This window comes from Dactylosporangium aurantiacum, assembly GCF_000716715.1.
Taxonomy (GTDB): Bacteria; Actinomycetota; Actinomycetes; order Mycobacteriales; family Micromonosporaceae; genus Dactylosporangium; species Dactylosporangium aurantiacum.
The window spans coordinates 342,429-400,099 of the sequence record NZ_JNYJ01000001.1; the positions used below are offsets into that span (position 1 = coordinate 342,429).

The 57,671-nt window shown below is 73.1% G+C and carries 52 protein-coding genes and 3 pseudogenes (1 of these 55 only partly in view); 41 read left to right on the top strand and 14 right to left on the bottom strand.

The annotated features are described in order from the left end of the window. Positions 1-122: 122 nt before the first annotated feature. Entirely contained in the window at positions 123-1,388 is a 1,266-nt protein-coding gene (locus OP18_RS01565) for a DUF6745 domain-containing protein (RefSeq protein ID WP_052386062.1), read from the bottom strand. Continuing rightward, positions 1,388-1,708 carry a hypothetical protein gene (locus OP18_RS01570; protein WP_033356778.1) on the bottom strand — a complete coding sequence of 107 codons (321 nt, stop codon included), beginning with the start codon at positions 1,706-1,708 and terminating at the stop codon, positions 1,388-1,390. The genes OP18_RS01565 and OP18_RS01570 overlap by 1 nt, the downstream gene beginning before the upstream one ends. A gap of 252 nt (positions 1,709-1,960) precedes the next feature. On the opposite strand from OP18_RS01570, the gene OP18_RS01575 reads away from it, so the two are divergent. Both OP18_RS01575 and OP18_RS01580 read left to right on the top strand, forming a co-directional pair. Continuing rightward, complete coding sequence (locus tag OP18_RS01575) at positions 1,961-2,950, top strand: terpene synthase family protein (RefSeq protein WP_033356779.1); 990 nt, start codon at positions 1,961-1,963, stop codon at positions 2,948-2,950. Between the two features lie 207 nt (positions 2,951-3,157). Beyond that, on the top strand, positions 3,158-3,925 hold the full coding sequence (locus tag OP18_RS01580) for an SAM-dependent methyltransferase (protein WP_033356780.1): 768 nt from the start codon (positions 3,158-3,160) through the stop codon (positions 3,923-3,925). Positions 3,926-4,403: 478 nt separating this feature from the next. Here OP18_RS01580 and OP18_RS60230 read toward each other — a convergent pair. Then, positions 4,404-4,856, bottom strand: a pseudogene (locus tag OP18_RS60230) (SRPBCC family protein); the annotation flags it as partial. 109 nt (positions 4,857-4,965) lie between these two features. Here OP18_RS60230 and OP18_RS01590 point away from each other — a divergent pair. After that, complete coding sequence (locus tag OP18_RS01590; protein ID WP_052386063.1) at positions 4,966-5,805, top strand: MHYT domain-containing protein; 840 nt, start codon at positions 4,966-4,968, stop codon at positions 5,803-5,805. 9 nt (positions 5,806-5,814) lie between these two features. Here OP18_RS01590 and OP18_RS01595 read toward each other — a convergent pair whose 3' ends face one another. Beyond that, positions 5,815-6,930, bottom strand: coding sequence for a LolA family protein (locus tag OP18_RS01595; RefSeq protein WP_033356781.1), 1,116 nt, complete (start codon positions 6,928-6,930; stop codon positions 5,815-5,817). A gap of 98 nt (positions 6,931-7,028) precedes the next feature. On the opposite strand from OP18_RS01595, the gene OP18_RS01600 reads away from it, so the two are divergent. The 7 genes from OP18_RS01600 (at position 7,029) to OP18_RS01630 (ending at position 15,676) form a co-directional block, all read left to right on the top strand. After that, on the top strand, positions 7,029-7,688 hold the full coding sequence (locus OP18_RS01600; RefSeq protein ID WP_033356782.1) for a response regulator transcription factor: 660 nt from the start codon (positions 7,029-7,031) through the stop codon (positions 7,686-7,688). Positions 7,689-7,746: 58 nt separating this feature from the next. Beyond that, a complete protein-coding gene (locus tag OP18_RS01605; RefSeq protein WP_033356783.1) occupies positions 7,747-9,090 on the top strand; it encodes a sensor histidine kinase in 1,344 nt (447 codons plus the stop codon). 18 nt (positions 9,091-9,108) lie between these two features. Further along, complete coding sequence (locus OP18_RS01610; protein WP_063745400.1) at positions 9,109-9,693, top strand: MerR family transcriptional regulator; 585 nt, start codon at positions 9,109-9,111, stop codon at positions 9,691-9,693. Then, on the top strand, positions 9,690-12,278 hold the full coding sequence (locus OP18_RS01615) for a VIT domain-containing protein (protein ID WP_043787141.1): 2,589 nt from the start codon (positions 9,690-9,692) through the stop codon (positions 12,276-12,278). Before OP18_RS01610 ends, OP18_RS01615 begins: the two co-directional genes overlap by 4 nt. Positions 12,279-12,407: 129 nt before the next feature. Next, positions 12,408-12,989: a phosphatase PAP2 family protein gene (locus OP18_RS01620; protein WP_033356784.1), complete on the top strand. Its 582-nt coding sequence runs from the start codon at positions 12,408-12,410 to the stop codon at positions 12,987-12,989. A gap of 163 nt (positions 12,990-13,152) precedes the next feature. Next, positions 13,153-15,132, top strand: coding sequence for a threonine--tRNA ligase (thrS, locus tag OP18_RS01625; protein ID WP_389249430.1), 1,980 nt, complete (start codon positions 13,153-13,155; stop codon positions 15,130-15,132). 79 nt (positions 15,133-15,211) lie between these two features. After that, entirely contained in the window at positions 15,212-15,676 is a 465-nt protein-coding gene (locus OP18_RS01630; protein WP_081970202.1) for an HIT family protein, read from the top strand. Between the two features lie 27 nt (positions 15,677-15,703). Here OP18_RS01630 and OP18_RS59435 read toward each other — a convergent pair whose 3' ends face one another. Next, entirely contained in the window at positions 15,704-16,720 is a 1,017-nt protein-coding gene (locus OP18_RS59435; RefSeq protein ID WP_211273403.1) for a hypothetical protein, read from the bottom strand. A 37-nt stretch (positions 16,721-16,757) separates the two neighbouring features. Here OP18_RS59435 and OP18_RS59440 point away from each other — a divergent pair, with 37 nt between their 5' ends. Beyond that, on the top strand, positions 16,758-17,231 hold the full coding sequence (locus tag OP18_RS59440; protein ID WP_033356787.1) for a GNAT family N-acetyltransferase: 474 nt from the start codon (positions 16,758-16,760) through the stop codon (positions 17,229-17,231). Positions 17,232-17,239: 8 nt separating this feature from the next. Here OP18_RS59440 and OP18_RS01645 read toward each other — a convergent pair whose 3' ends face one another. Then, the gene (locus OP18_RS01645; protein WP_033356788.1) at positions 17,240-19,402 is read right to left on the bottom strand and encodes an elongation factor G-like protein EF-G2; all 2,163 of its coding nucleotides are present in this window, start codon (positions 19,400-19,402) and stop codon (positions 17,240-17,242) included. 189 nt (positions 19,403-19,591) lie between these two features. Between OP18_RS01645 and pgsA the strand changes: the two genes are divergently transcribed. From pgsA to OP18_RS62435, 8 genes and pseudogenes are all read left to right on the top strand, one after another. Then, positions 19,592-20,254, top strand: coding sequence for a phosphatidylinositol phosphate synthase (gene pgsA / locus OP18_RS01650; protein WP_052386065.1), 663 nt, complete (start codon positions 19,592-19,594; stop codon positions 20,252-20,254). Continuing rightward, entirely contained in the window at positions 20,251-21,171 is a 921-nt protein-coding gene (locus OP18_RS01655) for a phosphatidylinositol mannoside acyltransferase (protein WP_033356789.1), read from the top strand. Before pgsA ends, OP18_RS01655 begins: the two co-directional genes overlap by 4 nt. Before the next feature lie 11 nt (positions 21,172-21,182). Next, complete coding sequence (locus OP18_RS01660; protein WP_033356790.1) at positions 21,183-22,322, top strand: glycosyltransferase family 4 protein; 1,140 nt, start codon at positions 21,183-21,185, stop codon at positions 22,320-22,322. Positions 22,323-22,332: 10 nt separating this feature from the next. Continuing rightward, on the top strand, positions 22,333-22,821 hold the full coding sequence (locus OP18_RS01665) for a hypothetical protein (protein ID WP_033356791.1): 489 nt from the start codon (positions 22,333-22,335) through the stop codon (positions 22,819-22,821). Between the two features lie 174 nt (positions 22,822-22,995). Beyond that, positions 22,996-23,904 carry a pyridoxal 5'-phosphate synthase lyase subunit PdxS gene (gene pdxS, locus OP18_RS01670; RefSeq protein ID WP_033356792.1) on the top strand — a complete coding sequence of 303 codons (909 nt, stop codon included), beginning with the start codon at positions 22,996-22,998 and terminating at the stop codon, positions 23,902-23,904. Positions 23,905-23,912: 8 nt separating this feature from the next. Further along, positions 23,913-24,569, top strand: coding sequence for a pyridoxal 5'-phosphate synthase glutaminase subunit PdxT (pdxT, locus tag OP18_RS01675; RefSeq protein ID WP_033357015.1), 657 nt, complete (start codon positions 23,913-23,915; stop codon positions 24,567-24,569). 3 nt (positions 24,570-24,572) lie between these two features. Continuing rightward, a complete protein-coding gene (locus OP18_RS01680; protein ID WP_033356793.1) occupies positions 24,573-25,328 on the top strand; it encodes a YebC/PmpR family DNA-binding transcriptional regulator in 756 nt (251 codons plus the stop codon). Positions 25,329-25,448: 120 nt separating this feature from the next. Next, positions 25,449-25,553, top strand: a pseudogene (locus OP18_RS62435) (Uma2 family endonuclease); the annotation flags it as partial. Between the two features lie 269 nt (positions 25,554-25,822). Here OP18_RS62435 and OP18_RS01685 read toward each other — a convergent pair. Both OP18_RS01685 and OP18_RS51940 read right to left on the bottom strand, forming a co-directional pair. Continuing rightward, the gene (locus OP18_RS01685) at positions 25,823-26,494 is read right to left on the bottom strand and encodes a response regulator (protein WP_033356794.1); all 672 of its coding nucleotides are present in this window, start codon (positions 26,492-26,494) and stop codon (positions 25,823-25,825) included. Then, complete coding sequence (locus tag OP18_RS51940; protein ID WP_052386066.1) at positions 26,491-27,684, bottom strand: sensor histidine kinase; 1,194 nt, start codon at positions 27,682-27,684, stop codon at positions 26,491-26,493. The genes OP18_RS01685 and OP18_RS51940 overlap by 4 nt, the downstream gene beginning before the upstream one ends. Before the next feature lie 162 nt (positions 27,685-27,846). Here OP18_RS51940 and OP18_RS01695 point away from each other — a divergent pair, with 162 nt between their 5' ends. Beyond that, a complete protein-coding gene (locus tag OP18_RS01695) occupies positions 27,847-29,109 on the top strand; it encodes a hypothetical protein (protein ID WP_033356795.1) in 1,263 nt (420 codons plus the stop codon). 58 nt (positions 29,110-29,167) lie between these two features. Here the strand turns inward: OP18_RS01695 and OP18_RS01700 are convergent, their stop codons facing one another. The 4 genes from OP18_RS01700 to OP18_RS01715 are packed head-to-tail and all read right to left on the bottom strand — an operon-like array spanning position 29,168 to position 33,690. Further along, on the bottom strand, positions 29,168-30,319 hold the full coding sequence (locus OP18_RS01700) for a cytochrome P450 (RefSeq protein WP_033356796.1): 1,152 nt from the start codon (positions 30,317-30,319) through the stop codon (positions 29,168-29,170). Continuing rightward, entirely contained in the window at positions 30,316-31,974 is a 1,659-nt protein-coding gene (locus tag OP18_RS01705) for an FAD-dependent oxidoreductase (RefSeq protein WP_033356797.1), read from the bottom strand. The genes OP18_RS01700 and OP18_RS01705 overlap by 4 nt, the downstream gene beginning before the upstream one ends. Before the next feature lie 34 nt (positions 31,975-32,008). Then, positions 32,009-33,046: a sensor histidine kinase gene (locus OP18_RS51945; RefSeq protein WP_052386067.1), complete on the bottom strand. Its 1,038-nt coding sequence runs from the start codon at positions 33,044-33,046 to the stop codon at positions 32,009-32,011. After that, the gene (locus OP18_RS01715) at positions 33,043-33,690 is read right to left on the bottom strand and encodes a response regulator (protein ID WP_033356798.1); all 648 of its coding nucleotides are present in this window, start codon (positions 33,688-33,690) and stop codon (positions 33,043-33,045) included. The genes OP18_RS51945 and OP18_RS01715 overlap by 4 nt, the downstream gene beginning before the upstream one ends. A gap of 225 nt (positions 33,691-33,915) precedes the next feature. On the opposite strand from OP18_RS01715, the pseudogene OP18_RS62440 reads away from it, so the two are divergent. The 20 genes and pseudogenes from OP18_RS62440 to OP18_RS01810 form a co-directional block, all read left to right on the top strand. Beyond that, positions 33,916-34,158 (top strand): annotated as a pseudogene (locus OP18_RS62440) (GtrA family protein); the annotation flags it as partial. 85 nt (positions 34,159-34,243) lie between these two features. After that, positions 34,244-35,527 (top strand): glycosyltransferase, encoded by a 1,284-nt coding sequence (locus OP18_RS01720; protein ID WP_245635217.1) that lies wholly within the window; start codon positions 34,244-34,246, stop codon positions 35,525-35,527. After that, positions 35,517-37,130 carry a glycosyltransferase family 39 protein gene (locus OP18_RS01725; RefSeq protein WP_081970166.1) on the top strand — a complete coding sequence of 538 codons (1,614 nt, stop codon included), beginning with the start codon at positions 35,517-35,519 and terminating at the stop codon, positions 37,128-37,130. The genes OP18_RS01720 and OP18_RS01725 overlap by 11 nt, the downstream gene beginning before the upstream one ends. A 16-nt stretch (positions 37,131-37,146) precedes the next feature. Then, positions 37,147-38,646: a hypothetical protein gene (locus OP18_RS01730; protein WP_156089230.1), complete on the top strand. Its 1,500-nt coding sequence runs from the start codon at positions 37,147-37,149 to the stop codon at positions 38,644-38,646. A gap of 5 nt (positions 38,647-38,651) precedes the next feature. Next, entirely contained in the window at positions 38,652-39,704 is a 1,053-nt protein-coding gene (locus tag OP18_RS01735; RefSeq protein ID WP_052386069.1) for a PAS domain-containing sensor histidine kinase, read from the top strand. Next, positions 39,704-40,363: a response regulator gene (locus tag OP18_RS01740; protein ID WP_033356799.1), complete on the top strand. Its 660-nt coding sequence runs from the start codon at positions 39,704-39,706 to the stop codon at positions 40,361-40,363. The genes OP18_RS01735 and OP18_RS01740 overlap by 1 nt, the downstream gene beginning before the upstream one ends. A 140-nt stretch (positions 40,364-40,503) precedes the next feature. Then, positions 40,504-41,712 carry a glycoside hydrolase family 5 protein gene (locus OP18_RS01745; RefSeq protein ID WP_033356800.1) on the top strand — a complete coding sequence of 403 codons (1,209 nt, stop codon included), beginning with the start codon at positions 40,504-40,506 and terminating at the stop codon, positions 41,710-41,712. Between the two features lie 54 nt (positions 41,713-41,766). After that, a complete protein-coding gene (locus tag OP18_RS01750) occupies positions 41,767-42,663 on the top strand; it encodes an alpha/beta hydrolase family protein (RefSeq protein WP_052386070.1) in 897 nt (298 codons plus the stop codon). A 192-nt stretch (positions 42,664-42,855) separates the two neighbouring features. Next, positions 42,856-44,016, top strand: coding sequence for a substrate-binding domain-containing protein (locus tag OP18_RS01755; protein WP_052386071.1), 1,161 nt, complete (start codon positions 42,856-42,858; stop codon positions 44,014-44,016). Positions 44,017-44,076: 60 nt separating this feature from the next. Then, positions 44,077-44,820 (top strand): ABC transporter ATP-binding protein, encoded by a 744-nt coding sequence (locus OP18_RS01760; protein WP_033357024.1) that lies wholly within the window; start codon positions 44,077-44,079, stop codon positions 44,818-44,820. Positions 44,821-44,903: 83 nt separating this feature from the next. Continuing rightward, positions 44,904-45,629, top strand: coding sequence for an ABC transporter ATP-binding protein (locus OP18_RS01765; protein ID WP_033356801.1), 726 nt, complete (start codon positions 44,904-44,906; stop codon positions 45,627-45,629). Beyond that, the gene (locus OP18_RS01770) at positions 45,626-46,513 is read left to right on the top strand and encodes a branched-chain amino acid ABC transporter permease (RefSeq protein WP_033356802.1); all 888 of its coding nucleotides are present in this window, start codon (positions 45,626-45,628) and stop codon (positions 46,511-46,513) included. The genes OP18_RS01765 and OP18_RS01770 overlap by 4 nt, the downstream gene beginning before the upstream one ends. After that, positions 46,513-47,604, top strand: coding sequence for a branched-chain amino acid ABC transporter permease (locus OP18_RS01775; protein ID WP_033356803.1), 1,092 nt, complete (start codon positions 46,513-46,515; stop codon positions 47,602-47,604). The genes OP18_RS01770 and OP18_RS01775 overlap by 1 nt, the downstream gene beginning before the upstream one ends. Before the next feature lie 210 nt (positions 47,605-47,814). Continuing rightward, positions 47,815-48,582 carry an ABC transporter ATP-binding protein gene (locus tag OP18_RS01780; protein ID WP_033356804.1) on the top strand — a complete coding sequence of 256 codons (768 nt, stop codon included), beginning with the start codon at positions 47,815-47,817 and terminating at the stop codon, positions 48,580-48,582. Further along, complete coding sequence (locus OP18_RS01785) at positions 48,569-49,273, top strand: ABC transporter ATP-binding protein (RefSeq protein ID WP_033356805.1); 705 nt, start codon at positions 48,569-48,571, stop codon at positions 49,271-49,273. The genes OP18_RS01780 and OP18_RS01785 overlap by 14 nt, the downstream gene beginning before the upstream one ends. 10 nt (positions 49,274-49,283) lie before the next feature. Continuing rightward, positions 49,284-50,525 carry an ABC transporter substrate-binding protein gene (locus OP18_RS01790; RefSeq protein ID WP_033356806.1) on the top strand — a complete coding sequence of 414 codons (1,242 nt, stop codon included), beginning with the start codon at positions 49,284-49,286 and terminating at the stop codon, positions 50,523-50,525. A 4-nt stretch (positions 50,526-50,529) separates the two neighbouring features. Beyond that, the gene (locus OP18_RS01795; protein ID WP_033356807.1) at positions 50,530-51,402 is read left to right on the top strand and encodes a branched-chain amino acid ABC transporter permease; all 873 of its coding nucleotides are present in this window, start codon (positions 50,530-50,532) and stop codon (positions 51,400-51,402) included. 11 nt (positions 51,403-51,413) lie between these two features. Continuing rightward, a complete protein-coding gene (locus OP18_RS01800) occupies positions 51,414-52,361 on the top strand; it encodes a branched-chain amino acid ABC transporter permease (RefSeq protein WP_033357025.1) in 948 nt (315 codons plus the stop codon). A gap of 116 nt (positions 52,362-52,477) precedes the next feature. After that, positions 52,478-54,073, top strand: coding sequence for an MFS transporter (locus OP18_RS01805; RefSeq protein ID WP_033356808.1), 1,596 nt, complete (start codon positions 52,478-52,480; stop codon positions 54,071-54,073). A gap of 55 nt (positions 54,074-54,128) precedes the next feature. After that, positions 54,129-54,743 carry a TetR/AcrR family transcriptional regulator gene (locus tag OP18_RS01810; RefSeq protein WP_245635218.1) on the top strand — a complete coding sequence of 205 codons (615 nt, stop codon included), beginning with the start codon at positions 54,129-54,131 and terminating at the stop codon, positions 54,741-54,743. Between the two features lie 29 nt (positions 54,744-54,772). On the opposite strand, the gene OP18_RS01815 is transcribed toward OP18_RS01810, so the two are convergent. Both OP18_RS01815 and OP18_RS01820 read right to left on the bottom strand, forming a co-directional pair. Next, positions 54,773-56,662: a helix-turn-helix domain-containing protein gene (locus OP18_RS01815; protein WP_033357026.1), complete on the bottom strand. Its 1,890-nt coding sequence runs from the start codon at positions 56,660-56,662 to the stop codon at positions 54,773-54,775. Between the two features lie 18 nt (positions 56,663-56,680). After that, complete coding sequence (locus tag OP18_RS01820) at positions 56,681-57,475, bottom strand: 3-hydroxybutyrate dehydrogenase (RefSeq protein WP_033356810.1); 795 nt, start codon at positions 57,473-57,475, stop codon at positions 56,681-56,683. Positions 57,476-57,615: 140 nt separating this feature from the next. Here OP18_RS01820 and ruvC point away from each other — a divergent pair, with 140 nt between their 5' ends. Next, positions 57,616-57,671, top strand: the 5' portion of a protein-coding gene (gene ruvC, locus OP18_RS01825; RefSeq protein WP_033356811.1) for a crossover junction endodeoxyribonuclease RuvC. 457 nt of this gene lie beyond the right edge of the window; 56 of the gene's 513 nt are visible here — the first part of the coding sequence; the start codon lies at positions 57,616-57,618; its stop codon lies off the right edge, out of view.

A 57,671-nucleotide genomic window follows, 5' to 3' on the forward strand; every position in this document is an offset into this window, starting at 1 on the left:
CGGCACGACACCCGGGCGGACCGTGCCCCGTCGCCGGACCCGCCGGCAGCCCACGGCCGACCGCGCCCGTTGCCGCGTGCGGCAGCGACCGGCGCGAACACCCGTGGCGGGTCGTCACAGGGTCACGTCTGGACCAGGGGCTGATACTCCTCCTCGGTGAGGCCGAACGTCCATGCCACGCCGGCCCGGGGCGTGCGGGTCGTCGGGGGCACGCGCAGCCAGTAGACGCGGCTGGTGCCGTCGGGCTCCGGGGTGCTGTTGACGACCTCGACCATCGTCAGGGGCTCGTCGTCGGCGAACGTCAGCTGCCACAGCACGCCGCACGCGTCGGCGCCGAGGCGGCGGGCGCCGGCCTCGCGCAGGTAGCGCTCGTAGCCGAAGTGCTCGAGCATGACGCGGCGCAGCTCGGCGTTGCGCTCGGCGGCGATCTGGGCGTGGGTGAGGTGGGCGAGCCGGTCGACGAGGTCGGACGGGATCGGCATGCCGCGCCAGGCGTGCAGCGCGAACCCGTCGCTGTAGTGCAGCGCCGGGGTCTGCGCCGCGTGCAGCCGGCCGACGTTGTCGCGGTGCAGCTCGTCGGGGCGGTCGGTGAGGATCGCGACGTTGGCGTACGGCCACCACCAGCCGGCGGAGCGGGCCAGCCCGGCCAGCCCGGCGAGGCGCTGCGCCGCGGCGAGCACCGCCGCGGGGGTCTCGCCCCGGGAGTGGTCGGCGCGGGAGGCGGCGGCGTCGAACGCGGCGAGCCACCCCGCGTCGTGCTGGCCGCCGACGGCGTCGAGGAGCACCGCCCGCACGTGGGTGGGCAGCTCGTTGCGCAGGTGGGTGCGCAGCGGCGTGGCGACCCGGTCGTTGACCATCCGCCAGACGTCGGCGCCGCACGCCGCCCACAGCCGGGCCCAGCCGTCGGGGCCGAGCAACTCGTGGACCTCGGCGCGGGCCGCGGCCCAGGGAGTGGTGCGCACCTGCGCGCGGACCGACACCCCGGCCGTGCCCGGGACCGGCGGGCAGCCCTGTGCGCGCAGCTCCTCGGCGACGGCGAGATCACCGGCGGCCTCGGTCGTGGTGACGCCCAGGCGGGCGGTGGGCAGGGTGAGGCCGGCCCGGGCGGCGCGCCGCGCGGCGGTGGTCATCGGCCGCTCGGGGAGGGGGCCCGGCAGGTCGCGGCGGCCGGTCAGCAGCGCCGCCGCCCGGGCGCCCGCCGCCGGCGAGGCGAACCACACCACGTGCGCGGGCTCGGGCAGGCCGGCGCAGCGATACGCCAGGCGGACCGCGTCGGCGGCGGCGGCGCGGTCGGCGGGGGCCGTGGACAGGCCCGCGGCCAGCCACTTCGCCGCGTTGGCGCCGAGCGCCGCGGCGCTGGTCTCGTCGGTCAGCGGGGTCGTGGTCATCAGTCGGCCACCGGACGCCACGAGCCGGGCACATACTCCCGCTGGCGGATGATCCGATAGGTGCCGGCGGGGACCGTGATCGTGGCGTGCTCCTCGTGCACGACCCGGGCCCGGGTCACGACCTTCACGAACAGCCGGTCGATGTCGTCGCGGTCGGCGAGCAGCAGCGTGTCGGGGCCGACGATCACGTGGGCGTGGCCGGTCGCCTCGCCGCGGGCGAGGATCATGCGGCCGGAGCGGTCGCGCGGGGCGGGCACCGCGGTCGCCGGCACCTCGCCGGCGGTGATGGGCACCAGCAGGACGTCACCTTGTCGATACACGGGTCGGACCTCCCCAGCGGGAAACAGACGTTCGAACCAGCAGCACGCACGATATCCGGGGGGTACGACACTTTTCCGTCCGGCGCCCGCACGCGCCGCCGGGGATCCGTCCGGTCAAGCCCATTAGCGACGCTGTACGGACAGTGCACGACCAGACAAACATGGAGATACCTGGTCGAAGCCAGCGAACAGGGTCGCGTAAAGCGGGAAAAGACGCGACCATGAATACCTCGCGGCGCAAGGGGGTGCATCATGCAGTCGACGCTCGCGGTCCTGTGCCCGTTCACGCCGCGCCTGTCGCCACACGCGGACGCCGTGCAGCGCTGGTCGCTGCAGTGGGCGACCAGGCACGGTCTGCTGGACCGGCCGGGCGCGCGGGCCGTGTTCGCCCGGGCCAGGTTCGCCAACCTGATGGCCCGCACGTATCCGGACGCCGCCGCCGCCGACCTGCGGCTGGCCACGGCGTGGCTGATCAGCGTCTTCGCCCTTGACGACCGCCTCGAACGCGCCGGCGGGCCGGCCGCGACCCGCCACCACGTCGACGAGGTCCGGCGCCTGCTGCGCGACGAGGACCACGGCAAAGGGCTGCCGAAAGGCCACCTGCGCGCGCTCGGCGAGGTGTGGCGCCGCACCCGGGACCGGGTCAGCCCGGCCTGGCGGGAGCGGTTCACCGGCCACATCGGCGAGTATCTGGAGGCCACCGTCTGGGAGGCCGGCAACCGGGCCGCGAACCGTCCGCCGCCCGTGGCCGAGTACCGCGTCATGCGGTTCCGCACCGCCGCCGTCGACATGTTCTTCGACCTCATCGAGCCGCTGCACGGCGTCGAGCTGCCCGCGGCGGTCCTCGCCGACCGCGACTTCGCCGCGATGCGCCGCGCCGCCGGGATGATCACCGCGATCTTCAACGACCTGGTGTCGTGGCCGAAGGAAGAGGCCGCCGGCGACCATCACAACATCGTCCTCGCGCTGCGGCACGAGCGGCGCCTGCCGGTCGAGGCCGCGGTGCGGGCCGCCGTCGGCGAGCACGACGCGCTGGTCGACGACTTCGTGGCGGCCCGGGCACGGTTCGCGGCCGGACCTCTCGCCGGGGACCCCGCGGTCGCGGTCGTCGCCGCCGACCTCGCCCACTGGATCCGCGGCAACGTCGACTGGTCGATGGAGTCCGGCCGGTACACCCCCGCGGAGGTCCCGGGCGAGGGCAGCCCGATCGCGGTCCCCGCGCAGCGCCGGTCCGTCGAGTAGCCCACCGGCCCGTCGGAGAAAACCGCTGGGGCGTCGGCGCCGTCGCTGGTACGGTCGCCGCAGCTCACTTCTTGGAGGATGCCATGCCTGCCCGGGCCACAGTCCCGGGTCGCCGGTGACCACGGGCCGACAGGGTCCGGCGGGTCGCCGAGGCGTGCCCGGGCGACGACGTTCCCCGATCATGCACGTCCAAGAGGAGATCCTCGGTTGTCACCGCACGTCCCTTCCGCGTGGTACGCGGACTTCTTCACCGAGCTGCCCAACGAGTTCTGGCGCCGCGTCGCGTCGCCGCAGCTGACCGCCGCCGACGTCGGCTTCGTGCAGAAGCGGCTGGGGCTGGCGCCCGGCTCGCGCCTGCTCGACGTGCCCTGCGGCAGCGGCCGGCACAGCCTCGCCCTCGCCGCCCTGGGGCACCGGGTCACCGGCGTGGACCTGTCCGCGGAGGCGATCGGGCACGCCCGGCGCGCCGCGGCACGGGAGGACCATGCCGCCGGGTCCGTCGAGTTCGTCGTCGCCGACATGCGCGACATCCCGCGCGACGGCGACTTCGACGCGGTGCTCTGCCTCGGCAACAGCTTCGGCTACCTGGAGCCCGACGACCTGACCGTGTTCATCGCGGCGGCCGCCGCGGCGCTGCGGCCCGGCGGCGGGCTCGTCGTGGACTTCGCCGCCGCGGCGGAGAGCGTCCTGCCCGGCTTCACGGGGCAGGACCGGGTGATGCACACCGGCGACATCACCGTCGAGACGGGCACCGTGTACGACGTCGCCGCGAGCCGGCTGCTCAGCACGTACACGTTCACGCGCGGCGGGCGGCGGCACACCGCGACGGCCGTGCACCACGTGTACACCAGCGGCCACATCGGCAGGCTGCTGCGCGACGGCGGGTTCACCGACGTGGCGTGGTTCGGCGGGCCGGACGGTGCGCCGTTCACGGTGGGCAGCGGCCGGCTGCTCGTCACCGCCCGGCGCGGCTGACCCCGCACGCACGCCGGCCGGCCAGCGCGAACGCTGACCGGCCGGCGTGTTTTTCCGGTGCGGTGGAGAGCAGGGCTCAGATGGGCCGCGGCGGCTCGTCGTCGGTGTCCCGCCGCAGGTCCGGCGCCGCCTGCGTGGCGTCGGAGCCGGACTCGTCGGGGGAGCGGGTCGCCGCACCGGGCGGTGTCGTCCCCGGCGCGATCCAGGACCCCGGCTTCGGCGTCGCCGGGGAAGCCCCGCCGGTGGTGGCACCGCCGGTCGAGGGCATGCCGGTGGAAGGCGTGCCGGTGGAAGGCGGGCCGGAAGGCATCGGGATCGCCCCACCCGTGCCACCGCCGGTGGAAGGCATGGTCCCGCCGGTGGAAGGCATGGTCCCGCCCGTGGAAGGCATCGTGCCGCCGGACGGCGGGGCGGTGGTCGTACCGACGCCGGACGGACCCGCACCGGTGGTCGCGGCGGTGCCGGACCGGCCCGCGCCGGGCTGCTCCACGTCGCCGCGCCACGCGCCGGTCTCCGTGCCGCGGTGCTCGATGAACTCGCGGAACTTCGCCATGTCGGCCTTGATCAGCCGGTCCACGATGCCGACCTTGTCGGCGACGTTCTCGACGAACCCCTCGGGGTCGATGTCGAGCTGCGCCGTCACCCGGCTGTGGGTGTCGTCGAGCCGGTGGAAGGTGACCACACCGGCGTGCTTCGGGCCCTCGGTCGAGGTCCAGGCGACCCGCTCGTCCGGGTGCTGCTCGGTGATGCGGGCGTCGAACTCGCGACGTACCCCACCGAACTCGACCACCCAGTGCAGCCTGGTGTCGTCGAGCTGGCGGATCTCCCGCACGCTGTTCATGAACGCCGGGAACTCCTCGAACTGGGTCCACTGGTTGTACGCGGTCCGGACGGGCACGGCCACGTCCACGGTCTCCACAACCTGACTCATGTGCGATCACTCCTCTCGGTGCTCACTTCTGGCTACCCGGCCAGGGTGAGGGCAAACCCGCACAAGCTGTGCGACCCGCACCCCTCGTACGCTGGCTGAATGAGCGACCGTGGAGCACTTCGCCTACGGCGCGATCACCCCCGCGCTCGCCCTCACCCTGTCGTTCCTCGGCTGCCTGCTCGGCGTCTTCATCGCGGCCCGTTCCAGGGCGTCCAGCGGCGGCAGCCGGGCCCGGTGGCTGACCCTGTCGGCGGTCGCGATCGGCGGAGCGGGCACCTGGGTGCCGCACTTCATGGCGCTGCTCGGCACCGACGTTCCGGGTTCGGTGGTGCGGTACGACGTGCCGATCACCGCGCTCGGGTTCGGCATCGCGGTGGTGGTGTACTGCCTGGGCCTGTACATCGTCGGCTTCGGCCGCCCGACGCTGTGGAAGGTGCTGCCGGCGGGCGTGGTCACCGGACTGGGCCTGGCCGCGGTGTACAGCACGGCGCCGCTGGCGATGCGGGTGGCCGGGACCGTCGGCTACGACCCGGCGACCGCGCTCGCCGCCCTGGTCGCGGCGGTGGTCGGGGCGACGGCGACGCTGTGGTGCGCGGCCGCGGTCCGGGGCAACCGGGCGCTGGTCGTCGCCGCGGCGATCATGGCGGTGGCGGCGTGCAGCACCCACTACGCGGTGCTGTTCGCGGTGCGTGTGCAGCCCGTCCCGCCGGCCGCCGAGGTCCGCGGCGCGCCCCCGCTGGAGCTGCTCACCCCGGTCTGCGTCCTGGCGTGCGTGCTGCTGAGCGTGCTGGCGTACACGACCGTCGGGTTCTCCGTGCGGCAGAACACCGCGTCGGAGGAGGAGCTGCTGCGCCGGGCCCGGGACATGTACTCGGTGGCGACGCTGCACCGGGCGGTGGCCGCCCGGCACGAGGAGAGGGACCGCGGCGGGGCCGCGGTCCCTCAGTGACGCCCCGCCTTACTTGAGGGCGGCTGCCGGGTCGGCGGCCACCTGCGACAGGCGCTCCGGGCTCACCGCGCCGGCCAGGACCCGGCCGTCGTCGGTGATCAGCACGCTGAACAGCTTGCTGTTGAACGTGCGGCCGCCGTTGCCCAGCGGGAGCTGGTCGATGGCGTCCTGGACCTGCTTGGCCTCCGCCGGGTCCGTGGTCGCCTGCGCGGGCTGCCCCGTGCGCATGACCAGGACCGACGTCCAGCCGGTGCCGATGACCGCGCGCTTGGGCTCCGCGCCGGTCGCGTGCTGCTGCTCGCCCGCGGCGCCCTCGGCCTTCGCCGGGTCCGCCTCCTCGACCTTGGTGCCGGCCGGCGGGTTGAACACGAACTGGGAATCGTCCGGGCGGGCGAAGCTCACCTGCGTGAACGCCACCTCGAACGCCGGGTTGGCGTCGCCCTTCGCCAGGACCTGGACGCGCAGCGGCAGCTTCTCCTGCGCGTCGATCGCCAGCCGGATCTGGCCGATGAGCGACGCGGTGTCACGCGGGCGCAGGACGAGCTCGTACGCGTTGCGGCCGGCGATCTTCGCCGAGTTGCCGATCGAGACCTGCGTGGTCGGGTCGATCGCCTTGAGGGCGAGGTCGGCCGCTTCCTGCGGGCTCTTCGGCAGCTCGCTCGGGACCGCGGCCGGGCCCTTGCCCGCCGGGTCCTCGCCGGTGCTCCTGTGGTGCTGCGCCGTGCCGGACTTGCTGTTCCAGGTCCAGGTGTCGGCGCCGTTGTGGATGATGTCGCTCTGCCCCTGCGTGCCCAGCAGCGACACGCGGGCCTTGTCCGGGCCCGAGTACCACACGCGCAGGGTGTGCTTGCCCGACACGAGCGACGTGAGCTCCGAGCTCTGTCCGCCCAGCAGGGCGGGCAGGGCCGGCAGGCCCAGGTCGGCGCGCTCCACGACCGTGCCGGACAGGCCGTCCAGCTGTGCGGTCTGCAGGTCGACCAGCAGCTGCGCGGCGGTGCGCGGCGGCAGGTCCGGCTCGGCGGCGACGGCGAGGGTCTTTGCGGCCACGCCCGCACCTACCACCGTGACCGCGGCGAGCGCGGGCACCGCCCACCGTAGGACAGGTCGTGACGTGAACTTCGACATTGGGTACACCTCCTGCCGACCATGGTGCTCGGGGTCGGCTGTGACATCGCTGAGACCGCCTGTGCGTTCCCACAGCACAGCGTGCCACGCTGGTGCCCGTGCGGCTGCTGGTGGTTGAGGACGAGATTCGGATGGCGGGCGCGCTGCAGCGCGGCCTGCAGGCGGAGGGCTTCGCCGTGGACGTGGCCGGCGACGGGCCGACGGGCCTTGAGCTGGCCAGACACGGCGGCTACGACGCGGTGATCCTGGACATCATGCTGCCCGGCCTGTCCGGGTACCGGGTGGTGTCGGCGTTGCGGGCGGAGAAGAACTGGGTGCCGGTGCTCATGCTCTCGGCGAAGGACGGCGAGTACGACCAGGCCGACGGCCTCGACTGCGGCGCCGACGACTACCTGACCAAGCCGTTCTCCTATGTGGTGCTGGTCGCCCGGCTCCGGGCGCTGCTGCGCCGGGGCGCGCCGGAGCGGCCGAGCGTGCTGACCGTGGGTGAGCTGACCCTCGACCCGGCGCGGCGGCGGGTCACCAGCGGCGGCGAGGAGATCGTGCTGACCGCCCGGGAGTACGCGCTGCTGGAGTACCTGATGCGCCGCCCGGGACAGGTGGTGTCCAAGACGGAGCTGCTCGACCACGTGTGGGACGCGAGCATCGACACGGCGCCGAACGCGGTCGAGGTGTACGTCGGCTACCTGCGGCGCAAGCTCGGGCGCGACGTGCTGGAGACGGTCCGCGGCGCCGGCTACCGGCTGCGTTCGGCATGAACGGCCCGCGGCGCGCAGGAAGCATGAACGGCCCGCGGCGCGGCGGAGCGGAGGAAGCATGACCTGGTGGTCGCGGTTGTCGTTGCGGGGCAGGCTGGTCCTGCTCGGCACGAGCGGGCTGGTCGTCGGGCTGGCGATCGCCGGGGTGGCGATGGCCACGGCGATGCGGTACAGCTTCCGCGGGACCCTGGACCGCTCCGCCGACACGACCGCCGGCGAGATCGCGGCGCTGCTGCAGGAGGGCCAGACCCTGCCGTCGCCGCTGCCGGCCCCGGCCGGGCAGGTCGTGCAGGTCCTCGATCAGCAGCACCGGGTCGTCGCCGGCGACCGCAACGCCGACCTCCTCGTGCCGCTGCTGCACGAGGACGAGATCGCCAGGGCGCGGCACGGGCGCATCACCGTGCCCGGCGACCGCGCGCTGCAGCCGGACCCGCTGCGGGTGACGGTCCGGCAGGTCGAGGACGGGCGGTTCGTGGTCGTCGCGGTGCCGCTCGGGGACTACAACCGCAGCCTGGAGCTGCTGCGCACCTCGCTGTGGGTGACGTACCCGGCCCTGGTGGCGATCCTGGTCGCGATCGCCTGGCGGGTCGTCGGCCAGGCCCTGGCGCCCGTCGACCGGCTCAGCGCGTCCGCGGAGCGGATCACCGGCGCGGCCACCGACGAGCGGCTGCCGGTGCCGCCGTCCAGCGACGAGATCCAGCGCCTCGCGGTGACGCTCAACCACATGCTGGACCGGCTCGCCACGACCCGGGCCAGGCAGCGCTCGTTCATCGCCGACGCCGCGCACGAGCTGCGCAGCCCCCTAGCCAGCATGCGCATCCAGGTCGAGGTGGCGCAGAAGCTCGGCGACTGGCAGGCCGTCGGTGACGACCTGCTCACCGACCTCGACCGGCTGCAGCGGCTGGTCGACGACCTGTTGCTGCTGGCCCGGGCCGACGAGCGCGACGGCCGGCGGGTGGCGCGCGAGCCGGTGGAGATGCAGAGCCTGCTGACCAACCTGGCGAAGCGGTACCCGAGCGTCACCGTCGAGCCGGCCGGGGAGTCGCTGTGGGTGGAGGGCGAGCAGGACGCGCTGATCAGGGTCGTGCTCAACCTCGTCGACAACGCGGTGCGGCACGCCCGCAGCCGGGTCGTGCTGCAGGCCGAGTCGCAGCGGCAGGAGGTCGTGGTCACGGTCACCGACGACGGGGAGGGCATCCCGGGCCCGCTGCGTGAGCGGGTCTTCGACCGGTTCACCCGCCTCGACGACGGTCGGGCCCGCGACGCCGGCGGCACTGGCCTGGGCCTGGCGATCGTGCGGGAGCTGGTCCGCCGGCACGGCGGCACGGTGCGGCTGCTCGACGCGCGGCCCGGGGTGCGGGCCGAGGTGCGGCTGCCCCGCTTTGTTGACAGTGTCATGTGACAGTGTCATGATTGCGGGGTGACCGCGACAGGATGGACGCTCGACGAGCTGACGGCACGGGTTGCCGCCGCGCTCGAGGGCACCGCCTACGCGGGCGCACCCAACGGACGGGTGCGCGACGTTCCCGACGCCCGTGCCATCCGGTGGTATGCGACGATCGGTCTCGTCGACCGCCCGACCATGCGGGGGCGCACCGCGCTGTACGGTCCGCGACACCTCGCGCAGCTGGTGGCGATCAAACGCCGCCAGTCGGAGGGCCGGCGGATCGCCGACATTCAGATCGAGCTCGCCGAGGCACCCGACGACGTCCTGTGGGAGATCGCCGACCTGCCCCGGCACGAACGGACCCGCACCAGGTTCTGGACCGAGCCGCCCGCACCGCACACACCACCACCGGCGCCACCGCCCGCACTGCTCAGCGGGGTGCCGCTGGGCGGTGACGTGACGCTGCTGCTGCCCGGCACGCCTGGACCCGACGACGTGGCCGCGATCCAGGCGGCCGCCCAGCCGCTGCTGGACCTGCTGGCGGAGCGAGGGCTGACGCGTGCAGCGACGCGGCAGCCGCAGCGCGATCCGAGCCCCGAGCGAGGGAGTGTGCAATGAGAGTCGCCACCATGAGCGAGGCGGAGGCCCTGCGGGTCGCCGCACCGAAGGACGACGCCGGTCTCGGCGCGCTGCGCACCGAGCGGGGCAACCTGCCGCTCGACCGGATCGACGTCCGCACCGCCATCACCGGGCTGGTCGCGCGGATCGACCTCACCCAGGAGTTCGTCAACGTCCACGACGAGCCCCTCGAGGCGACCTATGTCTTCCCGCTGCCCGACCGCGCCGCGGTCACCCGCATGGCGATGACCGCCGACGGGCGGGTCGTCGAGGCGGAGCTGCAGGAGCGCGGCGCCGCCCGGGAGACCTACGACCGGGCCGTCGCCGCCGGCCGGCGCGCCTCGATCGCCGAGGAGGAGCGGCCCGACGTGTTCACCATGCGGGTCGGCAACATCCTGCCCGGCGAGCGGGTCAGCGTGGCACTGTCACTGGCCGGGCCGCTGTCGTTCGAGGACGGCGAGGCCACGTTCCGGTTCCCGCTCGTCGTCGCCCCCCGCTACATCCCCGGCAGCGCCCTCGACGGTGACAGTGTCGGGGTCGGGCACGCCCTGGACACCGACGCCGTGCCCGACGCGTCGCGCATCACGCCGCCGGTGCTGCTGCCCGGGTTCCCCAACCCGCTGCGGCTGAGCATCGAGGTCGACATCGACCCGGGCGGGCTACCGCTCGGCGAGGTCCGCTCCAGCCTGCACACGGTGCGGCGGACCGGGCAGACCGTGTCGGTGCTGCCGGGCGAGCGGGCCGACCGCGACTTCGTGCTCCGCCTCGCCTACGGCCCCGGCGAGGCCGGCCTGGCGCTGGTCCCCGACGCCACCGGCGATGAGGGCACCTACCGGCTGACCGTGCTGCCGCCGCGGACGCAGGCGCCGCCGAAGCCCAAGGACGTGGTGCTGCTGCTGGACCGCTCCGGCAGCATGGGCGGCTGGAAGATGGTCGCCGCGCGCCGCGCCGCCGCGCGCATCGTCGACACGCTCACCGTCGACGACCGGTTCGCCGTCCTCGCGTTCGACGACCGGGTGGAGACGCCCGCGTCGCTGCCGTCCGGCCTCGCCGACGGCACCGACCGGCACCGGTTCCGCGCCGTGGAGCACCTGGCGCGGGTCGACGCCCGCGGCGGCACCGAGCTGCTCCAGCCGCTCATCGACGCGTTGAAGCTGCTCGAGCCGGCGACCGGCCCGGCGACCGGCCCGGCGACCGGCGCGGCGACCGGCGCGGCGACCGGCGCGGCGACCGGCGCGGCGACCGGCGCGGAGGAGGGCGCGGAGGAGGGCGCGGGGGCCGCCGGCCGTGACCGGGTCATCGTGCTCGTCACCGACGGCCAGGTCGGCAACGAGGACCAGATCCTGCGCACCGTCTCCACCGCGCTGCGCGGGGTGCGGGTGCACACCGTCGGCATCGACCAGGCCGTCAACGCCGGGTTCCTCGGCCGGCTCGCGATCGCCGGCGGCGGCCGCTGCGAGCTGGTCGAGAGCGAGGACCGCCTCGACGAGGCGATGGACCGCATCCACCGGCGCATCGGCGCACCCGTCGCCAGCGGCGTCACCGTCACCGCCGAGGGCCTCGACCTGATCGACGACACCCGGGCGCCGGCCCGGCTGCCCGACGTGTTCCCGGGCGTGCCGTTCGTCGTCACCGGGCGCTACCGCGGCGCGGGTGAGGGCACGCTCACCGTCGCCGGCACCATGCGCGACGGCACCCCCTGGTCGAGCACGGTCACCGCGGCCCGGCACGACAACCCCGCGCTGACCGCGATCTGGGCCCGGGCGCTGCTGCGCGACCTGGAGGACGCCTACGTCTCCGGCCTCGCCGGCGGCGACGAGCTCGAGCGGCGGATCACCGGGATCTCGCTGCGGTTCCAGGTGCTGTGCCGGTTCACCGCGTATGTCGCGGTCGACAAGCGGGTCGTCACCGAGGGCGGCGAGCCGCGCCAGGTGGTCCAGCCCGTCGACCTGCCGGCCGGCTGGGAGCTGCCGGTGGCGGTGCCCCCGCCGCCGCTGCACCCGACGTCGATGCCGTATGCCGCGCCGGCCGCCGCCCCGATGTACAGCAGCACCGCGGCGGGCGGGCCGCCGCCGATGATGCCGCCCATGCCGTCGGCGCCGGCACCCGCGCCGCCGATGATGCCGCCGCCGATGCCGGCCGCGCCGGTGACCGGTGCCCCGCAGCCGCAGCGCCGGTCGGTGGGCTCCGTGTTCCGGCCAGGTGGCGGCGGCACCACGCGGGCGCTGCGCGGCAAGGGGGCCGTCCGGCCGCAGGCACCGGCGGAGCAGCCGTCGGTGGAGGCGGAGCGGCAGCGGGCCGACGCGGCGGAGCTGCGCGAGCTCGCGGCCGGCGAGGCGCGGCGGCTGCGCGAGGCCGAGGACCGGCCCGACTTCGAGCGCCGCGAGCTGCTCGAGGACCTCGGGTCGCGGCTGACGGTGCTCGGCATCGGGGTCCTGCGGGCCCTCGCCGAGCGGCTCACCCCGGCGGCGATCGCCGCCCGGCCCCTCGACGAGCTGTGGCGGGAGGTCCTGGCCGAGCTCGACGCGGGGGCCGGCGCCGGCCACCGGCCGCCGACGAGCCGGGGCGCGTTCTGGAAGCGCTGACCGGCTGAGACGGGCAGCCGGCCGATGTGCTCGTACGGGGGAGTGCATCGGCCGGCGCCTCTGCCTGTGCCAGGGGTGCCGGCGTGGCCGCGCCGCGCCGGCCGGGACCGGCGCGGGTACCGTACTGCGGTGATCACCCAGCGCCTCGCCCGAGCCGTCACCGAGCTGCTCGCCCCGGCGGTGCTGGTGTCGGTGCTGCTCGTGCTGCTGGCGGTGCACGGCGCGCCGAGCGTGGCGCGGGGGCTGCTGCTCGGGGTGGTCGCCGCGCTGTTCGAGAGCGTGCTGCCGTTCCTGTACATCCTGCGCGGCGTGCGCCGCGGCGACCTGACCGACCACCACGTCGGCGACCACCGGCAGCGGCGGGGGCCGCTGCTGGTCGGGCTCGCCTCGGTCACCGTCGGGTTCGTGGTGCTGCTCGGCCTGCACGCGCAGCGCGAGCTGCTGGCCGCCGTGGTCGCCGGCGGGGTCGGGCTCGTCGTCGCCGCCGTGGTCAACCACTGGTGGAAGATGTCGATCCACACCGCGGTCGCCGCGGGTGCCCTGGTCATCCTGGTGCTCGTGTACGGCTGGCCGCTGGCCGCCACCGCCCCGCTGGTCGCCGCGGTCGGCTGGTCGAGGGTGGCGCTCAAGGACCACACCGTGCCGCAGGTCGTCGTCGGCGCGCTGGTCGGCGCCGCGGTCGCCGGCGGCGTCTTCGCCGGCCTGCGGTGACCCCGTGCCGCCCCCGGCCACCGTGGCGCGGGGGCGCGGACCCGGACGGCCCGGCGGCGCGGGGCGTCGCGGCGGGCGGGGTGTTCTGCGCCCCCCGGCGGCGCGGCGGATAGAGTTCGGGGGAATCAGACCTCTTCACGCTTGGGAGCAGACCGTGTCCACAGTGCGCTCGAATACCCTCGTGGTCACGGCCGGCACGACCGCCGCCGCCGCGGTCGCCGAGGCCGGGCTGCCGACCAGCGGACCGAAGGCGATCGTCGTGGTCCGTGAGGCCGGTGGCCGGCTGCGCGACCTGGACTGGACGCCGGAGCAGGACACCGAGGTCGAGGCCGTCGACCTGTCCTCGCCGGACGGGCTCAACGTGCTGCGCCACTCGACCGCGCACGTGCTCGCCCAGGCGGTGCAGGACCTGTACCCGGAGGCGAAGCTCGGCATCGGGCCGCCGATCGAGCACGGCTTCTACTACGACTTCCAGGTCGACAAGGCGTTCCACCCCGAGGACCTGGACAAGCTCGAGAAGCGGATGCAGGAGATCATCAAGTCGGGGCAGCGGTTCCGGCGGCGGCGGTTCGAGTCGGTGGAGCAGGCCAAGGCCGAGCTGGCGGACGAGCCGTTCAAGCTGGAGCTGGTCGACGTCAAGAGCGACGTCGACACCAGCGAGGTGATGGAGGTCGGCGGCGGCGAGCTGACGATCTACGACAACCTCGACGCCCAGTCCGACAAGGTCTGCTGGTCCGACCTGTGCCGGGGCCCGCACCTGCCGACGACCCGGCTCATCCAGGCGTTCAAGCTCACCCGCACCGCCGCCGCCTACTGGCGCGGCTCGGAGAAGAACCCGCAGCTGCAGCGGGTCTACGGCACCGCCTGGCCGACCCGTGACGCGCTCAAGGAGTACCAGAAGCTCCTGGAGGAGGCGGCCCGCCGCGACCACCGCAAGCTCGGCGCCGACCTGGACCTGTTCAGCTTCCCCGAGGAGATCGGCTCCGGCCTCGCGGTCTTCCACCCCAAGGGCGGCATCATCCGCCGGGAGATGGAGAGCTACTCCCGCCAGCGGCACGAGCAGGCCGGCTACGAGTTCGTGAACACGCCGCACATCAGCAAGGCGCACCTGTTCCAGACGTCGGGTCACCTGCCGTACTACGCCGACACCATGTTCCCGCCGATGGAGATGGAGGGCGCGGAGTACTACCTGAAGGCGATGAACTGCCCGATGCACAACCTCGTGTTCCGGGCCCGCGGCCGGTCCTACCGTGAGCTGCCGCTGCGCATGTTCGAGTTCGGCACCGTGTACCGCTACGAGAAGTCCGGCGTCGTGCACGGCCTCACCCGGGTCCGGGGCCTGACCCAGGACGACTCGCACATCTACTGCACCAAGGAGCAGATGCCGGGCGAGCTGCGCGGGCTGCTGCAGTTCGTGCTCGACCTGCTGCGCGACTACGGTCTCGACGACTTCTACCTGGAGCTGTCCACCCGCGACGACTCGCCGAAGTTCATCGGCGAGGCGGCCGAATGGGAGGAGGCCACCGAGGCGCTGCGGGCCGCCGCCGTCGAGTCGGGGCTGGAGCTCGTGCCGGACCCGGGCGGCGCCGCCTTCTACGGCCCGAAGATCTCGGTGCAGGCCCGCGACGCGATCGGCCGGACCTGGCAGATGTCCACCATCCAGGTGGACTTCAACCAGCCGAAGCGCTTCGCGCTGGAGTACCAGGCCTCCGACGGCACCCGGCAGCAGCCGGTGATGATCCACCGGGCGCTGTTCGGCTCGATCGAGCGGTTCTTCGGCGTGCTCACCGAGCACTACGCGGGCGCGTTCCCGGCGTGGCTCGCCCCGGTGCAGGTCGTCGGCATCCCGGTGCGCGGCGACCACGCCGACTACCTCGCCGAGTTCGCCGCCCGGCTGCGCCGGGAAGGCATCCGGGTCGAGGTCGACGCCTCCGACGAGCGGATGCAGAAGAAGATCCGCACCGCGCAGCAGCAGAAGATCCCGTTCATGGCGATCGCCGGCGACGACGACGTCAGCGGCGGCACCGTGTCGTTCCGCTACCGCGACGGCTCGCAGCGCAACGGCGTCGCCCTCGACGAGGCCGTCGCGCACGTGGTGGACGTCGTGCGGTCCCGCACCAACGTGGGCCCCACCGCGGCGTGACCGGGTACCCCACAGGGAGCGAGGAGGCGGCGTGACCGGCACCCCGGACGACCTTGAACGGCTGTGGACGCCACACCGGATGGCCTACATCAAGGAGGACCGGGCCGGCGACCACGACGAGCCGACCGGGTGCCCGTTCTGCCGGGCACCCGGCCTGCCGGACGAGGACAGCCTCGTCGTCGCCCGGGGTGCGCTGGTGTTCGCGGTGCTCAACCTGTACCCGTACAACCCGGGTCACCTGATGGTCTGCCCGTACCGGCACGTCGCCGACTACACCGACCTGACCGCCGAGGAGACGGTGGAGCTGGCGACGTTCACGCAGACCGCGATGCGGGTGATCCGCCGGGCCAGCGGCGCGCACGGCTTCAACCTCGGCATGAACCAGGGCTCGGTCGCCGGCGCCGGCATCGCCGCGCACCTGCACCAGCACATCGTGCCGCGGTGGGGCGGCGACACCAACTTCATGCCCGTCGTCGGCCGCACCAAGGTCCTGCCGCAGCTGCTCGGCGACACCCGCAAGCTCCTCGCGTCCGTCTGGGAGTGACCGCGCGACCGCGGTGACGGTCGAGGGTCACGACAGGTGCGCCACCGCCTGGAACGCCGGGTCGTGGCGCTGCCTGGCCCTGCCCCGGCCGCCCGCCCAGCCGGCCGCGGCCGCCTTCAGGTCCTCGGCGGCGGTGGACTCGCCGTCGACGTAGCAGTGCAGGGTGCGCCGCCCCGCCGTGGTCTCCTGGGCGACCAGCTCACCGTCGCCGTGCAGCGCCATTTCCAGCGGGCCGTCCTCGAACGCCCGCAGCGCGTCGAGGGCGTCCCCGGTCGGCAGGCCGGTGCCGGGGTCCGCCTCGTACGGCAGGGTGAGCGCGACGTGCGTGTCGAACCGCGGCCAGCGCACCGCCCGCAGCGGCCGCTGCGCCATCCCGGTCAGCGGGGCGCCGCCGGCCTCGGCCGTGAACACCACCCAGGTCGGCTCGCGGTACTGCTCGCGCAGCGCGTCGACGGCGGCGGCGAGCTCCTGCGGGTCCCGGGCGCCGGCGGGCTCGTCGGCGCTGATGTCGACCCCACCGACCCACAGCTCGACGCCCTCCTCACCGAGCAGCCAGTCCAGGGCGAGGAAGATGATCTGGCCGCGGACCGGCTCCGGCAGCTTGCGGAACATCGGGTGGTACCCGATGACGTCGATCGCGGCGGAGTGCTCGTCGGCGCTGAACGCGAAGCGCAGCAGTCCCAGGTCGAGCCGCGCGCCGGCGATCTCGATCGTCGCCGACAGCGTGTCGGGGTCGGGCTGGCGGGCGGTGTGGAACTCCCACTCCGGGTCCGACGCCGGGGCGAGGGCACCCCAGCGGGCCGCGACGGCGCGCAGCGCCGGGTTGCCGCCGGGGGAGACGACCAGCGCGTGGCTGGCCGCCCGGCCCTTGCTGAACTCCCAGGTCAGGTCCTTGTGGATGGCCGCGACCCGCTTGCTGATCTGCGGGGTCAGCGGCTCGAACCCGCCGGTGGCGATGGCCGCGGTGACCGCGGGACGGATCGTCGGCCACCAGGCCCAGAACTCCACGACCGGGTCCTGTTTCCTGCCCCGCGAGAAAATCATGCCGCGCAGTGTAGGCGGGCCTGCGAAGGTGGGCGTCGTGCGAGTGGAGGAGTACCGCGGCGACCGGGCCGGCATCCGGTGGCTGTTCGAACTGGCCGAGGACTCGGCGGTCGAGCTGGACGGGTATCTGGGCGACGGCGCGGTCCTGGTCGCGTGGGACGGCGGGCGCCCGGTCGGGCACCTGCAGCTCGTCGCCGGCGCCGACCCGGACAGCGCGGAGATCAAGAACATGGCGGTGGTCGAGGACCGGCGCGGGCAGGGGATCGGCGCGGCGCTGGTCCGGGCCGCGGTGGGCCGTGCCACGGCCGAGGGCCGCCGGGTGGTGCTCGTCGCGACCGGCGCCGCCGACGTCGGCAACCTGCGCTTCTACCAGCGGCAGGGGTTCCGGTTCCGCAGCGTCGAGCGGGACGCGTTCACCCCGGCGTCCGGGTACCCGGCCGGGATCATGGTCGACGGGATCGAGCTGCGCGACCGGGTGTGGCTGGACCGGGAGCTCCAGCCACACCCGTGAGCGGCGCGTCAGCGCGACGCGGCGTGCTCCTTCTTCACCGCGTCCGCCAGGTGTGACGGCATCGGGTCGTGCCGGGCGAAGACCCGGCTGAACGTGCCGGAGCCCGACGTCATGGCCCGCAGCTCGACCGCGTACCGGACCAGCTCGGTGGCGGGGACCTCGGCGCGCACCAGGGTCCGCTCGTGCCCGGCCGGGTCCGGCTCGTTGCCCAGCACCCGGCCGCGCCGGCCGGACAGGTCGCTCATGACGGCGCCGACGAACTCGTCCGGCACGCGGATGGTGACCTCGTCGATCGGCTCGAGCAGCGTCGTCTGGCCCAGCTCGGCCGCCTCGCGCAGGGCGAGTGCGCCCGCCGTCTGGAACGCCGCGTCGGAGGAGTCGACCGAGTGCGCCTTGCCGTCGACCAGGGTGACGCGCACGTCGACGACCGGGTACCCGGCGACGACACCGCGCTCCATCTGGTGTCGGACGCCCTTCTCCACTGACGGGATGTAGTTGTGCGGCACGACCCCACCGACGATCTTGTCGACGAACTCGAAGCCGGTGCCGCGCGGCAGCGGCTCGACGGTGATGTCGCAGACCGCGTACTGCCCGTGGCCGCCGGACTGCTTGACGTGCCGGCCGTGGCCCTGGCTGGGCGCGGCGAACGTCTCGCGCAGCGCCACCCGCACCGGCTCGGTGTCCAGGTCGACGCCGCCGGCGCGCAGCCGGTCCAGCACCACGTCGGCGTGCGCCTCGCCCATGCACCACAGCACCAGCTGGTGGGTCTCGGCGTTGCGCTCCAGCCGCAGCGTCGGGTCGCCGGCGACGAGCCGGCCCAGGTTCTTGGCCAGGGCGTCCTCGTCGGAGCGGGTCCGGGCGACGATCGCGATCGGCAGCAGCGGCTCCGGCATCACCCAGGGCGCCATGAGCATCGGGTCGTCCTTGCCGGAGATCGTGTCGCCGGTCTCGGCCGTGGTGGACTTGGTGATCGCGACGATGTCGCCGGCGACCGCGTACGGCACCTCGCGCAGGGTCGCGCCGAGCGGGGAGAACAGGTGCGCGAAGCGCTCGTCGGCGTCGTGGTCCGGGTGGCCGCGCTCGGCCATGCCGTGCCCGGAGATGTGCACCGGCTGGTCGGGGCGCAGCGTGCCGGAGAACACCCGCACGAGGGAGACGCGGCCGACGTACGGGTCGATCGTCGTCTTCACCACCTCGGCGATGAGCGGGCCGGCCGGGTCGCACCGCAGCGGGGCGTGCGGGTTGCCGGCGACGTCGGTGACGGGCGGCACGACGTGCTCCAGGGGCGACGGGAACCCGCTGGTCAGCACCTCGAGGAGGGCGTCGATGCCGAGGCCGGTCTGCGCGCAGACGGGCACGACGGGGTAGAACGTGCCCCGGGCGACGGCCTTCTCCAGGTCCTCGATGATGACCGAGGTCTCGATCACCTCGCCGCTGACGTACCGCTCCATGAGCGTCTCGTCCTCGCTCTCGGCGATGATGCCCTCGAGGAGGCTGTTGTGCGCCTCCTCGATCGCCGGCAGGTGCTGCGGCTCGGGGTCGCGCACCACCGGCGGGTAGCCCGCGGAGTAGTCGAAGATCCGGTGGGTGATCAGGCCGATCAGCCCCTCCACCGTCGAGCCGTCGTCGCCGAGCATCGGCAGGTACAGCGGCAGCACGTTGTCGCCGAAGACGTCCTGGCAGTGCTCGACGGTGTCCTGGAAGTCGGCGCGCGGGTGGTCCAGGCGGGTGACGGCGACCGCCCGGGGCATCCCGACGGCGGCGCACTCCTCCCACAGCGCGGCGGTGGCCGCGTCCACGCCGTCCACCGACGACACCACGAACAGCGCCGCGTCGGCGGCCCGCAGGCCGGCGCGCAGCTCCCCGACGAAGTCGGCGTAGCCGGGGGTGTCGAGCAGGTTGATCTTCGTGCCGTCGTGCGCCAGCGGGGCGCAGGACAGCGTCACCGACCGCTGCTGCCGCACCGCCGCCGGGTCGTGGTCGGTGACCGTGGTGCCGTCGGTCACCGAGCCGGCCCGCCCGATCGTGCCGGTCGCCGCGAGCAGCGCCTCCACGAGGGTCGTCTTGCCGGCCCCGGAATGCCCGACGAGGACCACGTTGCGTACCCTGCCGGGGTCATCAACCGCCGGCACCGGGCCGGCGACACCCTTCTCCTGGACCTTCTGCGCCATCACGCGCCTCCCGTCCTGCCTGCTGTGAGCAGTCTCACAGTCACGACCTGTTCACCGATCCCACACCCGAACCATCACCGACACAAGAGCCCTTCGACCCCACCGACGCCATACCGTTTACTCAAGCACCGTGAGCAGGCCCACGCGCAGGTATCGGCCAAGCTCCGGCGCCGTTATCGTGGGAGCGCCATGGCGAAGATCCTCAGCGTAGTCAGCAAGGCCGGACTGGCCCGCGTCGTCAACCCCGTCGCGGCCGCGCTGCTGCGCGCCGGGGTGACCCCCAACGCGGTGACCGTCGCCGGCACGATCGGCGTGCTCATCGGCAGCGTCGGCTTCGCCACGCGCGGCCACATGGTCATCGCGCTCGTCATCGTCACCGTGAGCTGCCTGACCGACATGCTGGACGGGTCCATGGCCCGCCAGCTCGGGGTCAGCAACAAGTTCGGCGCCCTGCTGGACTCCAGCATGGACCGGGTCTCCGACGGCGCCATCTTCGGCTCCGTCGCCTACTGGTTCGCCTCCCAGGGCCAGCTGCGCGAGTGCGCCGCGGCGCTGCTGTGCCTGCTCACGGGGCAGGTCGTGTCGTACGTGAAGGCCCGCGCGGAGGGTCTGGGCATGACCGCCAACGTCGGGCTGGCCGAGCGCACCGAGCGGCTCATCCTCGTCGGCGTCGGCGGCCTGCTGTTCGGCCTCGGCGTCCGCCACGGCATGGAGGCGGCCCTGTGGCTGCTCGTGCTGCTGTCGGTGATCACGGTGTGGCAGCGGATGTCGCACGTGTACCGGCAGGCCCGCGACCTCGCGGCCGCCTCCGGCACCGCGGCTGCCGCCGACGGCGACCGGGTCGCTCCGTGAACCTGGCCGAGCTCGGCTACGGCGCCGCGTTCACCCTCATCCCGAAACTGCCCCGGTCCCTCGTCTGGCCGTGCTTCGCCGCGGCGGCGGCGTACGGCTCCCGGCGGTACCGTCGCGGCAAGGGCGGCAAGGGCACCGTGACGCTCGCGTCCAACCTGCGGCGGGTCGTCGGCGCCGGGCCGTCGGACGCCGAGCTCGCCGACCTGGTCGAGCGCGGGCTGCGCTCCTACGCCCGCTACTACCTGGAGGCGTTCCGCCTGCCGGGCCGCCCCAGGGCCGAGCACCTCACGAGGTTCCGGCTGGAGCGCGAGGAGCTGCTCGCCCGGGACGTCGCCGCCGGCACCGGCGCGGTCATCGCCCTGCCGCACGCCGGCAACTGGGACGCCGCCGGCGCGTGGGTCGCGGCCAAGGGCTGGCCGATCGTGACCGTCGCCGAGCGGCTCAAACCCGAGAGTGTCTACCGGCGCTTCCTGCATTTCCGGCGCTCGTTGGGTATGGAGATCCTGCCGACGAGCGGCGGTGACCGGCCCGCGTTCGACGTGCTGGAGGAGCGGCTGCGGGCCGGGTACGTGGTGCCGCTGCTCGCCGACCGGGACCTGACCGCCCGGGGCGTCGAGGTCAGCTTCTTCGGCGGCCGGACCAAGATGCCGGCCGGCCCGGCACTGCTCGCCCTGCGCACCGGCGCCCCGCTGTACGTGGTGTCGATGTGGTTCGATGCGGATGCGGCCGCCGGCCGCCTCGAAGGGCCGATCCCGCTGCCGGCGCCGCAGGAGGGGGCGCTCGACGTGCGGGTCAGACTGCTCACCCAGCGCATCGCCGACGTCCTCGCCGAGGGCATCGCCCGCAACCCGCAGGACTGGCACATGCTGCAACGGCTCTGGATCGACACCCCCGTCACCAGCAGCGCCCCGGTGTGAGGAGGGCCCAGTTGCGCATCGGGATCGTCTGCCCGTACTCCTTCGACGTCCCCGGCGGCGTGCAGAACCACGTCCGCGACCTGGCCGAGACGCTGATCGCCCTCGGCCACCACGTCAGCGTCCTGGCGCCCGGCGACGAGGAGAGCGGCGAGCAGCCCTACGTCGTGCCCGCCGGCCGGGCGGTGCCCGTGCCGTACAACGGCTCCGTCGCCCGGGTGTCCTTCGGCCTGATCTCCGCGACCAGGGTGCGGCGCTGGATGGCGGCCGGCCGCTTCGACGTGCTGCACGTGCACGAGCCGCTCATCCCCAGCCTGTCGATGCTCGCGGTGCTGTCGGCGCGGGGCCCGGTCGTCGCCACGTTCCACACCGCGATGACCCGCTCCCGGGCGCTCGCCGCCGCGCAGGGGCTCCTGCAGCTGGTCCTGGAGAAGATCACCGGGCGGATCGCCGTCAGCGAGCTGGCCCGCAAGGTCCAGGTCGAGCACCTGGGCGGCAGCGCGTGGGAGATCCCGAACGGGGTGCAGGTGTCGCGGTACCGCGCCGCCGCCCCGCTGCCCGGCTGGCCGGGTGACGGCGGGACCCTGGGCTTCCTCGGCCGCTTCACCGAGCCGCGCAAGGGCTTCCCGTTCCTGCTGCGCGCCTTCGCGTCCCTCGCCGCGACCCGCCCCGGGCTGCGGCTGCTGGTCGCCGGGCCGGGTGACGTCGAGGAGGTGATGGCCGACTTCCCGGAGGTGGCGCCGTACCGCGACCGCGTCGTCTTCCTCGGCAAGGTCTCCGAGGAGGACAAGGCGCGGATGCTGCGCAGCGTCGACCTGTACGTGGCGCCCAACACCGGCGGCGAGTCCTTCGGCATGATCCTCACCGAGGCGATGTCGGCCGGCACCACCGTCGTGGCCAGCGACCTCGACGCGTTCCGGCGGGTCCTGGACGGCGGCCGGGCCGGCGCGCTCTTCCCGATCGGCGACAGCGCCGCCCTCGCCGCCACCGTCGCCGGCCTGCTCGACGACCCGGCCCGGCGGGCCGCCCTGGCCGCCCGGGCGAGCGCCGTCGTCGCCGCGTACGACTGGCCCGTCGTCGCCGAGCGTGTCCTCGAGGTGTACGCGACCGCGATCGAGGTCGCCGGGGCCGTCGTGGAGGAGCCCGTCCCGTAGGCTTCCGCCCGTGTGGTGGGTGATCACGGTGGTGGCGGTGGTGGTCCTGGTGGCCACCTACCTCACCTGGCTCGCGGCGCGCGTCGACCGGCTCCACGCGCGGGCCGTCGCGGCCTACGCCACGCTCGACGCGCACCTGCTGCGCCGGGCGGTGGCGGCGGTCGCCCTGGCCGAGGCGGCCCAGCTGCCCACCCTCATGTACGCGGCGCGGATCGCGCTGGACGCCGGCCCCGAGGACCGCGAGGTCGCCGAGAACGACCTGACCAGGCACCTGCGCGAGGCGGCGGCGGAGCGGCAGGAGCCCGACGGCGCACCGCAGGAGGTCCTCGGGGCGCTCGTGCAGGTCAGCCGGCGGGTGGCGCTGGCCCGGCAGGTGCACAACGACGTGGTCCGCGACGCCCTCGCGGTGCGCCGCAGGCTCCTGGTCAGGCTCTTCCGGATGGCCCGCAAGCACCCGCGCCCGGCGTACTTCGACGTCGACGACCCGGCACTGCCCTGACCCTTCGTCCCGTTTGTCGTGTTTCCGGTTCATCAGGTGTTTCGCGCCCGCTCAACCGGGAATGTCCTCATCCGGGTTTGTGGGCCGCGAGGTTCCCATTGGACGTCGGAAGTGCTCACCCGCACGGCGTAAACTCAAGATGAATCCCGCTCACCCTGTTAGGAGTGCTCCGTCGTGTCCGAGTCGCCCACCACCAGCACGTCAGTCACCGGCACCGCGCGGGTCAAGCGGGGCATGGCCGAGATGCTCAAGGGCGGCGTCATCATGGACGTCGTCACCCCCGAGCAGGCGAAGATCGCCGAGGACGCCGGCGCCGTCGCCGTCATGGCCCTGGAGCGCGTGCCGGCCGACATCCGCGCGCAGGGCGGGGTGTCCCGGATGAGCGACCCCGACATGATCGACGGCATCATCGCCGCCGTGTCGATCCCCGTCATGGCGAAGGCCCGCATCGGCCACTTCGTCGAGGCCCAGGTGCTGCAGGCGCTCGGCGTCGACTACATCGACGAGTCCGAGGTCCTCACCCCGGCCGACTACAGCAACCACATCGACAAGTGGGCGTTCACCGTGCCGTTCGTCTGCGGCGCCACCAACCTCGGCGAGGCCCTGCGCCGCATCACCGAGGGCGCCGCCATGATCCGCTCCAAGGGTGAGGCGGGCACCGGCGACGTCTCCAACGCCACCACCCACATGCGCAAGATCCGCGGCGAGATCCGCCGGCTGACCTCCCTGCCCGAGGACGAGCTGTTCGTCGCCGCGAAGGAGCTGCAGGCGCCGTACGAGCTGGTCAAGGAGGTCGCCGAGACGGGCAAGCTGCCGGTCGTGCTGTTCACCGCCGGCGGCATCGCGACCCCGGCCGACGCCGCGATGATGATGCAGCTCGGCGCCGAGGGCGTCTTCGTCGGCTCCGGCATCTTCAAGTCCGGCAACCCCGAGCAGCGCGCCGCCGCCATCGTCAAGGCCGTCACCTTCCACGACGACCCCGACGTCATCGCCAAGGTCTCCCGCGGCCTGGGCGAGGCCATGGTCGGCATCAACGTCGAGGAGATCCCGCAGCCGCACCGCCTCGCCGAGCGCGGCTGGTGACCGCCGGCATGATCATCGGTGTGCTCGCCCTGCAGGGCGATACCCGGGAGCACCTGCACGCCCTGGCCGAGCTGGACGTCATCGCCCGGCCGGTGCGCCGCCCCGACGAGCTGGACTCGGTCGACGCCCTGATCATCCCCGGCGGCGAGTCCACCGCGATGAGCAAGCTGGCGATCGAGTTCGGCATGACCGAGCCGCTGCGCAAACGGATCGGCGGCGGCATGCCCACGTACGGATCCTGCGCCGGCATGATCATGCTCGCCGGCAGCATCCTGGACGGCCGCGCCGACCAGGTGCCCTTCGGCGGGATCGACATGACGGTCCGGCGCAACGCCTTCGGCCGGCAGGTCGACTCGTTCGAAGGCACTGTCGACATTTCGGACATCGACGGCGGCCCGTTCTCGGCGGTCTTCATCCGCGCCCCCTGGGTCGAGGAGGTGGGTCCGGACGTGCGGGTGCTGGGTCGTGTGAGTGGACGGTCCGGGCCTTCCGGCGAAGCGGCAAGGGCCGGACTGTCCACAGGTTCGGCCGCCGGTAGGATTGTCGCGGTTCGGCAGCAGCACCTGCTCGCGACCGCCTTCCATCCCGAGCTCACCGGCGACCTCCGAGTCCATCGGTACTTCGTGGAGATGGCGCGTGAGGCGGGCCAGACGACGGAGGGTTAGGCCATGTCCGGGCACTCAAAATGGGCGACGACCAAGCACAAGAAGGCGGTCATCGACGCCAAGCGCGGCAAGCTCTTCGCCCGCCTGATCAAGAACGTCGAGGTGGCCGCCCGCACCGGCGGCGGCGACCCCGCCGGTAACCCCACGCTCTTCGACGCCATCCAGAAGGCGAAGAAGAACTCGGTGCCCAACGACAACATCAACAACGCCGTCAAGCGCGGCTCCGGCCTCATCGGCGGCGGCGCCGACTGGCAGACCGCGATGTACGAGGGCTACGGCCCCAACGGCGTGGCCATCCTCATCGAGTGCCTCACCGACAACCGCAACCGCGCCGCGACCGAGGTCCGCGTCGCGCTCACCCGCAACGGCGGCAGTCTCGCCGACGCGGGCAGCGTGTCGTACATGTTCAGCCGCAAGGGTGTCATCATCGTGCCCAAGGCCGGCGAGCTCACCGAGGACGACCTGCTCCTCGCCGTGCTGGACGCCGGCGCGGAGGAGGTCAACGACCTCGGCGAGGCCTTCGAGATCATCAGCGAGGCCACCGACCTCGTCGCCGTGCGCACCGCCCTGCAGGACGCCGGCATCGACTACGAGTCGGCCGACTCCTCCTTCGTCCCCAGCGTGACGGTCCCCTTGGACGAAGAGGGCGCCCGCAAGGTCTTCAAGCTCATCGACGCCCTGGACGACTGCGACGACGTGCAGAACGTGTACGCCAACTTCGACGTCTCCGACGAGGTCATGGCGCTCGTCGAGGCCTGAGTCCGTACAACGGTTCGCGGCGCCCCACCCGGCAGTCGGGTGGGGCGCCGTCGGCGTTGGGGCGCAGCTGTTTGCGCCAGGGGCCGTCCTCGCGACAACCGCCTTCCCGACCTCGGCGTGGTGACCAGACTTCCACCTGGGCTCGCCGCTCATGCGAATCTGCCCGGCACCGCCTACAGCCTGGTGATCGAGATCGTCTCCGAGCATGCCGAAAACGGTGAGTACACCGACAAGGCGCTCTGGTATGCGCAGCGTGGTATCCCGGAGTACTGGATTGTCGACCAGACCCCGACTCGCGCCGATGATGACGCTACGTCCAGATGCATCGCCTCACGTTGTCGGGAGGCAAGCCGGCCTACGTGCGCGACCGTACGCTGCTGCTGTCCGACCTGGAGGCCGAGTACCGAGAGCGGTCGACCGGCAAGTAGGCGTCCGTCGCTCGGCGACGTCGGCCGGGAGTTGCGGGCGAACCTGACCCCGAGCCGTTCCCGGAGTCACTGGCCGGGGCGGACCAGGCCCGACTCGTACGCGTAGACGACCGCCTGGACGCGGTCGCGGAGGTTGAGCTTCATCAGGACGCGGGCGACGTGGGTCTTCACCGTGGCCTCGCCGACGGTCAGGGCGGCCGCGATCTCGCCGTTGGACAGGCCGCGGGCCATCAGGCGCAGGACGTCGGTCTCGCGTGGGGTCAGCTCGGCGAGCTCCGGGGGTGGCTGCGGGCCGGGGGTACCGGCGTAGGAGGCGATGACCCGGGTCGTGACCGCCGGGTCGAGCAGGGCCTCGCCGGCGGCGACGACCCGGATCGCGGTGATGAGGTGCTCGGGGGAGGAGACCTTCAGCAGGAAACCGCTGGCCCCGGCGCGGAGGGCCTCGTACAGGTTGTCGTCGGTGTCGAACGTGGTGAGCACGATGACCCGGGGAGGGTGCGGGGCGGCGAGGAGGGCGCGGGTCGCGGCGAGGCCGTCCTGGCGGGGCATCGCGATGTCCATGAGGACGACGTCGGGGCGCACGCGGCGGGTCAGGGTGACCGCGTCGACGCCGTCGCCGGCCTCGCCGACGACCTGCATGTCGGGTTCGGTCTCGATGACCATGCGCAGGCCCGCGCGGACCATGCGCTGGTCGTCGGCGATCACGACGCTGATCGTGGGCGGCGGCGCGGCGGTCACGGCGCCACCAGCAGCGGCAGGCGGGCGTGCACGGCGAAGCCGCCGCCGGGACGGGGGCCGGCGTCGAAGTCGCCGCCGAACAGGGTGGCGCGCTCCCGCATGCCGATCAGGCCCTGACCGCCACCGGCACCGCGGTCCGCCGGAACGTTGCCGCGGTCGGAGGTGAAGGCGGCGGCCGGGACCAGCCCGGCCACCCGGGTCGCCGCCGCGCCGGCGGACGGGCCCGAGTCGACGACCGACAGGTGCACGCCGTCGGCGGCGTACCGCAGGCCGACCGTGACGTGCGCCGGCCCGGCGTGCTTCAGCACGTTCGTCAGGGCCTCCTGCACGATCCGGTACGCCGACAGGTCCGCCGCCGGGGCGAGGGGGACCGGGGTGCCCTCCCGCCGCAGGGTGACCGTCAGGCCGGCCTCGCCGACCTGGGCGAGCAGGTCGTCGAGGCGGTCCAGGCCGACCGGCGCCGCGGTCGTCCCGCCGGTGTCGCCGCGCAGCAGGCCCAGGGTGCGGCGCAGCTCGCCGACGGCGTCGCGGCCCGAGGACTCGATGCTGCGCAGCAGGTCCGCGTCGACGGTCAGGCCCGCGTCGAGGCGGCGGCGGACCACGCCGGCCTGGATCACCATGACGGTGACGCTGTGGGCGACCATGTCGTGCAGCTCCCGGGCGATGCGGACGCGCTCCTCCATGACCGCCTCCCGGACCCGCTGCTCGCGGATCGCGGCGCGGGCCGCGGCCGCGTCGCTGCTCTGCCGGTGCTGCACGGCGAACGCGGCGCCGAGGACCCAGGGGGCGACCGGGAAGAAGAACGCGCCCATCGGGTCGACCGGGTCGACCTGCCAGAAGACGGTGCCGGTCGCGACGGCCAGGGCCAGGCCGGTGACCCCGCGCGCCCGGGCGCGCCAGCCGGAGGTGCCGAGCAGCGGCACGTGCCGGCCGACCGTGTACGCCGCGATGATCATGGCGGCGAGCTGCCAGAGGCGGTAGGGCACGACCTGGTGCGGATACCAGTACTTGAGGCCGGCGACGCAGTTGGCCAGCAGGATGGCCAGCGGGGCGGCCCGGCGCAGGGCGACCAGCGGGGCGAACGCGGCCAGGACGAACGGCCACCAGCCACCCGGCTGGTGCGCGACCACCTCCTCCGTCAGCGCGAACGCGACGAAGGCGCCCGCCAGCGCGAGATCCGTCCGGCTCATGTTCACCTGCTGACCGTAAAGGCTGACCCGGCGCGGGTGAGCCCGTCCGACGGATGACGCGGCGTCCACCTCGCGGCGGAGGGCGGTTCCGTCCCCGTACGGGCGACCCGCCGGCCCCCGCGTCCGTACGGTGCTGCTCCACCGTAGAACGAGGGGTACCACATGCGACGTTTCACCCTGCAGTTCCTGCTCATCCTCGCGCCCGCGTTCCTCGCCGTCGCCACCGCGGTCGATCCCGGCCTCGGCGACGCGCAGGGCATCGGCGTCTACCGCGCGCACCCGGAGGCGACCCAGTGGCACTCGGTGCTGCTGCACTGGTCGTGGCTGCTGTTCGCGCCCGCGTTCCTCGGGCTGCTGGCGCCGATCCGGCGCCGCGGCTCGGTCCTGGCCCGCATCGCGTGGTGCGCGATCGTGTTCGGGCTGGTCACGTTCTCCGCGCTGATGGGGTACGACCTGGCGCTGCTCGCCATGGAGCAGACGATGCCCGACGCCGACGTCGCCCGTGCCGACCAGGCGTTCCAGGCGATGGGCTGGGCGCAGTGGGGCTGGCAGGTGCCGGGCCTGGCCGGCTGGGCGGTGGCGCTGCTGCTGACCCCGGTCGCGGCCGCCTACGCGCGGGTCATCTCCTGGTGGACGGCGGCCGGGGCGCTGCTGGGCACGGTGCTGTACCTGCAGTTCGCGATCTCGCCGCTGCCGGTGAGCGTCTCCGGGCCGGTGGTGATGCTCGTCGCGTACGGCGTCGCCGGCTGGGAGGCCGGCCGGTTCCGGGCGGCGCAGGACGAGCCGGCGACGTTCGGCGCGTTCAAGGACGCCGTCGGGCGGGTCTGCCTGGTCGCGGCGCCGGTCGTGTTCGGCGCGGGCCTGCTCACCGTCCCGGGCCTGTCCCCGGACATCGCGGTCTCGGTGCGCCACCCGGGCCTCGCCCAGGCCAGCGCGTTCCTGCTGCACCTGGCGTGGCTGCTGTTCGTGCCGGGGATGCTGCTGCTCATGCGGCGCGGCGGCCGGTTCACCACCGTGGCGGCCGCGGTCACCGCGTTCGCGCTGATGCACTTCAGCGGCCTGATGGTCGGCGACTACAGCGACCTGGCGGTGCGGCTGACGGTGCCGGCGCAGACCGCGGAGAAGATGAACGAGGCGATGGGCGGGTACGCGCTGTTCACCTTCGGCTGGGCGCTGCCGGCGATGGCGCTGAGCCTGCTCGGGCTGATCGCGGTGCCGATCGGGGCGGCCGCCGACGGCCTGGTCCGCTGGTGGGTGCCGGTGCTGACCGGGCTGGGCGTGGTGGCGTTCCTCGCCGTCGGGGTCGGCCCGCTGTCGGTGCTCAGCCCGCTGCTGCTGCTCGCCGGGTTCGGCCTGCTGGCCCGGGCACTGCCGGCGCGCCGCCCGGCCGCCGGGACGCCCACGCCGCAGCCGGTCGCCGCCTGAACCCGGCGACGGTGGCCGGCCCGTACCGGGGAGGCGCCGGCCACCGTCCCGGGCCGGTTCAGTCCAGTGCGACCCGCAGGTGGCGGGGGCCGCGCAGGATCGGGCTCGGCCGGTACACCGGCGGGTCCTCCAGCAGCCGCGCCCGGGCCAGGACCGGCGCGAGCGCCTGCAGCGCCACCTGCGCCTCCAGCCGGGCCATCGGCGCGCCGAAGCAGTAGTGGATGCCGTCGCCGAAGCCGAGGTGCTGCACGGGCCGGCGGTCCGGGTCGAACCGGTCGGGGTCGCTGACGTGCGCCGGGTCCCGGCTCGCGGCGGCCAGCAGCAGGGTGATCGACGCGCCCGACGGGATCGTGACGTCGGCGATCGGGATGTCGTCGAGCGCGGTGCGCCACGGCAGGAACTGCACCGGCGGGTCCCACCGCAGGACCTCCTCGACGAGCGGCACCGCGAACCCCGGGGCAGCCAGCAGCCGGTCGATCCAGCGCGGCTCGCGCAGCAGCGCGAGGGAGGCGTTCGCGATCAGGTTCACGGTCGTCTCGTGCCCGGCGATGAGCAGCAGCAGCGCGGTGCTGACCAGCTCGTCGCGGGTGAGCCGGCCGTCGGGGCCGTCGTCGGTGGCGAGGGAGCGCAGCAGGCCCGGCTCCGGGTCGGCGTCGACGAGCTCGCCGAGGTAGTCGGCCAGCTCCCGGAACGCGGTGGTCTGCCGCGGCTGCCCGGCCGACAGCGCCGCGTCGATCCACGTCCGGAAGCGGGGCTCGTCGGCGAGCGGCACGCCGAGCAGCTCGCAGATCACCAGGACCGGCAGCGGGTAGGCGAACTGGTCGACGATGTCCACGGTGGACGGTGGGAAGTCGGCGACGAGCCGGTCGACGATGCCCTCGAAGGACTGCTGGAGGTCCGCGACGAGCGTCGGGCGGTGCGGCGGGCCGAACTGCCGGTTGGCGAGGCGGCGCAGCCGGTCGTGCTCGGGCGGGTCGGTGCGCAGGAAGCTCGGCGACAGCCCGACGAGCTCGTCGGCGGGGGTGAACGCGGAGCTGACCCGCGGGTCGTGCAGCAGCGCGGTGACCTCCCGGAACGTGGTCACCAGCCAGGTGCCGTCGGGTTCGCGGCCGACCGGGGTGCGCCGCAGCGACGTGTACAGCGGATACGGGTCGTGGCGGTTGACGGGGTCGAGCACCGCGTTGAAGACCGAGCCTACGGACGTCGTCATCGGGGCCCCCTCACGAACGACGCGGACCGGGAGCTGGGACTGTGCCCGGTCACCACGACGGTGGCGTCGCGGGCCAGGAACTTCGGGTCGGGCACCTCGGCCGGGACCGGCACCATCGTCTCGGGCTGGTCGACGGTGGTGAACCGGGGCGGGAACGACGCCGCCTGCTCGATCAGCCGCTCGTAGAACGGCAGCCAGCGGCCGTGGTTGAAGGTGACGGCGCCGGTGAGGCGGCCCTTGTACCCGTACGCGGCGGCGAAGCGGCGCTGCTCGACGGAGCCCTGGGTGATGACCACCTCGTCGGCGAACGTGGGCACGCCGACGGCCTTGATGTTGGTGCCGAACTGCAGCGACCAGAACTTCGGCATGTGCAGGTGCGGCCAGCGGTCGGCCTCGTCGCTGACCATGTTGTGCGCGGCGACCTCCGCCTGGGCCACCGCGTTGCCCCAGTGCTCCAGGGCCAGGAACTGGTAGCCGAACATCGGGTTCGGGGCGCGGGCCACGTCACCGGCGACGAACACGTCGTCCAGGACGAGGCCGTTGACGTCGAAGGCGCGGCAGCCGGCGTCGCACGCGAGCCCCCACGGGCCGACCGCGAGCCCCGACTCGCGCAGCCACTCGACGTTGCGGACCCCGCCGAGCGCGGCGACGACCACGGCGACGTCGGCCTCGGTGCCGTCGGAGAAGCGCGCGCGGCGCACCCGCCCCTCCGGGTCACCCTCGATGGCCTCGACGGTGACCCCGCAGCGCAGGTCGACGCCGTGCTCGCGCTGCAGGTCGGCGGCGACGGCGCCGATCACCCCGCCGAGGGCGCCCGCGAGGGGCGTGGCGGCGGCCTCGGCGACGATGACGTCCAGGCCCATCGACCGGCACGTGGAGGCGATCTCGGAGCCGGCGAACCCGGCGCCGATGACCAGGACCCGCGGCGCCGGGCCCTCGTGCGGCGGGCCCTCGTCGGCGGGCGGCGGTCCGGTGCGCAGGTGCGCGGCGGCGCCGAACGGTGCGATCGCGGCGAGCCGCTCGTGCAGCCGCTGCGCGTCCTCGCGGGTGCGCAGCACGAACATGCCGTCCAGCGCGGCCTCGACGGGGTCGTGCCACGGCCTGGCCCGCACGCCGGTGGTGATGAGCAGCCGGTCGAACGGCACGGATCTGCCGTCGCCGAGCACGATCCGGCGCGCGGCGAGGTCCAGGCCGGTCGCGGTGACGCCGAGCTTCCACGTGGCGTTGAGGTCGTCGCTGTGCGGCAGCGCGGTCGCGTACGGCGGCACCCGGCCGCTGAGGGCCTGCTTCGACAGCGGCGGCCGGTCGTACGGCTCGCAGTCCTCGCCGTCGACGAGGGTCAGCGACCCGGTGAACCCCTCCTCGCGCAGCGCCTCGGCGGCGCGCAGCCCGGCCAGGGACGCGCCGACGATCACGATGCGGGACGGGCGGTCCTGGACCTGGACCGGCGGCATGTCCTGCACCGACAGCCGGTCGACCTGGATCGCCTGCACGGGGCAGGCGGCAGCCGCGCGGGCGACGCGTTCGCGCTGGTCGTCGTCGGGGGCGGGGTCGTACATGAGAGCCTCGTCGCCCTGCATCTGGAACGATGCGGGAGCCAGGAAGGCGCACTGGGCGTACCCCTGGCACTTGGTGAGATCTACTACCACGCGCATGACCCAACGGTCACCCGTTCGCGGCGGCGCCGCCTCACCCCACGAGGACGGCGGCGGAGGACGGCAGGATCGCCCGGACGACGGTGCCGGCACCCGGCGCGCTCATCACGTCGAGGGTGCCGCCGACCAGCTCGGCCCGCTCCCGCATGGAGCGCAGGCCGAGCCGCCCGACCCGCCCCGGTCCGCCGGCCGGCCCGCCGTCGGGGCCGCCGGGCTGGAACCCGACGCCGTCGTCGACGACCTCCAGCACGACCCGGGTGTCGTCGCCGGCGAGGCGCACCGTGACCTGCGAGGCGCCGGCGTGCCGGGCGGCGTTGCCGAGCGCCTCCAGGGCGATGCGGTACAGCGCCTCCTCCACCTGCGGGCTGACCGCCGGTTCGGCCTCCAGCTGCAGCCCCCAGCCGGGCGGGACGGCGCCGGTGCCGGGCGCGAGGTGCAGCGCGTCGACGATGCGCCGCAGCGCGGTGGCGAGCCCGGCGCCGACGAGGGTCTCCGGGCGGAGCCGGACGATGATGCCGCGCAGGTCGCTGAGGCCGGCGCTGGCGGTCTCCTGGATCCAGGCGAGCGACGCCCGGGCGTTGGCGGGGTCGCCGTGCATGAGCTCGGCGGCGGTGCCGGCGCCCAGGCTGATGCCGTACAGCGTCTGGACCACCGAGTCGTGCAGCTCCCGGGCCAGCCGCTCACGCTCCCGGGTCGCCTGGTGCTCGCCGGTGCCGAGGACGACCGCGGCCACCCCGGCGAAGGCCTCCAGCCGGCGCGGCGGCACCGGCCGGCGCCGGCCGACGGCCGCGATCACGCCGGGCGGCCCGGCGATGCCGGCCTGGCCGGGCAGCGGCACCGCGCTGACCGGGCCGCGCAGCACGGGACGTCCGGTGCGCACCGCCCCGGCGACGATCTCGTCGAGGCCGGGCCATCCGTCGCCGGTGCCGCCGCGCAGCCGGCCCGACGCGTCGAAGATCAGCACCGCGGCCGCCGGCAGCGCCCGGCCGGCCCGGTCGCACACGGCCCGCAGCACCTCCTCCGCCGGGGCGCCGCCGCGCAGCTGGGCGTGCAGCGCCGCGAGGTGCCTCAACTCGGGGCCGCCGCGTGCACCGGGACGAGGCCGACCCGCATCGCGTACAGGGCGGCCTGCGTGCGGCTCTCCGCGTTGAGCTTCTGCAGGATGTTGCTCACGTGCGTCTTCACCGTCTGGGGCGCGATGTGCAGCTCCCGGGCGATCTGTCCGTTGGCCCGGCCCCGGGCCAGCAGCACGAGGACCTCCTCCTCGCGGCGGGTGAGCTGCGGCGGCGTGGTCGGCACGTGCACGTCGCGCACCAGGCGGGCGGCGACCGCCGGGGACAGCTGCACCTGGCCGGCGGCGGCGGCCCGCACCGCCCGGTGCAGCTCGTCGCAGGAGGTGTCCTTGAGCAGGTAGCCGACGGCGCCGGCGTGCAGGGCGTCGGCGATGAGCTGCGGCTCCAGGTAGCCGCTGAGGGCGACGACCTCGACCCCGGGCAGCTCCCTGCGGATGACGGCGGTCGCGGAGATACCGTCGAGGACGGGCATGAGCAGGTCCATGAGGACGAGGTCGGGCCGCAGCTCGTGGGCGAGGCGCACGGCCTCGCGCCCGTCGCCGGCCAGACCGACGGTCTCCAGGTCGCCGCTGAGGGCCAGGAAGCCGCGGAGGCCCTCACGGACCATCGCGTGGTCGTCGGCGATCAAGATCTTGATACTCATCGCCGCGCGCTATACCCCGGTGCGGCGGCGAATCACCACGATGCCGGTGCCGTTCGGTGTACGCCGAATGGGGGAGGACGAAGGTCGCCGCCTCCGCCAGACCGTGGCGTGATGTAAGGCGGGCTCCTGCGCGGGCACCGTTGCACCGTGACGCCCAACTTGCGCCGGCTGGGCCGGTTTTCGCTGGTGGGAGCCGGCGGTGTGGTGGTCAACAACGCAACGCTGGTGGTCCTGCACGGAGGGCTGGGACTGCCCTTGCTGCCTGCCACGGTCGCCGCCGTCGAGCTCGCGCTGGTCACCAACTACGTGCTGCACGAACTGTGGACGTTCCGGCAGGGTCGTCGGGGCAGCCGGCTGTCGTTGCAGCGCTTCGCGTACTTCAGTCTCGCCGGCCTCGCCGCGTTGCCGGTCAACGTCGTCGCGGTCCAGCTGCTGGTCGCGCTCGGTATGCACTACCTGCCAGCGAACCTGATCGGCATCGTCGCCGGGTTCGCCGTCAACTTCGCCGTCAGCTCGAAGTGGATTTGGAGTGAACGCACCGATGGAACAGCTGGTGTTGACCATTCTCACCCTGATCTCGCTGGTGCTGACGGTGCAGGCGGCGCATGCGTTGTACCTCATGATCTACACGTGGGACCAGCCGGAGGCCGGCGACAGGGCGCGGGTGCCCGATCGACGTGCTATACCAACACTCTCCTTCACCGCCATCCTCCCGGCACGGCACGAGGAGGAGGTCATCCAGCACACCATCGCCCGCGCCGCGTCCGCTGACTACCCGCCGCACCTGGTGCAGATCCTGGTGGTGTGCTCCGCCGACGACGTGGGCACGATCGAGCAGGCGCAGACGCAGGTGAACCGGCTGCGCGCGATGGGCCGCACCAACGTCGAAGTGGTCGTCTTCGACGACGGCCCGATCAACAAGCCGCACGGGCTCAACACCGCGCTGCGCTACGCCACGAACGACGTCGTGGCGATCTTCGACGCCGAGGACGAGGTCCAGCCGCAGCTGTTCGACATCGTCAACACGATCATGTCCGAGGAGGACGTCGGCTGCGTGCAAGCGGGGGTGCAGCTGATGAACTTCGACTCCAACTGGTACTCGACGTTCAACGTCCTGGAGTACTTCTTCTGGTTCCGCAGCCGGCTGCACTACCACGCGAAGAACGGCGCGATCCCGCTCGGCGGCAACACCGTGTTCTTCAAGCGGGGGCTCATCGAACGCCTCGGCGGCTGGGACGAGTCGAACCTGACCGAGGACGCCGACATCGGCCTGCGCATCTCCAGCATGGGGGAGAAGGTCCGGGTCGTGTACGACGACCGCTACGTCACGAAGGAGGAAACGCCACCGACGCTGCAGAGCTTCATCAAGCAGCGGACCCGGTGGTGTCAAGGCTTCATGCAGACCCTCGGCAAGGGCACGTGGAAGCTCATGCCGACCCGCCGCCAGCGGTTCCTCGCCTGGTACACCCTGGCGTTCCCGCACGTCCAGGCGATGCTCGGCATCTACCTGCCGGTGGCGCTGCTCAGCGCGTTCGTGCTGACGGTGCCGGTGCCGGTGGCGATGCTGTCCTGGCTGCCGGTACTGCTGCTCGGCGCGCACTTCGTGATGAGCGTCGTCGGACTGTACGAGTTCACCGGCGCGCACGGGCTCAAGGCCACACCCGCGACGGTGGTGAAGATGGCGATCACCTGGTTCCCGTACCAGATGGTGCTGTCCTACGCCGCGGCACGGGCGCTGTGGCGGCAGGTCAAGGGTGAGCGCAACTGGGAGAAGACGGCCCACGTCGGTGCGCACCGCACCGCGGCGGAGACGGCGGAGCTGACCAATGTCGGCTGACCTGTTGCAGCGCCCGGGGACGCCGGCGGGCGCCCCGAGGAAGAAGACCGTCGCGCCGCAGACGCGCGGCTGGCCGCTGATCATCGTCAGCCTGGCGATCGGCCTGGTGACGCACGGCTGGAACATGTTCCGCTACCCGCTGTACCTCACCGACGAGGGCATCTACATGGAGCAGGCGTGGTCGGTGCTGCGGGAGGGGAAGCTGTCGCCGTACACGTACTTCTACGACCACGCGCCGATGGGCTGGCTCACGATCTCGGGCTGGGTCGCGATCCTGCCCGGCGGCTTCAACGCCTTCGGCAACGCCATCAACACCGGGCGCGTGCTGATGCTCATCGTGCACCTGGTGTCGGTGTTCCTGCTGTACGAGATCGTGCGGCGGTTCACCGGCAGCAAGGCCGGCGGGTTCCTGGCCGCGTTCGTGTTCAACGTGTCGCCGCTCGGCGTGTACTACCAGCGCCAGGTCCTGCTGGACAACCTGATGATGCTGTGGATCCTGCTGGGCCTGTACCTGCTGGCCCGCAAGGACGGCCGGATCGTCACCGTCATGGGCGCCGGGCTGTGCTTCGGCCTGGCCCTGGTGACCAAGGAGAACGCGCTGTTCATCCTGCCCGGCTGCGCGTACCTGCTGCACCGCACGATCAAGGAGCAGCCGAACCGCCGGTTCAGCATGTCGTTCTGGTGGTTCGCCGCCATCGCCCCGGTCATCGGCTACCTGCTCTTCGCGCAGATCAAGAACGAGCTGTTCCCGGAGGGGTTCAACTTCAACCTCGCCGCGGCCACGCCCGGCGACCACGTGTCGCTGCTGTACACCGTGTGGTGGCAGCTGCACCGCAACTCCAACAGCAGCAACGGCCTGTCCTTCACCACGTTGCTGCAGGACAGCTGGCTGTTCAAGGACCGGTACCTGCTCATCGCCGGCACCGCCGCGACCGTGCTCGGGCTGTTCGCCGGGCGGCGCAACAAGCGGCTGCGCGGGCCGATCCTGGCGTGCGCGCTGATGGCCGCCGGCTACGGCTTCTACCTCACCCGCAGCGCCCTGCTCGACTTCTACATCGCGCCGATGGTCCCGCTGTTCGCGCTGAACCTCGGGATGTTCTTCGGCTGGCTGACCCGGCGGACCAAGCCGCCCGGGGCGGCGGTGCTCGTCGCCTGCCTGCTGGTGCCGGTGCTGGTCATGCCGGGCGGGTTCCTGGTCAAGTACAACACCAAGGGCGAGCTGGAGTTCAGCGACGCGTACCGGCTGCCGCTGACCCGCCTGCAGGAGCAGCAGGTCGCGTGGATCAAGGCGAACGTGCCGACGGACGCGAAGCTCATCATCGACGACGACATCTGGGTCGCGCTGCACGACAACGACCCGCCGTACAAGTACGCCCACCCGCACTACAAGGCCACGTCGGACCCGGACGTGCGGGACAAGGTCTTCGCCTCCAGCTGGGAGAACGTCGACTACGTCGTGATGTCGAACAAGATGCGCGACGCCCTCGAACGCGGTGGCGAGACCTGGATCATCGAGGCGATCGACCAGCACGGGGAGACCGTCTGGGAGGCCACCCGCGGCGACGTCTCACTGCAGATCATCAAGATCGGTGCAACCTCGTGAGTGAGCTGGAGTGACGATGCAGACCCTCAAACGCCGGCTGGCACCGGCGAAACGCCGTCCGGCGGCGGCGAAACGCCGCCGGCGGGTGTCCCGGCCGAAGATCTCCGGCCGCCGGCTCCTGATCGCCGCGGTCGCCGCGTTCCTGTTGGTCAGCGTCGGGCGGTCGGTGCTGCCGGCGCTCGGCATCGAGGCGCCGGGCCTGCCGTCGTTCGGCGGGGGCGGCGACTCGCCGACGGACGCGCCGACGACGAAGGCGCCGAAGGCGCCCACCGTCGACCTCAACGGTGTCATGGTGCACGGCGGCGGCGAGCCGATGATCACGCTGAACCCCGGCCTGGTGCGGCTGGGCAGCACCGTGACGGTCAACGGCAACGGGTTCGACCAGGGCTCCATGGTCGACGTGTACCTCGGGCCGTCCGCGGCCGCCGCCCAGCCGTCCGGCAAGGGCAAACCGTCCAAGGCCACGGCCGCCAAGCCGGTCCAGGTCGGCACCGCGAAGGCCGGCAAGTACGGGATCTTCACCGTCAACTTCGCCTTCCCGAGCAAGATGACGACCCCGGTGCTGGAGGTGACCGCCCAGGCGCGGGGCAGCGACAAGGTCGCCAAGGCCGAGGCGGCCGTCGCGCAGGGCGCCGGCCAGGCGACGCTGTCCGCCGTCGTCGGCAAGCCCGGCGACACGATCAACCTGACGGTGAAGGGGTTCTCCCCGGGCGAGGAGCTGTCGGTCTTCTGGGGCCGGATCAACGGCGAGCCGAGCCTCACCCTCAAGGCCGACGAGGATGGTTCCGTGGGTAAGACCCCGATCAGGGTTGGTGTCACGGCCGTCGGCACGACCAGTCTGGTGGTTGTGGGCAAGACGAGTGGTGCGGCGGCGAGCGCGCCGTTCCAGGTGCTGCGGCTGTACCCGTCGATCAAGCTCGCGCCGTACGCGGTGAAGGCGACCCAGTCGATCACCTTCTCCGGCGCCGGGTTCGCGCCGGGGGAGCGGGTGCTGGTGCGGCTCAACTCGGCCGGCGGCCAGCCGGTCATGGCGGTGACGACCGACGGCGCCGGTGCCTTCAAGGGCGCCGGGCTGACGATGCCCTACCAGCTCAAGGGCTCCCAGTCGCTGGTGTTCATCGGCGAGCAGAGCCGGGCCGCGACCTCGTCCGGGTTCACGATCCTGCCGTACACGCCGCAGGCCCGCACCAACGCCTACGGCGGCCTGCCCGGCACGGTGGTCAACTTCTACGCCACGCAGTTCGCGCCGAACGAGGCCGTCCACGTCTACGTGAAGACCTCCAAGGGCGCCAAGGGCGAGCTCGTGTCGGCGTTCCGGGTCGACAAGAACGGCACGGCCCGCGCCGTCGGGCAGTACACGATCCCCGGCAACACCGAGAACAGCGTGATCTTCGAGCTGCGTGGCCAGCTCAGCGGCTCCACCGCGACGGTCAACTTCAAGGTCGACTCGTCCGGCGGGCCGGTGGACATCCCGACGCCGAAGCCGTACGTCCTGCCGAAGGATCTGGAGAAATAGCCCCGGTGTACTGGCAGGCATTCCGGGCCGCCCCGGAGGCGTTGATCGTGCTCGACGCCGCCGGGGTGGTCCGGCTCGCCAGTAGCGCCGCGGAGACGCTCTTCGACCGGGCCACCGCCGACCTCGTCGGACGCCGCGTCGACGACCTGCTCGTCAGCGACCCGCGGGCCGCCCTCGACGCGTCCGCCGTCGAGGGCGAGCCGGTGTACACGACCTCGGCGATCCGCCGCCCGGACGGCACGCAGCTGCCGGTCGACGTGCGGCTGCGCACGCTGCCCGGCGACCCGAGCGGGCTGGTCGTGCTCGCCGTGGACGACCAGGGCTCCGGCGGGATGTCCCGGGCCAGCCTCGAGCACCGGGTGGCCCGGCTGCAGCAGGCCGGGGTCGCGCAGGAGCAGGCGCTCGGCGACGTCATCCTCGCCCAGGAGCGGGAGCGGGCCCGCATCGCCGCCGGGGTGCACGACGACAGCCTGCAGGTGATCACCGCGGCGATGCTGCGGCTGCAGCACCTGCGCCGGCGGCTGCGCGAGCCGCGCGACCTGGAGCTGCTGGGCAAGCTGGAGGACAGCCTCGCCCTGGCCGCCGACCGGTTGCGGCGGCTGATCTTCGACTTCCGGCCGCCGAAGCTGACCAGCGACGGCCTCGCCGCGGCCACCCGCGACCTGCTCGACGGGCTCGCCGAGGACCACTCGCTCGCCGTGCACCTGCAGGACCGGCTGGGCGACGAACCGCCGCTGCCCACCCGGCTGCTGCTGTTCAGGATGCTGCAGGAGGCCGTCGCCAACGTCGGCAAGCACGCCGACGCCGACGAGTGCACCGTCATCCTCGGCGAGCAGGACGACGGCTACCTGGTGCGGGTCGTCGACGACGGCATCGGCACCGAGCACGCCGAGAGTGACTTCGAGACCCGGGCCGGGCACCTCGGCCTGGTCCTGATGCGGGAGCGGGCGGCCCTGGCCGGCGGCTGGTTCCGCATCAGCAGCGTCGCCGGCAGCGGCACCACCGTCACGTTCTGGGTGCCGCGCGGCGCCGACCTGCAATCCAAAGGAGCCGCCTGATGCGCTACCGCGTGCTGATCGTCGAGGACCACCAGGTGGTCGCCGAAGGCCTCGCCGCCCTGCTCAACGAGCACCCCGAGCTGCGCGTCGTCGCGATCGCCGGCGGCGTGGGGGAGGTCGAGCACCTCGCCGACGTCGAACGGGTCGACGTGGTGCTGTGCGACTACTGGCTGCCCGACGGCACCGGACCGGAGGCGGTCGCCGCCCTGCGGGCGCACCTGCCGGACGTGGCCGTCGTGTTCCTCAGCGCCGACAACAGCGACGAGGTGGTCCTCGCCGCCCTGGAGGCCGGTGCCGCCGGGTACCTGGTGAAGAGCGCCGGCGGCGCCGACGTCGCCGACGCGGTCCGCCGGGCGATCGACGGGGAGATCCTGGTGCCGGCCCGCCAGCTGGCGAAGCTGCTCGCCCGGCGGCGGGAGCGCTCGCACCGCTCCGCGGAGCACGCCCGGCGGCTGGACAGCCTGACGCCGCGGGAGCGGCAGATCCTCAACCTGATGACCTCCGGCATGGACAACCGCGACATCGCCCGGGAGCTGAGCATCAGCTACACCACGGTGCGCAGCCACGTGCGGCACCTGCTGTCCAAGATGGGTGCCCGCTCGAAGCTCGAGGCGGTCGTCCGGGCGGCGGACTGGGACGCTCCTACGGTCGCGCCATGACCGTCTCCGCCAATTGCGCCATGCCCGTCCCGTCCGATCGCACCATGAACAATTCGGACATTCGTACGCTGAACTGAAATTTCCCGTTCCGTAATGTTTTGACCTGCCCGACGTCGTCGTACGTGAGGACAGGTCAGAAGTTGAAGCGTTCCCGTCTCGTGTGGCTGAGCGCCACCCTGGCGCTCGCCGCCGCCGTCACCGCCGGTGGTGTCGCCCTGTACCACTCCGCCGAGAAGAAGGCGGACGGCCCGCACGCCGCCGGCCAGCAGCTGCGGCTGCCGCTGCACACCGCCGGCAACCGGATCGTGGACGCCTCCGGCGCCACGGTCACCTTCACCGGCGTCAACTGGTTCGGCCTCGAGACCAACACGTTCGCCCCGCACGGGCTGTGGTCCCGGTCGCTGGACGACATGCTCGACCAGATGGCGGCGCAGGGGTTCAACTCCGTGCGCCTGCCGTTCAGCAACGAGCTGTTCGACGCCACCGCCAAGCCCAACGGCGTGGACTACAAGCTCAACCCCACCCTGGAGGGCCTCACCGGCCCGCAGATCATGGACCGGGTCGTCGAGGGCATCACCAAGCGCGGCATGATGGTGATCCTCGACCGGCACCGGCCGACCTCGCAGGGCCAGAGCAACCTCTGGTACACCGACAAGGTCAGCGAGGAGCGCTGGATCTCCGACTGGAAGATGCTCGCCAAGCGCTACCGCGACAACTCCCTCGTCGTCGGCGCCGACCTGCACAACGAGCCGCACGGCGAGGCCACCTGGGGCACCGGCGGGGAGAAGACCGACTGGCGGGCCGCCGCGGAGCGGGCCGGCAACGCGATCCTCGCGGAGAACCCGAACTGGCTGATCGTCGTGGAGGGCATCGAGTCCTACGACGGCGACGGGTACTGGTGGGGCGGCAACCTGCAGGGCGCGGCCAAGGACCCGGTCCGGCTGTCCGACCAGTCCAAGCTGGTCTACTCCGCGCACGACTACAGCCCCAAGGTGTGGTCGCAGCGCTGGTTCACCGACCCCGCGTTCCCGGCCAACATGCCGGCCCTGTGGGACAAGCAGTTCGGTTACCTCGTCAAGAACAACGTCGCGCCGGTGCTCATGGGCGAGTTCGGCGGCCGGTCCGTCGCCGAGACCGACGCCCAGGGCAACAAGGACCTCGAGGGCATCTGGCAGCGGCACCTCATCGCGTACCTGAAGGAGCACGGGCTCAGCTACACGTACTGGTCCTGGAACCCCAACTCCGGCGACACCGGCGGGATCCTGAAGGACGACTGGAAGACCGTCGACCAGGCCAAGATGGACCTGCTCAAGTCCTACCAGTCGGCGCCGGCGGCGAAGAAACCGTAGCCGTCCGTCAATGGGCCCTCCCCACACTGTTATGTTCAGCGTGGGGAGGGCCTCATGGCTGTTCGGGAGCTGGACACGACGGTCGGTGACCTGCGGGCGGTCATCGCCGTGCCCGCCGCGCCGCCGCGGGCGGGACTCGTGCTGGTCGACGGCTCCGGCCCCGCGACCAGGCACGAATGGGGCACGGTCCCGGGGCACCTCGCCGGGCTCGGCGTCGCCACGCTGCGGCACGACAAGCCCGGCTGCGGCGGCTCACCCGGCGACTGGCGCGCCCAGACCTTCGCCGACCGGGCCGAGGAGTCCCTCGCCGCCCTCGCCACCCTGCGCGCCGAGACCGGCGTCGAGCGCGCCGGCCTCATCGGCTACAGCCAGGGCGGGTGGGTCACGCTGCTGGCCGCCACCGGCCGGCCCGACGCCGTCGACTTCGTGGTCACCGTGTCCGGGCCCGCGGTCGGCGTCGCCGAACAGGAGCGGGTCCGCACCGAGCGGATGCTGCGCCGGCTCGGGCACCCGCCGGCGGTCGTCGACGAGGCGATGCGCTGGGTGGACGAGCGCGCCGCCCGCCTCGCCGTCGGCGACCCGCCCGCGCAGATCCTCGCCGCGCAGGACCGCCACGCCGGCCGGCCGTGGCACGCCGCGGTGGCCGCCGCCCCGTACGACACGGTGGAGACCCTCGCGTTCCTCGCCCGGGCGCTGCGCTTCGACCCGGCCGCCCTGATCCCGCACCTGCGCTGCCCGATCCTCGCCCTGTACGGCGCCGCCGACGAGCTCGTCCCGGTCGAGCGCAGCGTCGCGGTGCTCGCCGAGCGGCTGCCCGGGCTGCACCGCGGGCGCAACGCGGTGGCCGTCCTGCCCGGCGCGGATCACATGCTGCACGTCGCGGAGGGTGAGCACGCACCCGCGTTCCTGCCGATGCTCGGGGCGTTCCTCGACCTCGTGGCGCTGTCGTAGCGCATCGAACCGGGCCTTCTCCCGGACTTGTGTGGCCTGCCCACATAGCTCCGTGCCCGACGCCACTCCTAGCGTGTGCGAACACCGCCAGCAGGCGCTGGCCTTAACAAGGCGTTCACACAGGGCTCATACGGAGGAAGCGTGATTCGGCAGACGAGTGCGCCGCGGCGGCTACTGCTCGCGGCGCTCGGCATGAGTATCGCGGCGGCGTTCACGTCCGCCTGCAGCAGTCCCCAGGAGGCGGCGCAGGAGCCCGCCGGGGACAGCACCCCGATCAAGGTGGGCCTGGTGTACTCGCAGACGGGTGCCCTGGCCGGCTACGGCAAGCAGTACATCGAGGGCTGGAAGGCGGGCCTCGCCTACGCCACGAAGGGCACCGGCAAGGTCGGCAACCGGCCCGTCGAGGTCAAGGAGGTCGACGACGCCGGCGACCCGGCGAAGGCCGTCTCCGCCGCGAAGGACCTCATCGGCCAGGGGTACAAGATCATCGCCGGGAGCACCGGCTCGGCCGTCGCGGGCCAGGTCGCGCCCCTCGCGGCGCAGAACAAGGTCCTGTTCGTCTCCGGCCCGGCCGCGTCCGACGCGGTCACCGGCGTCAACAAGTACACCTTCCGCTCCGGCCGCCAGTCCTACCAGGACGTCCTCGCGGCCAAGTCCTACCTGTCGGCGCCCACCGGCAAGAAGGTCCTCGTGTTCGCCCAGGAGGGCACCTTCGGCAAGTCCAACGCCGACGCGGTGAAGGCCGTCATCGGCGGCGCCGGCGCCACCGTGGAGAACCTGTTCGTCCCGGCCAGCGCCACCGAGTTCACCGGCTTCGCGGCGCAGGCCAAGAACGCGAAGGCCGACATGATCTTCGTGGCGTGGGCCGGCACCACCGCCCCGGCCATGTGGCAGGCCCTCGACCAGCAGGGCGTGCTCGGCTCGACCATGGTCGTCACCGGCATCGACCAGCGGGCGTCCTGGGCCACGTTCGGCGCGGCCGGCGGCAAGCTGTCGCTGCTCGCGCACTACTTCGACGGCGCCAGCGACAACGAGGCCACCGCCGCGCTGCGCAAGGGCGTCGAGGGCGGCAAGCTCGACCTGTTCCACCCCGACGGCTTCACCGCCGCGCAGATGGTCGTGCGGGCGGCCGGCGAGGGCGGCGACGACGTGGACAAGATGGTCACCGCCCTGGAGGGCTGGAGCTTCGACGGCGTCAAGGGCAAACTGACCGTCCGCAAGGAGGACCACGCCCTGCTGCAGCCGATGTTCCAGGGCAAGTTCTCCGGCTCCGGCGCCGAGCTGAAGCCGGAGCTCGTGAAGGCGATCGACCCGGCCGACGCGGCACCGCCGGTCGTGCAGATGAAGGGCTGAGGCTTGTCCCCCCGAAGCAACGCACCGGCGGCCGGGGCGGTTGACGCCCCGGCCACCGGCCTGCTGTCCACCAGGCGGCTGACCTGGAAGATCGGCGAGGTGGCGATCGTCGACCACGTGTCGATCGACCTGGCCGAGGGCGAGTTCCTCGCCGTCATCGGCCCCAACGGCGCCGGCAAGACGTCGCTGTTCAACCTGATCTCCGGGCTGCGCCGGCCGACGGACGGCTCGGTCACCCTCGCCGGGCACGACATCACCCGGCTGGCGCCGCACCGGCGGGCCCGCCGCGGCCTCGGCCGCACGTTCCAGTCCTCGTCGGTGTTCGGCTCGCTCACCGTCGCCGCGAACGTGCGCCTGGCCGTGCAGGCCCGCCGCGGCGGGTCGGTCCGGCCGTTCCCGCTGCCGCGCGCCGACCGGGACATCGCCGAGCGCGCCGAGCGGGTCCTGTGGCGGGTCGGCCTCGACCACCGCGCCGGCACCCTGGCCGGCACCCTCGCCCACGGCGAGAAACGCAAGCTGGAGATCGCGCTGCTGCTGGCCGGCGAGCCGAAGGTGCTGCTGCTGGACGAGCCGATGGCCGGCGTCAGCGCCGAGGACGTGCCGGGCCTGGTCGCGCTGATCAAGACGCTGACCCGCGACGAGCGGCGCAGCGTGCTCATGGTGGAGCACCACATGGACGTGGTCCTGGACCTGGCGGACCGGGTCGCGGTCATGCACCACGGGGCACTGCTGATCTGCGACACCCCGGACGTCGTCATGGCCGACCGGACCGTCCAGGAGGCGTACCTGGGGGAGAAGCTGTGAGCGGCCAGCGCAGCGGCTCGGGCCGCGAACCGGAGGCTCAGGTGTGGCTCGCGGCGGCGCCGGAGCGAAGCGGAGGTGACGCTGTGAGCCAGCCAATTCTGGACATATCCGACCTGTCGGTCAAGGTGGGCGGGTCGCACATCCTGCAGGGCGTCACGTTCGCCGTGCAGCCGCAGGGCGTCACCGCGCTGCTCGGCCGCAACGGCGTCGGCAAGACCACCACCCTGAAGGCCGTGCTGGGCCTGATGCCGCGGGCCGCGGAGATCACCGGCCGGGTCGGCTTCGACGGTGCCGCCATCACCCGGCAGCCGACGTTCCGGCTGGTCCGCCAGGGCCTGGGCTACGTGCCCGAGGACCGCGGCGTGTTCGCCGGGCTCACCGTCGCGGAGAACCTTCGGCTCGCCGAGCGGGCCGGCACCGCCCCGGACTACGACACCGTGCACGGGCTGTTCCCGGAGCTGCGCAAGCGGGCCCGGCAGCGGGCCGGCACCCTGTCCGGCGGCCAGCAGCAGATGCTGGCGATCGGCCGGGTCCTGCTCAACCCCAACCGGCTGCTGCTCATCGACGAGCCGACGAAGGGTCTCGCCCCGAAGGTCGTCACCGAGGTCGCCGCCGCCCTGGAGGCGGTCGCGGCCGTGGTGCCGATGCTGCTCGTCGAGCAGAACCTCGCCGTCGTGCGGCGGATGGCCCGGCACGCCGTCGTCATCGCCAACGGCCGGGTCGCGTACACCGGCGCCGCCGGCGACCTGCTGGACTACACCGAGAAGACCAAGGCGCTGCTCGGCGTCGGCAAGGGGGACCACGCATGAGCACCGTTGTGCTGTTGACCTTGACGGGGCTGGGGCTGGCCGCCCTGTACTTCCTGGTCGCCTCCGGTCTGGCGCTGGTGTTCGGCCTCGCCGACGTGCTGAACTTCGCGCACGGGCTGTTCCTGTCCGTCGGCGCGTACGGCACCTGGTGGGCCGCCGGCAACCTCCCCGGCGCCGGGGCGTCCGGCTGGGGCTTCGTCCTCGCCGTCGCGTTCGGCGTGGTGTGCGGCACCGCCGTGGCCGCGCTCGTCGAGCTGGTCCTCATCCGGCCCCTGTACTCCCGCACGATCGAGCAGGTCCTGGTCACCGTCGGGCTGTCGCTGGCCGGGGTGGCGCTGCTGCAGGCCTCCTGGGGCGCCGACCCGCGCACCTACCCGCGGCCGCGGTGGACGCAGGAGCTCACCGAGGTCGCCGGCGCCCGCGTGCCCAACGACCGGTTCCTGCTCATCGGCGCGGCCGTGGTCGTGCTCGCCGGGCTGCTCGCCTTCCTCAAGTACACCCGCATCGGCCTGGTGATCCGCGCCGGCGTCGAGGACCGGTCCATGGTCACCGCCCTCGGCATCGACGTGCGGCGCGCCTTCACGCTCGTCTTCGCGATCGGTGGCGCCGCCGCCGCCCTGGCCGGGGCGCTCGGCGGGGTCTACGCCGGCTCGATCTCCCCGACCGGCGGCAGCTCGCTGCTCATCTTCGGCTTCATCGTCGTGGTCATCGGCGGCATGGGCTCCGTCGTCGGCGCCGCGTACGCCGCCGTCGCGGTCGGGCTGCTGCAGCAGTTCGTCAACTACACCTCCCCGGGCCTCGGCGACATCTGCGTGGTCGCGCTCCTCGCGATCGTGCTGCTCGTGCGCCCGCAGGGGATCACCGGAAAGGTCGCCACCTCATGATGACGGACACCGCGGTGACCCCGGGCGCCACCCAGGCCCGCCCCCGGCGCCGCCCGCACCCGGCCCGCTTCGGCCCGCTCGTCGTGCTGGTCGTGCTGATCGCGCTGCCGTACTGGTCGATCTCCATCCCCGGCGTGTTCGACGCGGCGCTCAACAAGCCCGGCACCCTGCAGCTGCTCGCGCTGTGCCTGGTCTTCGGCGCCCTCGCCACCGGCTACGACCTGCTGTTCGGCCGGACCGGCCTGCTGTCCTTCGGGCACGCGCTCTACTTCGCCGGCGGCGTCTACGGCACCGACGTGCTCGTCACCAAGGCCGGGCTGCCGCTGTGGCAGGCGGTGCTCCTCGCCGTCGTCGGCACGGCCGGCGCCGCCGCGCTGCTCGGCGCGGTCGCGCTGCGCACCAACGGCATCGCCTTCGCCATGGTCACCCTCGCCTTCGCGCAGGTCGGCGCGATCACCATCGGCCGCGACCCGGGCGGCGTCACCGGCGGCGAGGAAGGGCTGCCGATGGACACCACGCAGGTACCCTCCGCGCTGGTCGGGGTGACCAACACCGTCAACCTGTACTGGCTCGCGGTCGCCGTCGCCGTGGTCACCGTCCTGGTCGTGCACGCGATCGCCGACGCGCCCGCCGGCCGGGTCCTCGCCGCCGTCCGCGACGACGAACGCCGCGTCGGGGTGCTCGGCCTGGACCCGTACCGGTACAAGCTGTTCGCGTTCACCGTCGCGGGCGGCCTCGCCGGGCTCGCCGGGGCCATGTACGCGCTGCTGATCGGCGGCGCCACCCCGCACGTGGCGGCGTCGGACCAGACGCTGACGCTGCTGGTGATGGTGGTGCTCGGCGGCCCCGGCACCCGCTGGGGCCCGCTCATCGGCGGGATGCTGTTCACGTACCTCGACTACCGCCTGGTCTCCTTCGGCCGCTCCGACGCGGTGGACAGCCTGCCGGGCGTGCTGAGCGGGCCGCTGTCGCAGCCGCTGTTCGTGCTGGGCACCGTGTTCATCCTCGCCGTGTACTTCTTCCCCGGCGGTCTGGCGGGCCTGCGGACCCGGCTCGGTCCCATCGCCAGGTGGATCCCCGACCGCCGCTAGCGGGAGCGACCTGGCTCTGGAGGCGCCGGTCGATTCGACTCCGGTCGAATCGACCGGCGTCGTTTTTATGTGGGGCGGGGGCACACGCGTACGCCGGTAAATGTATGGATCGCCTCCATGGCCTGGGTGTGGCGCCGGTCATAGCGTTCGCCGCAACGGCGGGCCACATGTGACCGCCGGCCGCCCACCGCCCCGAGGAGGTGTGTCCCGTTGGAAGGCACCGCCGGAACGGCTCTGACCGCGCGCGGTCTCACCCGTGACTTCCGCGGCTTCCGGGCCGTCGACCAGGTCGACCTGACCGTCGCCGCCGGCAGCGTGCACGCGCTCGTCGGGCCCAACGGCGCCGGGAAGACGACGCTGTTCAACCTGCTCACCGGGTTCCTCGCGCCGACCGCGGGCCGCATCGAGCTGGGCGGCCGCGACATCACCGGGCTGCCGCCGGAGCGGGTCGCCCGCCTCGGCGTCGCCCGGTCCTTCCAGATCACCAGCCTCTTCCCGCAGCAGACCGCCCGCACCCACGTCGAGCTGGCCCTGCAGGGCGCGACGCGGCTCGGCTGGCGGTTCTGGCGCAGCGACCGGCTCCTGGCCCGGTTCTCGGCCCGCGCCGGGGAGCTGCTCGACCTCGTCGGGCTCGCCGACGCGGCCGACGTGGCCGCCGGCAGCCTCGCCTACGGCCGCAAGCGGGCCCTGGAGCTGGCGATCGCGCTCGCCCTCGACCCGCAGGTGCTGCTGCTGGACGAGCCGACCGCCGGCATGGGCCTGGAGGACGTCGAGCGCACCGTCGAGCTCATCGCCGCCGTCCGCGACGGGCGCACCGTGGTGCTCGTCGAGCACAACATGCGCGTGGTCGGGCAGCTCGCCGACACCGTGACCGTGCTGCAGGCCGGGAAGGTCCTCGTCGAGGGCCCGTACGAGCAGGTCCGCGCCGACCCGCGGGTCATCGAGGCATATCTCGGGAGTGTCGATGCTGCACATTGAGGGCCTGTCCGCGTGGCACGGCGAGGCGCGCGTGCTGCGCGAGGTCGACCTGACCGTCGAGCGGGGCGAGGTGGTCACGCTCTGCGGGCGCAACGGCGCCGGCAAGACCACGCTGCTGCGCTGCGTCATGGGCCTGCACGCCGGGCAGTCGGGCCGGCAGTCGGGCACCGTCCGGCTCGACGGGCAGGACCTCACCCCCCGCAAGGTCCACCAGCGGGCCCGCCTCGGGCTCGGCTGGGTCCCCGACGACCGGGGTGCCTACGCCACCCTCACCGTCGCCGAGCACCTCACGCTGCCGCCCGTGGTCGGGCCCGACCCGTGGAGCCTGGAGCAGGTCCACGAGGCGTTCCCGGCGCTGTACGCCCGCCGCACCAGCCCCGCCACCAAGCTGTCCGGCGGCGAGCAGCAGATGCTCGCCCTGGCCAGGGTGCTGCGGATGGGCGCCCGGGTGCTGCTGTGCGACGAACCCACCGAAGGGCTCTCCCCGCTGCTGGTCCAGCAGGTCGGGCAGATCCTGCGGCGGGCCAAGGAGCACGGCGTCACCGTCCTGCTCGTCGAGCAGAACCTGCACTTCGCGACCACCGTCGCCGACCGCCACTACCTCCTCGCCGAGGGGCGCGTCGTCGGCACCTTCGACAACACCGACATCCGCTCGCGCGAGGCCGAACTCCTCGCCCACCTCGGCATTTAGGGGATATTTCATGAGAAGGAGCATCGCGGTCGGTGCCGCGCTGTGTGTCGCCCTGTCCGGCTGCGGCGGCGGTGGACCCCGCTCGTCCGGCGACTCGAAGCTCACCGGCGACAAGCTCGTGCTCGGCGTCCTCAACGACCAGTCCGGCGTCTACGCGCAGCTGTCGGGCAAGAACTCCGCCGAGGCGGTGAAGATGGCGATCGAGGACTTCAAGGCCAAGTACGGCGACAAGGCCGTCACGAAGAACATCACCGTGGAGACCGCCGACCACCAGAACAAGCCCGACGTGGCGAACACCCGCGCCGCGGAGATGTACGACCGGCTCGGCGTCGACGCGATCCTCGACGTGCCCACGTCCTCGGCCGCGCTGAAGGTCGCCGACGTCGCCAAGGCCAGCAAGAAGCTCTACTTCAACATCTCCGGCGCCACCACCGACCTGACCGGCAAGTCCTGCAACAAGTACACGTTCCACTACGCGTACGACACCGCGATGCTGGCCAACGGCACCGGCACCGCCACCACGCAGGCCGGCGCGAAGAACTGGTACATCGTCTACCCCGACTACGCGTTCGGCCAGGACATGGAGAAGTCCTTCAAGGCCGCCATCGCCAAGGGCGGCGGCAGCGTCGTGGCCAGCGACCCGACCCCGTTCCCCAACGACAACTTCTCCACGTTCCTGCTCAAGGCGCCGACGCTGAACCCGAAGCCCGACGTGCTGGGCACCATGCAGGCCGGCGCCGACCTGGTGAACCTGGTCAAGCAGTACAACGAGTTCAAGCTGCGGGACAAGGGCGTCGGGCTCGCCGTCGGGCTGATGTTCCTCACCGACATCCACTCCCTGACCCCGGACGCCCTGGCCGGCACCACGTTCACCGACGCGTGGTACTGGAACTTCGACGCGCAGAACCGCGCCTGGGCCGACCGGTTCTCCGCCCGCACCGGCGGGCAGCGGCCCACCTTCGCGCACGCCGCGAACTACTCCGCCGCCACCCAGTACCTGGAGGCCGTGCAGGCCGCCGGCACCGACGACGCCGACGCCGTGGTGAAGCAGCTGGAGGGCAAGAAGGTCAACGACTTCTTCCTGCGCAACGGCGAGTTCCGCGCCGCCGACCACCGGGTCCTGCACGACGCCTACCTCGCCAAGGTCAAGCCCGGCAGCGAGGTCAAGGAGCCCTGGGACTACGAACAGATCGTGAAGACCATCCCCGCCCAGGAGGCGTTCCGCGCCCCGTCGGCCGACTGCAAGCTGTAGCCCGATGGGCTTCCTCACCCATACCTTCAACGGCCTGGTCGGGGGCAGCTTCTACGCGCTGCTCGCCCTCGGCCTCGCGGTCATCTTCGGCATGCTGCGGGTGGTCAACTTCGCCCACGGCGCGTTCTACATGCTCGGCGCGTTCGGCGCCTACGTGCTGCTCGCCGAGGCCGGCGTCTCCTTCTGGTGGGCGCTGGCCGCGGTGCCGGTCGTGCTCGGCCTGCTCGGCGTGCTGCTGGAGCGCACCCTGATCCGCCGGCTGTCCACGCTGGACCCGCTGTACAACTTCCTGCTCACGTTCGGGCTGACGCTGATGCTGCAGGACGTGGTGAAGTCGCGGTACGGCTCGCAGTCCAACCCCTACGCCGCCCCGCCGGGGCTGCGCGGCACCGTCGACTTCGGGCTCTTCGACTTCCCCGCCTACCGGGTGTTCGTCTTCGGCGTCGCGGTGCTGCTGTGCGCCGCCGTGTGGTGGCTGCTGACCCGCACCCGGGTCGGCACCGTCGTGCGGGCCGCCACCGAACGCCCCGAGCTGACCCGGGCCCTCGGCATCGACGTCGGGCGGTGGATCGCGCCGGTGTTCGGCTTCGGGGTCGCCCTCGCCGCGTTCGCCGGGGTCCTCGCCGCGCCGATGCGGGCGGTGAACCCGCTCATGGGCGCCGACCTCATCATCGGGGTCTTCGCGGTCGTCGTCATCGGCGGGCTCGGCTCGGTCTTCGGCTCGGTCACCGCCGGCTTCGCGATCGGGCTGCTGCAGGCCTGGAGCGAGGCGTACGGCCCGGCGCTGCTCGCGCAGACCCTGATCTTCCTGGTGATGGCCCTCGTCCTGCTGCTGCGGCCGGCGGGGCTCTTCGGGCGGGAGGAGCTGCCGACGTGACCACCCTCATCCTGCAACGGGTCCGCACCCCGCGGTGGGCCGGCTGGACCCTGGTGGCGGCCGGCGCGCTGCTGGCGCTCTGGCTGCCCAACGGGCTCTACCCGGCGGTCGCCGTCGACATGCTGTGCTGGGCGCTGTTCGCCGTCGCCGTCGACCTGCTGCTCGGGTACGGCGGGCTGCTGTCCTTCGGGCACGCCGCCTTCTGGGGCACCTCGGCGTACACCGCCGGGCTGGCCGCGGCGCACCTCGGCGTGCCGTTCCCGGTCGCGGTGCTCGGCGGCGCGCTCGCCGCGGCGGCCCTCGCCGCGCCGATCGGCTACCTCGCGGTGAAGCGCTCCGGGATCTACTTCGCGATGGTGACCCTGGCCTTCGCGCAGCTGGTGTACTTCGTGGCCAACGAGTGGTCCTCGGTCACCGGCGGCGAGAACGGCCTGCAGAGCGTGCCGCGGGAGCTGTTCGGGCTGGACCTGTCCGACCCGTACTACTTCTACTACGCCGCGCTGCCCGTGGCGGCGCTCGGCATGCTGCTGGCCTGGCGGGTCGTGCACTCGCCGTTCGGCCGGGTCCTCGTCGCGATCCGGGACAACCCGGCCCGGGCCCGCGCGCTCGGGTACCCGGCCCACCGGTACAAGCTGCTCGCCTTCGTGCTGTCGGCGTTCGTCGCCGGCCTGGGCGGCGGGCTGTTCGCGGTCGCGCACGGCTTCGTGTCGCTGGACGTCGTGCACTGGACGACGTCGGGCAAGGGCGTGGTGCTCGTCGTGCTCGGCGGCATCGGCACCCTGTGGGGCGGGGTCGTGGGCGCCGCGCTCGTGGTCAACCTGGAGGACCAGCTGTCGCAGGCCGGCTTCACCCTGATCGGGCTGGTCACCGGCGGCATCTTCGTGCTCGTCGTGCTGCTGTTCCGGCGAGGGCTGTGGGGATCGGCGGTGTGGCTGCTGCGGCGCTATTCCCGCATGTGACCGTGCGCACAAAATGATACGAGACGGTTCCGTATCGCTTCGTCAGGCCATAGCTTGATCGGGGATACGGAACTGTTCCGTATCGGAAGGCGTTCGCTCACTGGGGGCACGGACACATGGACGCAGCAACACAAGCACCAGCCAACACCGGACATCCTCGACGCTGGGCCATCCTCGGCGTGCTCGTCATCAGCCTGCTCGTCGTCGTGCTGGACAACACCGTCCTCAACGTGGCGATGCGCACGATCGCCGACCCCGTGCACGGCCTGGGCGCGTCCCAGAGCGAGCTCGAGTGGTCGATCAACTCCTACACGCTGGTCTTCGCCGGCCTGCTCTTCACCGCCGGCATCCTCGCCGACCGCCTCGGCCGGCGGATCACCCTGACCGTCGGGCTCGTGCTCTTCGGCATCGCCTCGCTCGTGTCCGCCTACGCCGACACGCCCGACCAGCTGATCTGGGCCCGCGCCCTGATGGGCCTCGGCGCCGCGGCGGTCATGCCGTCCACCCTGTCGATCATCGCCAACGTCTTCGACCCGCGGGAGCGGGCCAAGGCGATCGGCGTGTGGGCCGGCGCCGTCGGCCTCGGCGTCGCGATCGGCCCGATCGTCGGCGGCCTGCTGCTGGAGCACTACTGGTGGGGCTCGGTCTTCCTGATCAACGTCCCGATCGTCGTGCTCGGCGTCGTCCTGGTCAACGTCCTCATCCCCGAGTCCCGCGACCCGCGGCCCGGCCGCATCGACTTCGTCGGCGTGGCCCTGTCCATCATCGGGCTGACCCTGCTCACGTACGGCGTCATCGAGGGCGGCGAGTCCGGCTTCGGCCAGCTGCAGTCGTCGGGCACGCTGCTCGCCTCGGCCGTCGTGCTCGCCGCGTTCGTGCTGTACGAGCGGCGCGTGGAGTTCCCCTCGCTGGACGTGCGGCTCTTCGCCAACCGCCAGTTCTCGGCCTCGACCGCGATGATCGGCCTGGTCTTCTTCGCCGCCATGGGCGCCATGTTCACCAGCGCCTTCTACCTGCAGCTGGTGCGCGGCTACGGCCCGCTCGCCTCCGGCGCGCTGTTCGTGCCGTTCGCCCTCGGCCAGCTGGTCTTCGCCCCGCGCAGCGCCGCGATGGTGAAGCGCTTCGGCCCGAAGGCGGTCAGCACCACCGGCCTGCTGCTGGTCGCGGCCGGCCTGGCCGGCTGGATCTTCATCGGCGAGAGCACCCCGATCTGGGTCGTCGGCGCGCTGTTCTTCGTCATGGGCGTCGGCATGGCCAACGTGATGCCGCCCGCCACCGAGGCCATCATGGCCGCGCTGCCCCGGGAGAAGGCCGGCGTCGGCTCGGCCGTCAGCAACACCATCCGGCAGGTCGGCGGCGCCCTCGGCGTGGCCGCGCTCGGCGCCGTCATCAGCTCCTACTACCGCAGCGGCGTGGAGTCCTCCACGACCGGCCTGCCGGCCGCCGCGAAGCACGTGGCCGACGAGTCGATCTCCGGTGCGTACGGTGTCGCGGCGCAGGCCGGGCCCGCGGGGCAGGCGCTGATCCAGCACGCCAACGACGCCTTCATCACCGCGATGCACTACTCGGCGATCGGCTCCGCGGTCTTCGCGGTCCTCGGTGCCGCCGTCGCCTTCGTCTGGCTGCCCGGCAAGCGCCCGGCGACCGCTCCCGTGCCCAGCACCGCCGAGAGCCTCGCCGAGGAGCAGGGCGTCGAGCTGGTCGACGTGTGATGATCAGCGAACCCGTCGGTAGCTTCCATGTGAAAACTCGGCAACAATGGAAACCATGACGACGGCGAGCGTGGATGTGGTGGCCGACCAGGACCGCAAGGGTCCTGGCCGGCCCCGCAGCGCCCGCGCGGACGAGGCCATCATCGAGGCGGTCATGGACCTGCTCAGCGGCGGCCAGAGCGCCGACGCGATCTCGATCGAGGCGGTCGCGGCCAAGGCGGGCGTCGGCAAGGCGACGATCTACCGCCGCTGGCCCAACAAGGAAGCGCTGCTCATCGACGCCGTCACCGCGATGAAGGGCCCGTCGCCCGAGCTCGCCGGCGAGTCCGTCCGCGGCGACCTGGTCACGCTCATCGCCGGGATGCGCACCAAGCGCATGGACCACTACGGCAAGGTCACCGCGTGCCTGCTGCCGCAGCTGGCCAAGGGCGAGGAGATGCACCGCGTCTACCAGGGCGTGATCGAGCCGCGCCGCGAGGTCATGCGCGGGGTGCTGCGCCGGGGGATCGCCAGCGGCGAGCTGCGCGCCGACCTCGACATCGAGCTGACCCTGCTCATGCTGTCCGGGCCCACGCTGGCGCAGAACATCCTGCGGTGGAACCCGAACGTCGCCGACGAGCAGTTCGCCGAACGCCTCGTCGACGCGGTCCTGCGCGGCGCCCACGCCTGATCGCGCACCTGACCGGCGCCCGGCGGCGGTCAGGTGCGCAGGCGGTGCAGGCGCAGCGCCAGCTGCACCTCCAGGGCGCGCTCCGGCTTCTGCCAGTCGGCGCCGAGCAGCTGGCCGATGCGCTCCAGGCGCTGCGTCACCGTGTTCACGTGGACGTGCAGCAGCTCCGCCGCGCGGGCCAGGCTGCCGCCGACGCCGAAGTACGCCTCCAGGGTCTTCACCAGGGCGGTGCCGCGCCGCACGTCGTAGTCGACGACCGGGCCGATGGTGGCGGCCAGGAACTGCTCGACGTCGCGGTCCCGGCCATCGGGGGCGGAGCCCAGCAGCAGCCCGACGAAGCCCAGCTCGGCGGTGCTCGCGCCGGCGCCGCCGCGGCCGAGGGCGGCCAGGGCGATGACGCAGCGGTCGGCGTCGCGGTACGCCGCGGCGATGCCCGCCGGGCCCGTGGCGGGACCGCCGGCCCCGGCGGTGACCGGGCGGCCGAGCAGCTTGCCCAGGTCGCGGGCGACGGTGCGGGCCATCGGGCCGGCCGCGTCGCCCGGCAGCAGGAGCACCACGTGACCGTCGCGGGCCGCGGCCAGGCCGCCCCGGGCCTGGGCGTAGGTCTGCGCCCAGGACATGGCGCGCTGGCGGGCCGAGCCGCCGGCGACGGCGTCCTCACCGACGGCGACGACGACGTTCGGGGCGTCCAGGTCGACGCCGAGGCGCTTCGCGCGGGTGCGCAGCGCGTCGGCGTCGCGGACCGGGCGGGTGATGACGTCGTCGAGCAGCTCGCCGCGGACCCGGCCCTCGGCCTCGGCGACGGTGCGGCGGAAGAGCTGCAGCAGGGCGGTGACGACCGCGGCCCGCTCCAGGATGCGCTGGTCGGCGTCGACGAGGGGGCGGTCCGGGCGCAGCACGAGCGCGCCCAGGTTCTCGGCGCCGGCGACGACCGCGGCGACCCACAGCGCGCCCCGGCGCACGCTGCGGCCCTCCGTACGGGACGCGGCGAGGGCCTCGGCGAAGGCGCTGGCGTCCGGCGGCTCCAGCGCGCCGACGCTGGCCTGCCGGCGGCCGTCGGCGTCCAGCACGAGCAGCGCGCCGCCGAGCACCTCGGTGACGACCTCGGCGATGTCCTCGACGCCGGCGCCGCGCAGCACCAGGGCGGTCATGCGGTCGTGGGCGGCCGCGGCCCGCTCGACGGAGTCGCTGTGCGCGCGGACCATGCCGTTGGCCGCCGACAGCTCCTCCAGGGCCGCCTGGGTCTCGCCGAGCAGCCGGGCGGTGTCGATCGCGACGGCGGCGTTCGCGGCGAGGGAGACCAGCAGCGACACCTCCTCGCGGGCGAACGGGCGGGCCGAGCGGTTCGCCGCGTACAGCACGCCGATGATGCGGGCGCCGAGGCGCAGCGGCACGCCGAGGATCGCGACGAGGCCCTCCTCGCCGACGCCGGCGTCGATGTCGCCGGTGTGCCGGAAGCGGGCGTCCTCGGGGTAGTTGGCCGTCACGTACGGGCTGCCGGTCTGCGCGACGAGCCCGCCCAGCCCGGCGCCCATCGGCAGCCGCAGCGCCTGGAACCGCGCGGAGATCGAGCCGTCGGTGACCCGCATGTACGTGTCGCCGCGCTCCTCGTCGTTGAGGGTCATGTACGCCACGTCGGCGCCGAGCAGGGTCCGGGCCCGGTGCACGATCGCGGCGAGGACCGCGTCGACGTCGCGCAGGCCGGCGAGGTCGCTGGCGGTGTCGAACAGCCCCGACAGCTCCTCCTCGCGGCGGCGCCGGCGCTCCAGCAGCGCCCGCACGCGCAGCGCGACGACCTTGGCCTGCTCCAGCTCGGCGATGCGGTCCGGGGGCAGGCCGGCGTTGCGGGCGGCGACGAGCGGGCCCTCGAACTCGACCGCGGCGGCCTCCCGCGCGAGCAGCTCCAGGTACTCCAGCATCGTCACACCACCATTGTGCTAGTGGGCGGTCCAGCCGCCGTCGATGGCGACCGACGCGCCGGTGATGAACCCCGCGGCGTCGGTGCACAGGTAGGCGACGAGCTCGGCGACCTCGGCCGGCTCGATCAGCCGCTTGATCGCCGCGCTGGTGAGCATGATCTTCTCCACGACCTCGGTCTCGTCGATGCCGTGGGTGGCCGCCTGCGCCGCGATCTGCCCCTCGACCAGGGGCGTGCGCACGTAGGACGGGTTGATGCAGTTGCTGGTGACCCCGTGCGGCGCGCCCTCCAGGGCGACGGTCTTGGACAGCCCCTCCAGGGCGTGCTTGGCCGTCACGTACGCGGCCTTGAACGGCGAGGCCCGCAGGCCGTGCACGGAGGAGATGTTGACGATGCGGCCCCAGCCGCGCGCGTACATGTGCGGCAGGACCCGGCGGGTGAGGCGGAACGGCGCCTCCACCATGACGGTCTGGATGTAGGCGAACCGCTCCCGGGGGAAGTCCTGCAGCGCCGCCACGTGCTGCAGGCCGGCGTTGTTCACCAGCACGTCGGCGTCCCAGTGCCCGGCCAGGCGCTCCTCGGCGTCGTCGGGCTCGGACAGGTCGGCGACCACCGGCACCGCGCCCACCTCGTCCGCGAGGAGCTTCAGCGGCTCGGCGTCGCGGTCCACGGCCACGACCCGGGCCCCGGCGGCGGCGAGGCGCACGGCGACGCCCCGGCCGATGCCGCTGCCGGCGCCCGTCACCAGCGCGGTCCGGCCGCGCAGGTCCAGGGCGACCACCTGATGCGGGGCAACGGGATGTGGCGTCGTCATGGCGGGAAACGTACGAGCCTTCGCCCGCGCGTCCCATGGGGTCCGCCCACATACCTTCGGGGCACTCGATGTGTGTGTCGCGTTCCTGGTACGTGTGGCGCGTCGGCTACTGTGTCGAACACACGTTTGAGGGGGTTTCGGTGCGCGTGCTGGGGGTCGACCCGGGGCTGACCCGCTGCGGCGTCGGCGTGGTCGA

Coding starts and splice junctions, on each gene's coding strand:
- OP18_RS01565 (WP_052386062.1), bottom strand. CDS start 1,388: ATGACCACGACCCCGCTGACCGACGAGACCAGCGCCGCGGCGCTCGGC.
- OP18_RS01575 (WP_033356779.1), top strand. CDS start 1,961: ATGCAGTCGACGCTCGCGGTCCTGTGCCCGTTCACGCCGCGCCTGTCG.
- OP18_RS01595 (WP_033356781.1), bottom strand. CDS start 6,930: ATGTCGAAGTTCACGTCACGACCTGTCCTACGGTGGGCGGTGCCCGCG.
- OP18_RS01605 (WP_033356783.1), top strand. CDS start 7,747: ATGACCTGGTGGTCGCGGTTGTCGTTGCGGGGCAGGCTGGTCCTGCTC.
- OP18_RS01615 (WP_043787141.1), top strand. CDS start 9,690: ATGAGAGTCGCCACCATGAGCGAGGCGGAGGCCCTGCGGGTCGCCGCA.
- OP18_RS01630 (WP_081970202.1), top strand. CDS start 15,212: ATGGCCTACATCAAGGAGGACCGGGCCGGCGACCACGACGAGCCGACC.
- OP18_RS59435 (WP_211273403.1), bottom strand. CDS start 16,720: ATGATTTTCTCGCGGGGCAGGAAACAGGACCCGGTCGTGGAGTTCTGG.
- OP18_RS01645 (WP_033356788.1), bottom strand. CDS start 19,402: ATGGCGCAGAAGGTCCAGGAGAAGGGTGTCGCCGGCCCGGTGCCGGCG.
- pgsA (WP_052386065.1), top strand. CDS start 19,592: ATGGCGAAGATCCTCAGCGTAGTCAGCAAGGCCGGACTGGCCCGCGTC.
- pdxT (WP_033357015.1), top strand. CDS start 23,913: ATGATCATCGGTGTGCTCGCCCTGCAGGGCGATACCCGGGAGCACCTG.
- OP18_RS01680 (WP_033356793.1), top strand. CDS start 24,573: ATGTCCGGGCACTCAAAATGGGCGACGACCAAGCACAAGAAGGCGGTC.
- OP18_RS51940 (WP_052386066.1), bottom strand. CDS start 27,684: ATGAGCCGGACGGATCTCGCGCTGGCGGGCGCCTTCGTCGCGTTCGCG.
- OP18_RS01695 (WP_033356795.1), top strand. CDS start 27,847: ATGCGACGTTTCACCCTGCAGTTCCTGCTCATCCTCGCGCCCGCGTTC.
- OP18_RS01700 (WP_033356796.1), bottom strand. CDS start 30,319: ATGACGACGTCCGTAGGCTCGGTCTTCAACGCGGTGCTCGACCCCGTC.
- OP18_RS01705 (WP_033356797.1), bottom strand. CDS start 31,974: ATGCGCGTGGTAGTAGATCTCACCAAGTGCCAGGGGTACGCCCAGTGC.
- OP18_RS01715 (WP_033356798.1), bottom strand. CDS start 33,690: ATGAGTATCAAGATCTTGATCGCCGACGACCACGCGATGGTCCGTGAG.
- OP18_RS01725 (WP_081970166.1), top strand. CDS start 35,517: ATGTCGGCTGACCTGTTGCAGCGCCCGGGGACGCCGGCGGGCGCCCCG.
- OP18_RS01730 (WP_156089230.1), top strand. CDS start 37,147: ATGCAGACCCTCAAACGCCGGCTGGCACCGGCGAAACGCCGTCCGGCG.
- OP18_RS01740 (WP_033356799.1), top strand. CDS start 39,704: ATGCGCTACCGCGTGCTGATCGTCGAGGACCACCAGGTGGTCGCCGAA.
- OP18_RS01750 (WP_052386070.1), top strand. CDS start 41,767: ATGGCTGTTCGGGAGCTGGACACGACGGTCGGTGACCTGCGGGCGGTC.
- OP18_RS01755 (WP_052386071.1), top strand. CDS start 42,856: ATGAGTATCGCGGCGGCGTTCACGTCCGCCTGCAGCAGTCCCCAGGAG.
- OP18_RS01770 (WP_033356802.1), top strand. CDS start 45,626: ATGAGCACCGTTGTGCTGTTGACCTTGACGGGGCTGGGGCTGGCCGCC.
- OP18_RS01775 (WP_033356803.1), top strand. CDS start 46,513: ATGACGGACACCGCGGTGACCCCGGGCGCCACCCAGGCCCGCCCCCGG.
- OP18_RS01785 (WP_033356805.1), top strand. CDS start 48,569: ATGCTGCACATTGAGGGCCTGTCCGCGTGGCACGGCGAGGCGCGCGTG.
- OP18_RS01790 (WP_033356806.1), top strand. CDS start 49,284: ATGAGAAGGAGCATCGCGGTCGGTGCCGCGCTGTGTGTCGCCCTGTCC.
- OP18_RS01795 (WP_033356807.1), top strand. CDS start 50,530: ATGGGCTTCCTCACCCATACCTTCAACGGCCTGGTCGGGGGCAGCTTC.
- OP18_RS01805 (WP_033356808.1), top strand. CDS start 52,478: ATGGACGCAGCAACACAAGCACCAGCCAACACCGGACATCCTCGACGC.
- OP18_RS01810 (WP_245635218.1), top strand. CDS start 54,129: ATGACGACGGCGAGCGTGGATGTGGTGGCCGACCAGGACCGCAAGGGT.
- OP18_RS01815 (WP_033357026.1), bottom strand. CDS start 56,662: ATGCTGGAGTACCTGGAGCTGCTCGCGCGGGAGGCCGCCGCGGTCGAG.
- OP18_RS01820 (WP_033356810.1), bottom strand. CDS start 57,475: ATGACGACGCCACATCCCGTTGCCCCGCATCAGGTGGTCGCCCTGGAC.